Below are 57,671 nucleotides of genomic sequence, written 5' to 3' on the forward strand. Positions count from 1 at the left end.
GCAGATGCCTGAGCATAGTCAACGTCGCCGTGCGAGCTGCGGATGTGTTCTTCTGCTTTACGCTTCGACTCCATCGCACGCGCCTCGTCGAGGTCCTGACCACGGATAGCGGTATCGGCCAGTACGGTAACCGCGCTGGACTGCACCTCAAGGATGCCGCCGGAAAGGTAGATAAACTCCTCCTCTCCATGCTGTTTAACGATACGCACCATGCCAGGCTTAATGGCAGTAAGCAGCGGAGCGTGCCCCGGGTAGATACCCAGCTCACCTTCACTACCCGTCACCTGGATTTTCTGCACCAGCCCAGAGAACATCTGACGCTCCGCGCTGACCACATCCAGATGGAAAGTCATAGCCATATCACCCTCCTATCAGGCGTTACAGTTTCTTGGCTTTTTCCACGGCTTCGTCGATAGAACCCACCATATAGAACGCCTGCTCCGGCAGATGGTCATAGTCACCGTTCATGATGCCTTTAAAGCCCATGATGGTGTCTTTCAGCGAAACGTACTTGCCAGGAGAACCGGTGAACACTTCCGCAACGAAGAACGGCTGTGACAGGAAGCGCTGGATCTTACGCGCACGGGCCACAACCAGCTTGTCCTCTTCAGACAGCTCATCCATACCCAGAATAGCGATGATATCCTTCAGTTCCTGATAGCGCTGCAGAATGGACTGCACGCCGCGTGCGGTGTCATAGTGCTCCTGACCCACCACCAGCGGATCCAGCTGACGGCTGGTGGAATCCAGCGGGTCAACGGCCGGATAGATACCCAGAGAGGCGATCTGACGACTCAGAACTACGGTCGCATCCAAGTGCGCAAAGGTGGTTGCCGGCGACGGGTCAGTCAGGTCATCCGCAGGGACGTATACCGCCTGAACAGACGTGATAGAGCCGGTTTTCGTGGAGGTAATACGCTCCTGCAGCACGCCCATCTCTTCTGCCAGCGTCGGCTGATAACCTACCGCTGACGGCATACGGCCCAACAGTGCGGACACCTCGGTACCGGCCAGGGTATAGCGGTAGATGTTATCGATAAACAGCAGAACGTCGCGGCCTTCATCGCGGAACTTCTCAGCCATGGTCAGACCGGTCAGCGCCACGCGCAGACGGTTTCCCGGCGGCTCGTTCATCTGGCCGTAGACCAGAGACACTTTGTCCAGTACGTTGGAGTCCGTCATCTCGTGGTAGAAGTCGTTACCCTCACGGGTACGCTCACCTACGCCGGCAAAAACCGAGTAGCCGGAGTGTTCAATAGCGATGTTACGGATAAGCTCCATCATGTTGACGGTCTTACCTACGCCGGCGCCCCCGAACAGCCCCACTTTACCGCCTTTAGCGAACGGGCAGATCAGGTCGATAACCTTGATGCCCGTCTCCAGCAGCTCCTGGGAGTTGGACAGATCTTCGTAGCTCGGCGCCGCGCGGTGAATAGCCCAGCGCTCTTCCTCACCGATCTCGCCTTTCATGTCGACCGGATCGCCCAGTACGTTCATGATACGACCCAGCGTTGCCTTACCCACCGGGACTTCGATCGGGTGATTCTGGTCTTCTACGTCCAGCCCGCGACGCAGGCCGTCAGAAGAACCCATTGCAATACAGCGAACGACGCCGCCGCCCAGCTGCTGCTGAACTTCCAGTACCAGTTTAGTGGCACCGCCTTTTACCTCCAGTGCGTTATACACCTTCGGCACGGCATCCTGCGGGAACTCCACGTCCACCACGGCGCCGATAACCTGGATAATCTTTCCAGTAGCCATCTTGAATCCTCTACGTAATTCGTAAACCTAGCTCTTAAACCGCAGCAGCGCCCGAGACGATCTCGGTGAGCTCCTGGGTGATGCTGGCCTGACGAGCCTTGTTGTAGACCAACTGCAGCTCTTTGATCAGGTTGCCGCCGTTATCGGTTGCCGCCTTCATAGCAACCATTCGCGCGGCCTGCTCACTGGCCAGGTTTTCCACGACGCCCTGATAAACCTGTGACTCCACATAGCGACGCAGCAGGGTATCCAGCAGCGCCTTCGGATCCGGTTCATACAGGTAATCCCATGATTTCCTTTTCAGCTCTGCATCGTCTGCCTTAGGCAGCGGCAACAGCTGAAGGACCTGTGGTTCTTGGGACATGGTGTTGATGAACTTGTTGCTCACCACATACAGGCGATCCAGACGGCCCTCATCATAGGCCTGCAGCATCACCTTCACCGGACCGATCAGCTCGGACAGGGAGGGGTTATCTCCCATGCCGGTGACCTGAGCGACAACGTTGCCGCCCACGGACCCAAAGAAAGAGACTGCCTTGGAGCCGATCAGCGCGAGATCGATATCCACGCCCTTCTGGTTCCACTCTTTCATCTCTGTCAGCAGCTTCTTGAACAGGTTAATGTTCAGGCCACCGCACAGACCACGGTCGGTAGAAACCACCAGATACCCCACGCGTTTAATATCGCGCTCTTCCAGGTACGGGTGTTTGTATTCCAGATTCCCCAGCGCAAGGTGACCAATCACTTTGCGCATGGTTTCTGCATAGGGACGGCTGGCCGCCATGCGATCCTGCGTTTTACGCATTTTGGAGGCGGCGACCATCTCCATCGCTTTCGTGATCTTTTGCGTGTTTTGCACGCTGGCGATCTTGCTACGTATCTCTTTCGCGCCGGCCATCTCTGCTTCTCCTCAAAACCTTTTACGGCCCACCGTATTACTGCCGGCAGGCCGTAAGGCTATTACCAGGACTGGGTTGCTTTGAAGGTATCGAGGATGCCTTTCAGCTTACCTTCGATCTCGTCGTTATAAGCACCGGTCTGGTTGATTTGTTGCATCAGGTCGGCGTGCTCGCGATCAACGTAAGCCATCAGCGCCGCTTCGAAGCCGCCAACCTTCGCCAGCTCGACGTCTTCCAGGTAGCCACGCTCAGCGGCAAACAGCACCAGCGACTGCGCAGCAACGGACATCGGCGCATACTGTTTCTGCTTGAGCAGCTCAGTCACCTTCTGGCCGTGGCTCAGCTGTTTGCGGGTCGCGTCGTCCAGATCAGAGGCAAACTGAGAAAACGCCGCCAGTTCGCGGTACTGCGCCAGTGCGGTACGGATACCGCCGGACAGTTTCTTCATGATCTTGGTCTGCGCCGCGCCACCCACGCGGGATACGGAGATCCCCGGGTTTACCGCTGGGCGGATACCGGCGTTAAACAGGTTAGACTCCAGGAAGATCTGGCCATCGGTAATCGAGATTACGTTGGTCGGAACGAACGCGGAAACGTCACCTGCCTGGGTTTCAATGATCGGCAGCGCCGTCAGTGACCCCGTCTTACCCTTGACCTCACCCTTGGTGAAAGTCTCGACGTACTCAGCGTTAACGCGCGCTGCACGCTCCAGCAGACGGGAGTGGAGGTAAAATACGTCGCCCGGGAATGCTTCACGGCCTGGCGGACGACGGAGCAGCAGGGAGATTTGGCGATAGGCGACTGCTTGCTTGGACAAGTCATCATAGATGATCAGCGCGTCTTCACCGCGATCGCGGAAGTATTCACCCATCGCACAGCCGGCGTACGGCGCCAGATACTGCAGGGCGGCGGATTCAGAGGCCGAGGCCACGACGACAATGGTGTTAGCCAGCGCACCGTGCTCTTCCAGCTTACGCACCACGTTAGCGATGGTAGAAGCCTTCTGACCTACGGCAACGTAGATACACTTGATGCCGGAGTCACGCTGGTTGATGATGGCATCGACGGCCAGCGCGGTTTTACCGGTCTGACGGTCGCCGATGACCAGCTCACGTTGACCGCGACCGATCGGGATCATGGCATCCACGGACTTATAGCCCGTCTGTACCGGCTGATCGACCGACTGACGCTCGATAACGCCCGGGGCGATGGCTTCAACGGCGGAAAACCCGTCATGCTCGACCGGACCTTTACCGTCGATCGGCTCACCCAGGGTGTTCACCACGCGGCCCAGCAGACCACGGCCTACCGGAACCTCCAGAATACGGCCGGTACACTTGACCTTCATGCCTTCGGCCAGGTCAGCGTAGGGCCCCATCACTACCGCACCCACAGAGTCGCGCTCCAGGTTCAGTGCGATAGCGTAGCGGTTGCCCGGCAGCGCGATCATTTCGCCCTGCATGACGTCCGCCAGACCGTGAACGCGGATAATCCCGTCGCTCACGGAGACGATTGTACCTTCGTTGTGAGCTTCGCTCACCACGTCGAACTGAGCAATGCGCTGCTTGATCAGTTCGCTGATTTCGGTGGAATTCAGTTGCATGCTCCAGTCCCCTTAAGACTGCAAGACGTCTGTCAGGCGATCCAAACGGCCGCGAATGCTGCCATCGATCACCAGGTCACCCGCGCGGATAACCACGCCGGCCAATACAGACTTATCAATTTTGCAATTCAGCTTCACTTTACGTGACAGACGTTGTTCCATTGCGGCGCTGATTTTATCCAGCTGCGCCTGAGTCAGGGGCGCTGCAGAGGTGACTTCCACATCTGCCGTCGCTTCCATCGCATCACGCAGTGCAATAAACTGCTGCAGCACGTCAGGAATAACCTGTAAACGTCCGTTTTCCGCCATCACTTTAATGAAGTTCTGACCGGATTCATTGAGCTGGTCACCGCAAATATCAATGAAAAATGCCGCAAGGGTCTCCGGAGCCAAGGCACCGGACAACATTTCGGCCACGCTTTCATTGCGGGTCACCTCAGCGCTGAACGCCAGCATATTCTGCCAACGATCCAGGCTGTTATGCTCAACAGCAAAGTCAAAAGCTGCTTTGGCGTAGGGGCGAGCTACCGTGATAAATTCAGACATCGGCCCCTCCCTCCTTACAGTTCAGCGACCAGTTTATCGACGATGTCGCTGTTCGCAGCTTCATCCACGGAACGTTCAATAATTTTCTCGGCACCGGCGATTGCCAACATGGCGACCTGTTTACGCAGCTCTTCACGGGCACGCTTGCGCTCGGCATCGATTTCAGCCTGCGCCTGCGCGACGATCTTGGCACGTTCCTGTTCTGCTTCAGCCTTCGCCTCATCGATGATCTGAGACTTACGCTTGTTCGCCTGCTCGATGATCACCTGTGCGTCAGCCTTGGCTTTCTTCAGCTGGTCGGTCGCATTGGCCTGCGCCAAGTCCAGATCTTTCTTCGCACGCTCTGCGGAAGAGAGACCGTCAGCAATCTCTTTCTGACGCTTCTCTATGGCGGCCATAAGCGGCGGCCATACATACTTCATGCAGAACCAGACGAACAGGACAAACGCGATGGCCTGGCCGAGGATTGTTGCGTTAAGATTCACAGCACAATGCCTCTTAAATTAGTTAATCGGTTTGGTTGGCGTTAACGGGGAAAACCCCATTTACGCGACGGCAAACATGACGTACAGACCCAGACCAACCGCAATCATCGGGATAGCATCCACCAGACCCATTACGATAAAGAACTGTGTACGCAGCAGCGGGATCAGGTCAGGCTGACGCGCGGCGCCTTCCAGAAATTTACCACCCAGGATGCCGATACCGATCGCAGCACCGATTGCCGCCAGGCCCATCATCACAGCGGCAGCCATGTACAGCAGATCCATACTCAGGTTTTCCATGACAGTCTCCAGTTTGTTTCAGTTAAACGCAGTAGTGTTGTTAAAAATAATCAGTGCTCTTCAGACGCCATCGACAGATAGACGATCGTCAGAACCATGAAGATAAAGGCTTGAAGCGTAATAATCAGGATGTGGAAAATAGCCCATGGAACGTTGAGCAACCACTGTGACCACCACGGCAACAGACCGGCAATCAGGATGAAAATCAGCTCGCCGGCATACATGTTACCGAACAGTCGCAAACCGAGGGAGACCGGCTTGGACAACAGGCTGACGCCTTCCAGAATCAGGTTGACGGGAATAAAGACAGGATGATTGAACGGCTGCAGGGTCAACTCCTTAACGAAGCCCCCTACCCCTTTCATCTTAATGCTGTAGAACAGAATCAGGATAAACACCCCAAGCGCCATCGACAGGGTGATATTGACATCCGCCGACGGTACCACGCGCAGCGCAGGCAGGCCCATCCAGTGCTCAGCGATATACGGCAGGAAATCGATGGGAACCAGATCCATCAGGTTCATCAGGAAGACCCAGACGAAGATGGTCAGGGCCAGCGGTGCGATCAGCTTGCTCTTACCGTGATACATGTCGCGCACGCTGCCATCGACGAAGCCAATAATCAGCTCAACGGCGGTCTGAAACTTACCCGGCACACCGCTGGTTGCATTCTTGGCGACCTTACGGAACAGAGCCAAAAAGATCAGGCCCAGAACCACAGAGAAAAACATGGAGTCGATGTTCAGCGTCCAGAAAGATGCTGGGCCATCGTGCGGATTCACCAGCTCAAAAGTACGCAGATCCAACTGAAGGTTGTTCAGATGGTGACCGATGTACTCTTGTGGCGTAGAGATTTCTCCTGCAGACATGATGCCTCTTACCCTTTAAGTAGTTAATACGGTAACTGTTTTAATTACGACTTATAAATGCCGGCGCTGCTACCTGCACCACCAGCACCGCAATGTAAGTCAGGCCAAGCGGAAGAAAAACCGCCTTAAACCACCCCAGCGACACGATAAGCAGGGCTATCGTGCAGACCATTTTAAGCGCCTCGCCCAGAGCGAATGCCCAAGCAATACGCCCCTCAGCCCGCGCTTCGGCCCGCGAACGCGAGGCAAACAGCATAAACACGGCGTTGGGTAACCAGGCGGAAAGCCCGCCCAACAGTGCGGACCATCCCCAGCCTACCGATTTTATCGATAGGCAGATACTGAATAGAACAAAGGTCACTAGCTGTAGAATCAGCAAGTTACGTGCGATCTTCCCGCCATAAAGCGCTCCAGACATGACGTTTGCTCTCTCCGTACCCCCCAGGAGGTATGCTGATTTGAGTGACGTAATAAAACTGCCTTTACGAGGCTGAGTCAAGCCAGAAAAACGTGAAAATTATACGGTGCATCCCTACAAATTCAATGTATAAGTAGCCAAAAAGTGAATAGTAATTTAAATATTTTCACGATTTATCACCGAACACACAGAATCGACGAAATATCCTTTTTAGCCAATACATAACACAATTCCAATCTTACATTTTTACTCTGATGGATGATCACAGAATAAAGCAGCAAAAAAGCCAATATACCATAGCGTTAAGACTGTTTTTTAACCAATATTGCGAATATAGACATTTAAAATCATAAAGTTAGTCGATTAACTCATCAATCTATAGCTCAAAACCAAATGGAAACAGCCTGTTGACATATCGCTCCCCCCTTCTAGCCCCCTCCATAACCAGAAAACAATACGGCAAAAAAGCAAGGGCAGAGGGCGATCGCCGCCGAGTTCCCTCCCCGCTGGCACGCGGATCATCACGCAAATATTGTAAACAGATAGTAAACAAATAAAATATACGTCTACAAATGATTCAAGCTATTAAAGATTGATCCGCTCACTTGCTATGCAATGGTTTTTTTTAGCTTTTTTTGACAAAAAACAAAATTAATCGGATTTTAGTACCACCAGATGGCGTTCCCCGTCCAGCGTTGGCACCTGCAGGCGGATCAGTTGTTCCACGCTAACGCCGGCCGGCAGATTTTGCAGCTCATCCTGAGGAACCGCGCCCTTCAGGGCATAAAAACGTCCGCGGTGCGCGGCGGGAAGGTGGCGACACCAAGACACCATATCCAGTAGAGAGGCAAAGGCACGACTAATCACACCGTCAAAAGGCGGCTCAGCGACAAACGCCTCGACCCGGCTCTGCACCGGCTCAATATTGTCCAGGTGCAGCTCATGTTGAACCTGACGCAGGAAACGTACCCGCTTACCCAGGCTATCCAGCAGCGTGAAGTGAGCATCAGGGCGCACGATGGCCAGAGGGATCCCCGGCAGACCCGGCCCGGTTCCCACGTCGATGAACCGCTGCCCTTGCAGATAAGGGTTAACAACGATGCTGTCCATGATATGGCGTACCAGCATATCGCGAGGATCGCGTACAGAGGTCAGGTTATAGGCCTTATTCCACTTATCCAACAGGGATACGTAGCCCAGCAGCCGTTGTTTTTGCTGATCGGTTAACGAAATGCCGGCCTGCGCCAGCAGCGTGTCCAGTTGCTTATTCACGGTATATACCTCAATCAAAGCCGGCCGTCGTAAAGACGGCCGGTCGCGAAGAATGGCCGCCGGGCAGCGGCCAATGGGCGCGTAGCTACAGGCTGCGGCGCAGCATTCCCTGCTTTTTCAGCCACACCAGCAGAATAGAGATCGCCGCGGGCGTAATGCCTGAAATCCGCGATGCCTGACCGATAGAGTTGGGTTTATGGTCATTAAGTTTCGCGATCACCTCGTTGGACAGGCCGTTGACCTGACGATAGTCCAAGTCGGCTGGCAGCAGCGTATTTTCATTCCGCTGCTGCTTTTCAATTTCGTCCTGCTGACGGGCAATATATCCTTGGTATTTAACCTGGATCTCAACCTGCTCAGCCGCCTGACGATCCGCTAGCGGTGGGGAAAACGGAGACAGCGAGGTCAGCGTAGCGTAATCCATCTCCGGCCTACGCAGGAGATCCTCGCCGCTGGCCTCGCGCGACAGCGGGGTTTTTAACAGCGCATTCACCTCAGCCGCCTGCTCAGCCTGCGGGTGTACCCAAGTATCGCGCAGACGCTGACGTTCACGCTCCATATTCTCCAGCTTCTGGTTAAACTGCGCCCAGCGCACATCGTTAACCAGCCCCAGCTCACGGCCGATAGGGGTCAAACGCAGGTCGGCGTTGTCTTCGCGCAGCATCAGGCGGTACTCCGCGCGTGAGGTGAACATGCGGTAGGGCTCCTTGGTGCCCAGGGTACACAGGTCATCCACCAGCACGCCAAGGTATGCCTCATCGCGACGCGGTGCCCAGCCGTCTAAATCGGCGGCACAGCGTCCAGCGTTCAGGCCTGCTAGTAGGCCCTGCGCCGCCGCCTCTTCATAGCCAGTCGTACCGTTGATCTGACCGGCGAAGAACAGCCCCTGAATGTATTTGCTCTCCAGGGTGGGTTTCAAATCCCGCGGATCGAAAAAATCATACTCAATCGCATAGCCCGGACGCACAATGCGGGTGTTTTGCATCCCCTCCATCGACCGTACGATGGCCATCTGAACGTCAAACGGCAGACTAGTTGAGATCCCGTTTGGATAGATCTCATTGCTGCTCAGACCCTCTGGCTCCAAGAAGATCTGGTGCGCATTACGATCGGCAAAGCGCATCACCTTATCTTCGATCGATGGACAATAGCGAGGGCCGATCCCCTCGATGATCCCGGCATACATCGGGCTACGATCCAGGTTACTGCGGATCACCTCATGGGTATGTTCATTGGTATGCGTGATATAGCAGGGTACCTGGCGCGGATGCTGACTAGCCTCACCGAGGAAAGAGAATACCGGTGCCGGATTATCACCATGTTGCTGCGCTAGCACGCTGAAGTCGATGGTTCGCGCATCAAGACGCGGCGGTGTACCTGTTTTTAGGCGGTTTACCCGTAGCGGTAACTCACGCAGGCGACGGGCCAGTCCGATGGCGGGCGGATCGCCTGCGCGACCACCGCTGTAGTTCTCCAGACCGATATGGATCTTACCGTTCAAGAAGGTGCCGACGGTGAGAACCACGGCTTTTGCGCGGAACTTTAGCCCCATTTGAGTAACCGCACCGACGACGCGATCGTTTTCAACGATCAGATCCTCTACGGCCTGTTGAAAGATCATCAAGTTGGGCTGGTTCTCTAGCGCCATACGTACCGCTTGGCGATACAGCACGCGATCGGCCTGAGCTCGGGTTGCCCGCACCGCCGGTCCCTTGCTGCCGTTGAGGATTCTAAACTGGATCCCGCCTTGATCGATCGCCTGAGCCATCAGCCCCCCCAGAGCATCGACCTCTTTTACTAAGTGCCCCTTACCGATACCGCCGATGGCTGGGTTGCAGGACATATGTCCGAGCGTATCGATATTATGTGTTAATAACAGGGTCTGGCGGCCCATACGGGCAGAGGCCATAGCCGCTTCGGTACCGGCATGGCCGCCACCGATGATGATGACGTCAAAGGGATCGGGGTAAAACATGGTACTACACCTCGCGCTAACCGAAAGGCTCTCAACGATCGTTATTTGCCTAGGGGTGGGGATTCTACTCAAGTTTAGGCGCAGGTCCAACCCACGTGGATCGTCGGATCCTCCGCCCAGTATTTAAAAGATCTTTTTTATTTAAAGATCTCTTTATTAGATCTTCTATTAGGATCGCGATCCTTTGTGGATAACACGAATTTCTCAATAAGGATCAAGTTACTACGCAGGATCATTTACTGTGGAAGATCGGTGATCCCAGACCGTAAAAGCTGGGATCTTTATTGGTTGTTATACACAGGCGCAAAAAAGGCTCTGGCTTGTTATTTGGATAACTACCGGTTTTTTACTGCTTATAACAAGACTTATGCACAGTCTAAGTGGGCAAAAAACATACTTATTGGATAAGTTTTTCCCACGCGATCAGCCATTCCTCTGCAAGATCCTCTGGAATATCGCAGCGCTGAATATCGATCTTGAGCATTTCGCCGAGACGCTGAGCACCAAATGCGATCAAAATGCGATCGACGATCGCGATCCCACCACAAAAGGTGTCATATTCACTGCTGCCGATGCCGACGGCGCCAAAATGGATCCCAGTGAGATCCGGCTGCTGGGTCTCTATTTGTTCAAACAACGGCTGCAAGTTATCCGGCAGCTCGCCGGCCCCGTGCGTCGATGTCACCACCAGCCAAATGCCCCGCAGGGGCAGCTCATCCAGACCCGGACCGTGCAGTACCTGCACGCCATGACCCCGTTCAGTTAACTTTTCGGCTAGATGTTCGGCGACATACTCGGCGTTGCCTAAGGTACTGCCGCTGATAACGGTGATATTTGCCATGATGATCCCAGCGAATGATTTGGACGGGCTATTGTACGCTGCGAATTTGCTGGGATCTAGCTGTGGATAATCTGGGTGTGAATGCGGATAACTCGATCCGGATCAGGGCCTGATGTCGCGCATGATCGGGTTTTGCAGGGAGATCAGCGTTTCAGTAGACTGAATTTCATCAATGGTCTGGATCTTGTTGATAAGTACGTGCTGCAGCGCTTCGATAGACTTGGTCATCACTTTAATGAAAATACTGTAGTGACCGGTGGTGTAATAGGCCTCGACCACTTCATCCAGGCTTTCCAGACGCGCCAGGGCGGCCGGGTAGTCTTTGGCGCTTTTGAGGATAATGCCGATGAAGCAGCAGACGTCATAGCCCAACATCTTAGGGCTGACCTGTATGCAGGCGCCGGTAATTACGCCGGCTTGTTTCATCTTTTCTACCCGTACGTGGATGGTTCCAGGGCTGACGTTAAAGTTTTTCGCCAGCTCGGCATAAGGCGTACGGGCATTTTGCATCAGCGCATTGAGGATGCCGCGATCGAGATTATCGATCGGATAAATTTCTGCCATTTTTTACCTTCAAATTTAGACAAAATTCAATTATAAACGCCATAAAATGATTGATTTAAACCAATAAGGCAATATTTGTTGTTGATTATTGAATTCATCGTCGCATCTGTTGCTTAATCAATACCAACAGGACAGACAGGCAGTGAGTACAACAATGAAAAAATCCTATATTGAAAAACAGCAGCAGATCAGCTTTGTTAAGGCGCATTTCTCCCGTCAGTTGGAGCAGCGCCTCGGTCTCATTGAAGTGCAGGCGCCGATCCTGAGCCGATTGGGCGATGGTACGCAGGATAACCTTTCCGGTCATGAGAAGGCGGTACAGGTAAAGGTGAAGAACCTGCCGCAGGACGTCTTTGAAGTGGTGCATTCCCTGGCCAAATGGAAACGTAAGACGCTGGGAATGTATGACTTTGCGCCGGGGGAAGGGTTGTATACCCACATGAAGGCACTGCGCCCCGATGAGGATCGTCTCTCTGCGATCCACTCGGTGTACGTGGATCAGTGGGACTGGGAGCGCGTGATGGGCGATGGGGAGCGTACTCCGGCCTATCTGCAGGAGACGGTGCGCCACATTTATGCCGCGATGAAAACAACAGAGGCTGAAGTGTGCGCGCAGTATGGATTAACGCCGTTTTTACCCGCGGAAATCCATTTTGTACACAGTGAGACCCTGCTGCGACGCTACCCGGATCTGGATGCCAAAGGCCGCGAGCGCGCGATTACCCGTGAGCTGGGCGCGGTGTTCCTGATGGGGATCGGCGGCCGGTTGTCAAACGGTCAGGCCCATGACGTCCGCGCACCGGACTATGACGACTGGACTTCGCTGGGCGCCGAGGGGTTCGGTGGGCTCAACGGCGATATTCTGGTGTGGAACCCGGTACTGGGCGATGCCTTTGAACTCTCCTCCATGGGGATCCGCGTTGATGCCAAGGCGCTGGAGCGTCAGCTGGCGCTGACGGACGATGAGGATCGCCTGGCGCTGGAGTGGCATCAGTCGCTGCTGCGCGGGGAGATGCCACAGACCATCGGCGGCGGCATCGGTCAATCCCGTCTGGTGATGCTGCTGCTGCAGCAGCAACATATCGGTCAGGTGCAGTGCGGCGTATGGCCACAGGAGATGCGCCAGCGCGTGCAGGCGATTCTCTAAGGCTCAATGGCGCCAGCGACGCAGCAGGCGCCCCTTAATCCCGCTGTCGAAGCGCCAAATATAATCAAAGACTTTCATTATGCTGGGCTTGCCATGTGGCGACATGGCCACTGCGTGAAAGCAGTGGCCATTCTGTTTTTGCAGCTGGGTTATCAGACCCTGTGTTTCTTCCGGCAGCCGCTGGGCAATAAAATCGGAAATGACGACCGCATCCGCCTGCTGCCAGGTCGGCTGCTGCAGCAGTGTACAGGTTTGTGCCAGGCAGCGCGCTAGATCGGTTCCGCCACGAAAGCGCTGGCTTAGGAAACGAATCGCCTGATCAATGCCGCTGTCGGCGGTCAGTTCATACTGCACAATTGCGGTAGAAAACAGCATGATGTAGCAGCGGCGATTATCGGCAAGGGCGATGCGCATCAGCGCCAGACAGAACGCCTTGGCACACTGCTCATGGAATCCTCCCATCGAACCTGACGTATCGACGCAGACGATAAACGGCCCCCTGGGCTGCTGTTGCTGGTGGAGGTACGTTACCCTGTGCTGAATTTGCTGCTCACGCCAGGCATCCCCCTGCAGACGGTAGGTCATCAGGCGCTTTTCCAGAAGACGGCGGTAAAACTCCAGCTCCAGCTCGCTGAGCCCCAGCAGCGATAGCTCGCTGGGCATCAGGCGTAGGATCTCATCGCTTTGATGGATCCCGCTGACCTCTTCAGGCATAACGGCCGGCTCGCGTACCAGTACGCGGCGAATCTCCTGCTGAGTGTCAGCGTGATCCTGGGGATCGGCGGCGCGGCTGCGCCCCAGTCGTTCAGCCAGCTGCTGCAGCTCTGGCTGGCCGGCAAGGAAGTCACCGTACTGAACCAGCAGCTGATAGTCACCGTGATGCGGCGGCGCACGGCTCATGTCCCAGAGGCGGCCCGCGGCATTTTCATTTTCCACGAGCACCGGCTCTAGCGCGCCGCTGAGCTGCATGCGCTGCTGCAGCTCTTGCTGCAGCATCTCTCGTTCCTGTTCCATCACCTGATGGTGGAGTGTCAGCGTTCGGGCGACCAGGCTCAGGCGCCACTGCTGTAGAAACAGAGTGTGAAAGCTGTCGCTGTGGGTGATCTGCCCATCGGGACAGAGCTGGTGGGCTTTGTGGCTAAACGGAGAGCCTTGGCTATCCAGCGCCGCTAGGGTGGAGGGTAAGCGGCGGAAGAATTCGCCGCTGCCCAGCAGGAGCTGATGCTGATACAGCGTAAATTCTTGAGCCAGATCGTCGGGCACGCTGGTGTCGTGGAGCCGTTTACGCAGTCGGCGCTGCCAGGCGGGCCATTCGCGATCGATGAGCTTGCGCAGGCGGGGGTATTTTTCAAAAAAGATCGCTAGCTGGGGGGCCGCCATCAGCCCGACCAGAAAGTCCTGCAGCAGCTCGCTTTCATTCATGACGAGAAAAGCTTCGACGGCCTCAAGTGACGGCATGTCAGAGGGTTTCTCCCTGCAGCCGAGCGGCTAGAGCATTAATCTGCTCATCCACTTCCAGTAGGCTGGCCTCTATCTGAGCCAACCACTCGCGGCAGACAAACAGGCAGGGCTGCTGCCCGGCGAACTGTTGGCGCTGCTGGCGCAGCGTTTGCCTTATCTCCTCAAGACCGGCCAGAATGGCGGGATCCGCCTGCTGATGCGTACCGTCAGGCAGACTCAGCAGACTGGGTTGATGGCTGATATCGCGGATCTCCAGCTGATGCTGTGAATTAATTGCGACGTCAACGGCCAGGGCAAAGCCGATACCGTTGAGGCGGGCCCGCAGTTCGCCGCCTTTTTGCAGCCAGCGGGTCAGCGCCGCGGTTTCAACGCTGAGGTGGGTGACCTGCATATCGTGCAGACGCAGCGGCTGCAGCAGTAGCAGCGTGAGCTGTGGCGCAGTGAGCTCCGCCGGCAGGGTATAGTGGGCCCGGTGGTTAAACAGTGCGGATTTATGCCGTAGCGTCAGCGCGCGGCTCTGCTGATATGTTCGTTGGCTTTGCAGCCATTGCCCCTCTAGCCGCTGGATCTGCAGCAGCAGCGCCTGCTGCCGGTAGGCCTGCTGTGTCAGGATCTGCTGGATGTGCTGGTTCAGCAGCTGGCGTGAGGAAAGATCGTGCCACAGGCACTCTTTCAACAGGATCAAATCGAGGGGGGCGACGGTGTCGCGGCCGCTGAAAAAGGCACAGGCCTGCAGCAGGCGTACGGCTTTTTTCCAGCGCCGATCGGAGATATAGGGCGCATTTTCCAGCGTGTCGATATGCTGGCGCAGCTGAAATATGAGGTCAAAGACGTTATCCGGCAGCGCGACTCCGCTCAGCTGCTGCTGCCAGCGTTGAAACTCATCGCCGTCGATGCTGAGACTGTCGGGAACCGGATTGGCGTTTTCATCCTGATGGCTATTGATCAATGCTCGAAAATTACTCTTTTCCTGCACTTTATCCAGCCATAGGCGGATAAGCATACGGTCGTATAACGCTTCCAGCCCTCCGTCGGCGTCCGGCAGCTCGTTAGAGGCGGTAACCAGCAGGCGCAGCGGGATATCCTCTTCCCGATCACCGTTACGGAAACGGCGTTCGTTGATGGCGGTCAACAGGGTATTCAGAATGGCCGGGCCCGCTTTCCATATCTCATCCAAAAAGACGATTTCGGCTTCCGGCAGGTAGCCCTGGGTCAGGCGCTGGTAGCGCCCTTCGTCTTTTAGGGCTTGAATAGAGAGGGGGCCGAATACCTCCTCCGGAGTGGAGAAACGGGTCATCAGGTACTCAAAGGCGCGCGCATTGCGAAAGGCGAACTTAAGCCGACGGGCGATCAGACTCTTGGCAATGCCCGGGGGCCCGAGTAGGAAGACGCTTTCGCCGCACAGCGCCGCCAGCAGACACAGGCGTACCGCCTGCTGCCGTTCATACAGTCCGGACTCCAGCGCCTGGCTCAGTCGTGAAATACGTTCGGCCAATTGGCGAGGTTGCGTCATAATATTCTCTATTCATAACATGGATGATTTTGTTGTATCCATTTATAACCTGTATGACCAGCTTTTATTTTCATTCACGGCCATCGGGGAGATATTCACAGGCAACGCGGCGGCGTCACATGCTGTTTGTTACATAATCAACGATATTCTTGCGGGTTTTACAGTGGGAATACATGGGTATTTATGCATACTGTGCAACCTTTATCTGCGCCCGGGATGTTGGTGCATTGATGGCTGACGGAAATTTCAAACGAAAAATGTTATGAGTACAGAACAGAAACGTTCACTGACTACGGTGACGCTGGCCGCTATCGGCGTCGTGTATGGCGATATCGGCACCAGTCCACTGTATACCCTGCGCGAGTGTTTTGCCGGGCACTATGGATTTGAGGTGAAGCCAGAGATTGTCTTTGGCTTCCTCTCGCTGATCTTTTGGATGCAGATCCTGATTGTCTCGCTGAAGTATCTGACCTTTGTGATGCGGGCCGACAACGAAGGCGAAGGGGGGATCCTGACCCTGATGTCGCTGGCTGGTCGTAATACGCCGGCGCGAATAACGGCTACGCTGGTGATCCTGGGGCTGATTGGCGGTAGCTTCTTCTACGGTGAGGTGGTTATCACTCCGGCGATCTCTGTGATGTCGGCCATTGAAGGGCTTGAGATTGCCGCTCCGTCGCTGGATCCCTACATCGTTCCGCTCTCTGTTCTGGTGCTGACGGTCCTGTTTTGTATTCAAAAACACGGCACCGGCAGCATTGGCCGCCTGTTTGCGCCGGTGATGGTGCTGTGGTTTTTAGCGCTGGCGATCTTGGGGGGCGCAGCATTCTCGCCAATCCTCAGGTGCTGTACGCCTTGGATCCGCGCTGGGCTATTAACTTCTTTATACATTATAAGGCGCTGGCATTTTTTGCTCTCGGGGCCGTGGTGCTGTCAATCACCGGGGTCGAGGCGCTGTATGCCGACATGGGGCACTTTGGTAAACGTCCTATTCGCCTCGCCTGGTTTCTGTTTGTGATCCCCTCGCTGATGCTGAACTATTTTGGCCAGGGCGCGCTGCTGCTTAAAGATCCGTTGGCGATAAAGAATCCCTTCTTTTTGTTGGCGCCTGACTGGGCGCTGATCCCGCTGCTGGTATTGGCTACCCTCGCCACGGTCATCGCATCGCAGGCGGTGATTTCCGGCGTCTTTTCTCTGACGCGCCAGGCGGTGCGCCTTGGCTATCTGCCGCCGATGCGTATTATTCATACGTCGGATATGGAGGCCGGTCAGATCTATATTCCGGCCATTAACTGGGCGCTGTATATTAGCGTGGTGTTGGTGATCGTCGGCTTTGAGCGCTCCAGCAATCTGGCGGCGGCCTACGGCATCGCCGTTACCGGTACGATGGTGCTGACTAGCATTCTATCCTGCACCGTCGCGTTTAAAAACTGGCATTGGAACCGTTTCTTGGTCGGGATCCTGTTGGTATGCCTACTGTGTATCGATATACCACTGTTTAGCGCTAACGCCATGAAGATACTCTCCGGCGGCTGGCTGCCGCTGACGCTGGGGCTGATGATGTTTATCGTCATGACGACCTGGAAAAGTGAGCGCTTTCGCCTGCTGCGTCGCCTGCATGAGCACGGAAATTCTCTGGAGGCCATGATCGCCTCGCTGGAGAAGTCGCCGCCGGTCAGGGTGCCGGGAACCGCGGTATATATGTCGCGGGCGGTGAACGTCATTCCCCTGGCGCTGCTGCATAACCTGAAACATAACAAGGTGCTCCATGAGAGGGTGATCTTGCTGACCCTGCGTACCGAAGATGTGCCCTATGTGCATAATGTGCGTCGTGTCACCCTTGAGCAGCTGTCACCGACGTTTTGGCGGGTGGTGGCCAGCTATGGCTTTAAGGAAACGCCGAACGTCGAGGAAATTTTCCACCGCTGCGGTCTAGAGGGGCTCTCCTGCCGGATTATGGAGACCTCGTTCTTCATGTCCCATGAGTCGCTGCTGCTGGGACACCGGCCTTGGTATCTCAAGGCGCGGGGCCGGCTGTTCATGGCGCTGAGCCGTAATGCGCTGCAGGCGGCCGATCAGTTTGAGATCCCGCCTAACCGGGTTATCGAGCTGGGAACCCAGGTCGAAATCTGACCCGTCAAACGGGATAACGTATAAAAGGGCGCCTGACGGCGCCCTTTTTCATTGAAATTACTGTTTAGCTGAATCGTTTTTACCGCGAAACGTTTCGATTACGATCACATTTTTTTATTTTTTGCTTTGTTCAGCCCGGCTATACCTCTACACTTAGCGGAGAGCGAAACGTTTCGCTGGTGGAGCGAGTAATGAAAAAAGGCACGGTATTAAATTCTGAACTTTCAGCCCTGATCTCCCGTCTGGGTCATACGGACAGCGTGACGGTTGGCGATGCCGGGCTGCCGGTTCCTGACGGTATCCAGCGTATCGATCTGGCGCTGACCCATGGCATCCCGCGTTTTATGCAGGTTATTGAGACGATGACGGCAGAAATGCAGGTTGAGCGTGCCGTTTTGGCGCAGGAGATGGTTGAGGCTAATCCTGACATTCACCGGCAGCTGGTGACATGGCTGCAGCGGCTGGCGCAGACGCAGGGCAACGCGATTCATATCGACTATGTTTCCCACGGTCAGTTTAAGGCGCTGAGCGGTGAAAGTAAGGCCATCGTCCGCAGCGGAGAGTGTTCACCCTATGCCAATGTACTGCTGTATGCCGGCGTGACCTTTTGAGGCCATTATGCAACCGTTACTGGCTTTAACCGCAATCGATAAATCGTTTCCCGGCGTGAAGGCGCTGTCCGGTGCTTCGCTGAATGTCTATTCCGGACGGGTGATGGCGCTGGTCGGAGAAAACGGCGCAGGCAAATCCACCATGATGAAAGTGCTGACCGGGATCTATCAGAAAGATGCCGGTTCGCTGCATTATATGGGCAAAGAGACGGCGTTTAACGGTCCCAAGTCCTCGCAGGAGGCCGGCATTGGTATTATTCATCAGGAGTTGAACCTGATCCCGCAGCTGACTATCGCTGAAAATATCTTTTTGGGCCGCGAGTTTACCAATCGCCTGGGGCGCATCGACTGGAAAAAAATGTATGCCGAAGCAGACAGGCTGCTGGCGCGATTGAATCTGGACTATGGTAGCCGCCGTCTGGTCGGCGATCTATCCATCGGCGAACAGCAGATGGTCGAGATAGCCAAGGTGCTGAGCTTCGAATCGCGGGTCATCATCATGGATGAGCCGACCGATGCGCTGACGGATACCGAGACGGAGTCCCTGTTTAACGTCATCCGAGAGCTGAAGGCTCAGGGACGCGGCATTGTTTATATCTCGCACCGTCTGAAGGAAATATTTGAAATCTGCGATGACGTGACCATCTTCCGCGACGGACAGTTTATCGCAGAGCGGCCCGTCAGCGCGCTCTGCGAAGATTCGCTGATCGAGATGATGGTTGGGCGCAAGCTGGAGGAGCAGTATCCGCGCCTCGACAGTGCGCCCGGCGATCTGCGCCTGCAGGTCAGTCACCTATCAGGCCCTGGCGTCAGGGATGTCTCTTTTACGCTGCGCAGCGGTGAAATACTGGGCGTGTCCGGGCTGATGGGCGCGGGGCGCAGTGAGCTGATGAAGATCCTGTACGGCGCGCTGCCTCGTACCCAGGGGAGTATAACCCTGGAGGGCAACCCCATTCAGACCCGCTCTCCGCAGGAGGGGATGGCCAACGGTATCGTCTATATCTCAGAGGATCGAAAGCGCGATGGCCTGGTGCTGGGGATGTCGGTGAAGGAGAACATGTCACTGACGGCGCTGCGCTACTTCAGCCGCCTTAACGGCTCGCTCAAACATGGCGAAGAGCGGGAGGCCGTCGGTGATTTTATCTCGCTGTTCAACATCAAGACCCCATCGATGGATCAGGCTATCGGCCTGCTTTCCGGCGGAAACCAGCAGAAGGTGGCGATCGCCCGCGGTCTGATGACCCGCCCCAAGGTTCTCATCCTTGATGAACCGACGCGCGGCGTCGATGTCGGCGCCAAAAAAGAGATCTATCAGCTGATTAACCAGTTTAAGGCGGAGGGATTGAGCATCATTCTGGTCTCCTCCGAAATGCCCGAGGTGCTGGGAATGAGCGATCGTATCCTGGTCATGCATGAGGGACAGCTGAGCGGCGAGTTCCCGATTGAACAGGCAACCCAAGAAGTGCTGATGGCCGCGGCCGTTGGCAAGCAATACGGCGTTAAGCAGGAGTAATCCCCGATGAATACCCAAGTAACTGCAAACCAGGGCGGATTCAGCAAGGCCCGACTCAAAGTCTGGCTGGTCGAGCAGAAATCGCTGATCGCCCTGCTGGTGCTGATCGCGGTGGTCTCCTCCATGAGCCCCAATTTCTTCACCGTCAATAATCTGTTCAACATTCTGCAGCAGACCTCCGTGAACGCCATCATGGCCGTAGGGATGACGCTGGTGATCCTGACCTCTGGCATCGATCTGTCCGTGGGATCGCTGCTGGCGCTGACCGGCGCGGTCGCGGCGTCCATTGTCGGGATGGATGTTAATGCGCTGGTGGCGGTTGGCGCGGCGCTGGCGCTGGGGGCGGCGATTGGCGGCTGCACCGGCGTTATCGTGGCTAAGGGCAAGGTTCAGGCCTTTATTGCGACCCTGGTGATGATGCTGCTGCTGCGCGGGGTCACGATGGTGTATACCGATGGCAGTCCGGTCAATACTGGTTTCTCTGCGCAGGCGGATCTGTTTGGCTGGTTTGGCATCGGTCGTCCTCTGGGGATGCCGACGCCTATCTGGCTGATGATTGTGGTCTTTGCGCTGGCGTGGTACATGCTGCACCACACCCGCCTAGGGCGTTATATCTACGCGCTGGGCGGGAATGAGGCGGCAACGCGCCTGTCCGGGATCAGCGTCGATCGCGTCAAGATTGCGGTGTATGCCCTGTGCGGCTTGCTGTCGGCGTTGGCCGGTGTGATCGAGGTCGCCCGGCTCTCCTCGGCGCAGCCGACGGCCGGCACCGGCTATGAGCTGGATGCGATTGCGGCGGTGGTGCTGGGCGGGACCAGTCTGGCCGGCGGTAAGGGGCGGATTATGGGAACTCTGATCGGCGCCCTGATCCTTGGCTTCCTGAATAACGGCCTAAACTTACTCGGTGTTTCCTCCTACTACCAAATGATCGTCAAGGCAGCGGTGATTCTGTTGGCGGTTTTGGTAGACAACAAAAGCAATAAATAACCTTACCTACAGGAATCGATGAGATGAACATGAAAAAACTGGCAACCTTGATCTCCGCCGCGGCCCTGAGCGTCACCCTGAGTGCCAACGCCATGGCGCAGGACACCATTGCCCTGGTGGTTTCTACCCTGAATAACCCGTTCTTTGTGTCGATGAAGGATGGCGCGCAGAAAGAGGCCAATAAGCTGGGATACAAGCTGGTGGTATTGGACTCACAGAACAACCCGGCCAAAGAGCTGGCCAACGTACAGGATCTGACCGTGCGCGGCGCTAAGCTGATGCTGATTAACCCGACGGACTCCGATGCGGTGGGCAACGCGGTAAAAATGGCCAATCAGGCCAATATTCCGGTGATCACCCTTGACCGTGCGGCCAGCCAAGGTAGCGTGGTTAGCCATATCGCCTCCGATAACGTCGCCGGCGGCAAGCTGGCCGGTGACTTTATCGCCCAGAAGCTGGGGACCGGTGCCAAGATCATTCAGCTGGAGGGGATCGCTGGAACCTCGGCAGCCCGTGAGCGCGGCGAAGGCTTTAAACAGGCGGTCGTCGCCCATAAGTTTGACGTACTGGCCAGCCAGCCAGCCGACTTTGACCGTACTAAGGGCTTGAACGTCATGCAAAACCTGCTCACGGCGCACCCGCAGGTTCAGGCCGTATTCGCACAGAATGATGAAATGGCGCTCGGCGCGTTGCGCGCGCTGCAGACGGCGGGCCGCGGCGATGTGCTGGTCGTGGGCTTTGATGGAACCCAAGACGGTGAAAAAGCCGTACAGAGCGGTAAGTTGGGGGCCACCGTAGCACAGCAGCCTGAGCAGATCGGCGTGATCGGCATCGAGACCGCGGATAAGGTGATCAAAGGGGAAAAAGTACCGGCCAACATTCCGGTTGAGCTGAAGCTGGTCACCAAGTAACGAACCGGGAGACCCTCCGGGCAACGCCGCCGCTGGGATACCGGCGGCGGTAGATAAGTAGGAATACAGAATATGCAAACAGGCAAACTGGTCGTATTAGGTAGTATCAATGCCGATCACATTCTCAAGGTTGAACATTTTCCCCGCCCCGGCGAAACCTTAACCGGACAGGGATATCAGGTGGCATTCGGCGGTAAAGGGGCCAATCAGGCCGTTGCCGCCGGGCGCAGCGGTGCGGATATTGCCTTTATTGCCTGTGTTGGCGCCGATGATATCGGCGAACGGATACGAACCCAACTGGCCGGTGATGGGATCGATATACACGCCGTGGAGCGCGTCGATGGCGAAAGCACCGGCGTGGCACTGATTTTTGTCAATCAGGATGGGGAGAATGTCATTGGCATCAACGCCGGTGCTAACCATGCGCTGACGCCGCAGTATCTATTCCGCCATCGGGCGCTGGTGGCGCAGGCAGATGCGCTACTGATGCAGCTGGAGTCACCGCTGGAGACCGTTGAGGCCGCCGCGACGCTGGCCAGAGAGCATCAGACCAAGGTGATTTTGAACCCGGCACCGGCGCGGACGCTGCCGGACTCTCTGTTGCGGCTGGTGGATGTCATTACCCCCAATGAGACCGAGGCTGAGCGCCTGACCGGTATTCGGGTCCACGACGATGAGAGCGCTCGCCAAGCCGCCGCCGTATTGCATGGCAAAGGCATCGCGACCGTGATGATCACGCTCGGTCGCCGCGGCGTTTGGGTCAGCCAGGAGGGGCATGGCGGGGTGATCCCAGGATTTAGGGTTAACGCCATCGATACCATTGCCGCCGGGGATACCTTCAACGGCGCGCTGCTAACCGCTCTGCTGGAGGGGAATACGCTGTCTGCCGCTGTACGCTTTGCCCATGCCGCCGCGGCGATCGCCGTAACGCGCGAGGGTGCGCAGCCCTCCGTCCCTTGGCGCCGTGAGATCGATGCCTTCCTGCAGACGCATCAGGAGTAATCGGACGTGGCAACAATGAAGGACGTCGCCCGCCTCGCGGGCGTCTCCACCTCGACCGTATCCCATGTCATCAATAACAATCGCTTCGTCAGCGACAGCGTGCGTCAGCGCGTTCTGGAGGCAGTTCAGCAGCTGAATTATGCCCCCTCTGCGCTGGCCCGCAGCTTAAAGATGAACCAGACGCACACGCTTGGGATGCTGGTTACCACCAGCAATAACCCCTTCTTTGCTGAGGTGGTGCGTGGGGTCGAGCGCAGCTGCTATGAGCGGGGCTATAGCCTGATCCTGTGTAACACCGAGGGCGATCCGGCGCGTATGAGCCAGAGCATGGAGACGCTGCTGCAAAAGCGGGTAGACGGTCTGTTGATGATGTGCACCGAGAATTTTCGGCCGGCGCAGGAGATGATTGCCCGTTATCCCGCGCTGCCGACGGTGATGATGGACTGGGCGCTGTTCGATGGCCAGAACGATATCATTCAGGATAACTCTTTCCTGGGGGGCAAATAGCGACGCGCTATCTGATCGAACGCGGCTACACCCGCATAGCCTGTCTGGCGGGGCCTAAGGATAAGTCTCCCTCTTGCCAGCGTCTGGAAGGCTTTCTGTATGAAATGAAACAGGCCGCGCTGCCGGTGCCGCCGGAGTACATCCTGTTCGGCGATTTCGAGTTTGCCGGCGGAGTACAGGCGATGAAACAGCTGCTGACGCTGCCGACGCCGCCCCATGCGCTGTTTACCGGCAATGATGCGATGGCCGTCGGCGTATATCAGGTGCTGTTTGAAGCCGGACTGCGGGTGGGCGACGATGTTGCGGTCGTCGGCTATGACGATATTGAGCTGGCGCGCTATATGTCGCCGCCGTTAACGACGATCCATCAGCCCAAGGATGAGCTGGGAGAGCTGGCAGTCGATACGTTAGTACACCGCCTGAAGCACCCGACGCGGGAGCCGCAGACGCTGGTATTAACCCCCCAGCTTATCGAGCGAGGCTCGGTCTCCGTCCATCACGGATGAGGTGCATCGCGCCGACGTGGGACGCGGCGGCCCTTCAGCAAGTGGTCGCCATCCTTGGGATGGAGCAACAGAAATACGCTAGCCGACAGCAGGGTGATAGCGCCCATTGTAATAAAGGTATAGTGGAAGTGATCCACCAGTGACCCAGCAACCTGAGTATCATAAAAGCGCAGCACTGCGGCGCTGACGGCAACGCCAAAGCTGATGGACAGCTGCTGGGTCACCGCCAGTACGCTGTTGCCCGCGCTGGCATTTTGGTCGCTCAGATCGCCCAGGGTAATCGTGTTCATTGCGGTAAACTGGGTGGACATGAACATCCCCAGCAGAAACAGCGGCAGGATCAGCAGCCACAGGGGCATTTCAGGCTTCTGTAGGGAGAATTGCGCGATCGTTAGGCCGATAATCAGCGTCACCCCCACCAGCGTATTACGATATCCCTGACGGCGCAGTACGCCGGTAACCAGCGATTTTCCCAGCATCGACCCCAGTGCCGTCGGCGCCATCATGCAGCCCGCAATAATGGCACTATAGCCGAATCCTACCTGCAGCATGAGCGGCATCAGGAATGGAATGCAGCCGGTGCCCAGGCGTGAGGCTATGTTGCCCACGATACCGACGGAGAAGGTATGGGTACGAAATAGAGGCAGGGCGATAAGCGGGTGGGGGTGGCGTCGGGCGTGCAGGATATACAGTAGCAACGAGCCGAGGCCCGCCAATATGCCGCCCCAGGCATAGGGCTGCGGTAGCGCCTGCTCGCCGAATAGCTCCATGCCACATGAGAGCAGCACCAGCCCTAGGCCAAATAGCATAAAGCCAAGCATGTCAAAGCCGCGGGTAGGGGCGGTAAAGTCAGGCATATAGCGTAGGGCATAGAGGATGCCGATAATACCAATCGGAATATTGATCAGGAAAATCCAGTGCCAGGTGGCATAGGTGACGAGCCAACCGCCGAGCAAAGGGCCGAGCACGGGGCCCACCAAGCCCGGTAAGCTGATGAAGTTGAGTACTGGCAACAGCTCATCGCGCGGATAGGCGCGCAGGAGCGCGAGACGGGCAACCGGCATCATCATCGCCCCGCCAATGCCCTGTAAAACGCGAGAGGCGACCAGCATCTCCAGTGAGCCGGACAGCGCGCACAGCAGGGAGCCAAACGAGAATAGCGAGACAGCGGCAATAAAGACGCGCCGAGTCCCCAGCCTATCGGCTATCCAGCCGCTGATGGGGATCAGCATCGCGACCGTCAGGGTATAGCTGATGATGGCAGACTGCATCACCAGCGGGGAGCGGGCCAGACTACGGGCGATGGCGGGCAGTGCGGTGTTCAGGATAGTGGCATCCAGCGCCTGCATAAAAAAAGCCATTGCCGCAATCCAGGGCAGGCCAGCCATACTCCGGGCGGTCTGGGTCATAAGTTTTCCGTCGAGTGTTAGGCTCCGTCTATACCCAGTAGACCCTGACAGGCCACATAGGCCCCCTGGGCGTCGCCGGCGAGGATGGCATCGACGATCGCCTGGTGCTGCTCCAGCTTGACGACTTCATTACCGGTTACCGAACGGAAGTAGCTTTGGTAAACCGAGTTGAACAAGTTGGAGAACGAGGTCAGGAACGGGTTAGCGCTGGCCTTGTAGATTTGCTGGTGGAATTGTACATCGACCCGAATCCAGCGTTCGCGATCAAAATGGCTATTGAGCTCGCGCATTTCATGCATCAGGTTATTGATAGCGGCTTTATCGGTGCCGCTGGCGTGCAGCGCCGTCAGCAGACAGGCTTGTGGCTCCAGCGCATTGCGCAGTACCAGGAAGTGATCTTTGACGTGTTCAAAATTCTCTCGGGTCAGCCACCAGGTCAGCAGCTCCTGGTCGAGAAAATTCCAGCTGCTGCTCGGCATAACGCGCGTACCAATGCGCGGGCGCGGTAGCAGCATACCTTTGGCCGCCAGCATTTTTACCGCCTCACGTACGGCGGTGCGGCTGACACCATAGATCTCACCCAGTTCGAGTTCTCCCGGCAGAATGCTGCCGGACTGATATTCGCCGGACAGGATCCGCTGCCCTATCTTCTCAGCAAGAAGATAGGAAAGATTGCGCTGGGCGGCTTGTTGTTGAGCATTTAGTTGCATGGTTAGTCGATCCTAATCAGGTATGCATATCTATATTCCTCTATTTTATCCTACAAAAAACAAATCACGTTGTACTGTTGGATGAAAAGAGTCCGATATTACGTTTTTTTGTGCGAGATGGTGAAAATGAGCGCAGTTGAGAATTTTTTTTAAATTAAGACTTGTCACGTCGCGAGAAGTCCCTATAATGCGCCTCCACTGACCGGGAACAACGACCAACTCGTCGCCCAGTCAGGCAGGGAAAGTAAAAATAAATGCTTGACTCTGCGGGCGAAAAGCGTAATATACGCAGCCCACGCCGGTGATAGCTCAACGGGTTTTCACGGCGACGCTCTTTAACAAATTATCAGACAATCTGTGTGGGCACTCGCAAGATTCGTATTAAGCATTCCTCGGAATGCCAAAATATTTAAAGTCTTGAAGAGTGACAGCAGTTAATTCATTACGAATAAACAGTTTAATTTCTTTGAGCATCAAGCTTTTAATTGAAGAGTTTGATCATGGCTCAGATTGAACGCTGGCGGCAGGCTTAACACATGCAAGTCGAGCGGTAGCAGGGAGAAAGCTTGCTTTCTCCGCTGACGAGCGGCGGACGGGTGAGTAATGTCTGGGGATCTGCCTGATGGAGGGGGATAACTACTGGAAACGGTAGCTAATACCGCATAACGTCGCAAGACCAAAGTGGGGGACCTTCGGGCCTCATGCCATCAGATGAACCCAGATGGGATTAGCTAGTAGGTGGGGTAATGGCTCACCTAGGCGACGATCCCTAGCTGGTCTGAGAGGATGACCAGCCACACTGGAACTGAGACACGGTCCAGACTCCTACGGGAGGCAGCAGTGGGGAATATTGCACAATGGGCGCAAGCCTGATGCAGCCATGCCGCGTGTATGAAGAAGGCCTTCGGGTTGTAAAGTACTTTCAGTAGGGAGGAAGGTGTGAGCGTTAATAGCGTTCACAATTGACGTTACCTACAGAAGAAGCACCGGCTAACTCCGTGCCAGCAGCCGCGGTAATACGGAGGGTGCAAGCGTTAATCGGAATTACTGGGCGTAAAGCGCACGCAGGCGGTTTGTTAAGTTGGATGTGAAATCCCCGGGCTTAACCTGGGAACTGCATCCAAGACTGGCAAGCTAGAGTCTCGTAGAGGGAGGTAGAATTCCAGGTGTAGCGGTGAAATGCGTAGAGATCTGGAGGAATACCGGTGGCGAAGGCGGCCTCCTGGACGAAGACTGACGCTCAGGTGCGAAAGCGTGGGGAGCAAACAGGATTAGATACCCTGGTAGTCCACGCTGTAAACGATGTCGATTTGGAGGTTGTGCCCTTGAGGTGTGGCTTCCGAAGCTAACGCGTTAAATCGACCGCCTGGGGAGTACGGCCGCAAGGTTAAAACTCAAATGAATTGACGGGGGCCCGCACAAGCGGTGGAGCATGTGGTTTAATTCGATGCAACGCGAAGAACCTTACCTACTCTTGACATCCAGCGAATCCTGTAGAGATACGGGAGTGCCTTCGGGAACGCTGAGACAGGTGCTGCATGGCTGTCGTCAGCTCGTGTTGTGAAATGTTGGGTTAAGTCCCGCAACGAGCGCAACCCTTATCCTTTGTTGCCAGCGGTTCGGCCGGGAACTCAAAGGAGACTGCCAGTGATAAACTGGAGGAAGGTGGGGATGACGTCAAGTCATCATGGCCCTTACGAGTAGGGCTACACACGTGCTACAATGGCGTATACAAAGAGAAGCGACCTCGCGAGAGCAAGCGGACCTCATAAAGTACGTCGTAGTCCGGATTGGAGTCTGCAACTCGACTCCATGAAGTCGGAATCGCTAGTAATCGTGGATCAGAATGCCACGGTGAATACGTTCCCGGGCCTTGTACACACCGCCCGTCACACCATGGGAGTGGGTTGCAAAAGAAGTAGGTAGCTTAACCTTCGGGAGGGCGCTTACCACTTTGTGATTCATGACTGGGGTGAAGTCGTAACAAGGTAACCGTAGGGGAACCTGCGGTTGGATCACCTCCTTACCTGAAGATACGAAATTGTGTAGTGCTCACACAGATTGTCTGATAGATGTTCGAGCAAATACCTTATGCAGGCTTGTAGCTCAGGTGGTTAGAGCGCACCCCTGATAAGGGTGAGGTCGGTGGTTCGAGTCCACTCAGGCCTACCAACTCCCTTCCTGGGTAAAGCGGACGGTGGTAATAAGGTATCGGCAGTAAAGTCATGGGGCTATAGCTCAGCTGGGAGAGCGCCTGCTTTGCACGCAGGAGGTCTGCGGTTCGATCCCGCATAGCTCCACCATATTTCAGAACATACTGAGAAATCAGCATGTTGTGAAATATTTTGCTCTTTAACAATCTGGAACAAGCTGAAAATTCGAAAACAATCGAATTGCTTTTAATAAGTGATTCGAGAGTCTCTCAAATGCTTACAGCACGAAGTGAAACATCTTCGGGTTGTGAGGTTAAGTGACTAAGCGTACACGGTGGATGCCTAGGCAGTCAGAGGCGATGAAGGACGTGCTAATCTGCGATAAGCGTCGGTGAGCTGATATGAAGCATTATTAGCCGGCGATGTCCGAATGGGGAAACCCAGTGCAATCCGTTGCACTATCGTTAAGTGAATACATAGCTTAACGAGGCGAACCAGGGGAACTGAAACATCTAAGTACCCTGAGGAAAAGAAATCAACCGAGATTCCCCTAGTAGCGGCGAGCGAACGGGGAAGAGCCCAGAACCTGAATCAGTTTGTGCATTAGTGGAAGCGTCTGGAAAGTCGCGCGATACAGGGTGATAGCCCCGTACACGAAGGTGCACAGCTGTGAGTTCGATGAGTAGGGCGGGACACGTGTTATCCTGTCTGAATATGGGGGGACCATCCTCCAAGGCTAAATACTCCTGACTGACCGATAGTGAACCAGTACCGTGAGGGAAAGGCGAAAAGAACCCCGGCGAGGGGAGTGAAATAGAACCTGAAACCGTGTACGTACAAGCAGTGGGAGCATCCTTCGGGGTGTGACTGCGTACCTTTTGTATAATGGGTCAGCGACTTATATTTTGTAGCAAGGTTAACCGAATAGGGGAGCCGTAGGGAAACCGAGTCTTAACTGGGCGTCTAGTTGCAAGGTATAGACCCGAAACCCGGTGATCTAGCCATGGGCAGGTTGAAGGTTGGGTAACACTAACTGGAGGACCGAACCGACTAATGTTGAAAAATTAGCGGATGACTTGTGGCTGGGGGTGAAAGGCCAATCAAACCGGGAGATAGCTGGTTCTCCCCGAAAGCTATTTAGGTAGCGCCTCGTGAATTCATCTTCGGGGGTAGAGCACTGTTTCGGCTAGGGGGTCATCCCGACTTACCAACCCGATGCAAACTACGAATACCGAAGAATGTTATCACGGGAGACACACGGCGGGTGCTAACGTCCGTCGTGAAGAGGGAAACAACCCAGACCGCCAGCTAAGGTCCCAAAGTCATGGTTAAGTGGGAAACGATGTGGGAAGGCATAGACAGCCAGGATGTTGGCTTAGAAGCAGCCATCATTTAAAGAAAGCGTAATAGCTCACTGGTCGAGTCGGCCTGCGCGGAAGATGTAACGGGGCTAAACCATGCACCGAAGCTGCGGCAGCGACGCTTAGGCGTTGTTGGGTAGGGGAGCGTTCTGTAAGCCGTTGAAGGTGGCCTGTGAGGGCTGCTGGAGGTATCAGAAGTGCGAATGCTGACATAAGTAACGATAAAGCGGGTGAAAAGCCCGCTCGCCGGAAGACCAAGGGTTCCTGTCCAACGTTAATCGGGGCAGGGTAAGTCGACCCCTAAGGCGAGGCCGAAAGGCGTAGTCGATGGGAAACAGGTTAATATTCCTGTACTTGGTGTTATTGCGAAGGGGGGACGGAGAAGGCTAGACCGGCCGGGCGACGGTTGTCCCGGTTTAAGCGTGTAGGTGTGATGACCTGGCAAATCCGGTCATCTTTAACACTGAGGCGTGATGACGAGGCACTACGGTGCTGAAGTGGTTAATGCCCTGCTTCCAGGAAAAGCCTCTAAGCTCCAGATAACACTGAATCGTACCCCAAACCGACACAGGTGGTCAGGTAGAGAATACCAAGGCGCTTGAGAGAACTCGGGTGAAGGAACTAGGCAAAATGGTGCCGTAACTTCGGGAGAAGGCACGCTGGCACGTAGGTGAAGTCCCTCGCGGATGGAGCCGAAGCCAGTCGAAGATACCAGCTGGCTGCAACTGTTTAATAAAAACACAGCACTCTGCAAACACGAAAGTGGACGTATAGGGTGTGACGCCTGCCCGGTGCTGGAAGGTTAATTGATGGGGTCAGCCGCAAGGCGAAGCTCTTGATCGAAGCCCCAGTAAACGGCGGCCGTAACTATAACGGTCCTAAGGTAGCGAAATTCCTTGTCGGGTAAGTTCCGACCTGCACGAATGGCGTAATGATGGCCAGGCTGTCTCCACCCGAGACTCAGTGAAATTGAACTCGCTGTGAAGATGCAGTGTACCCGCGGCAAGACGGAAAGACCCCGTGAACCTTTACTATAGCTTGACACTGAACATTGAACCTTGATGTGTAGGATAGGTGGGAGGCTTTGAAGTGTGGACGCCAGTCTGCATGGAGCCGACCTTGAAATACCACCCTTTAATGTTTGATGTTCTAACCTGGCCCCGTGATCCGGGGTAGGGACAGTGTCTGGTGGGTAGTTTGACTGGGGCGGTCTCCTCCCAAAGAGTAACGGAGGAGCACGAAGGTTAGCTAATCCTGGTCGGACATCAGGAGGTTAGTGCAAAGGCATAAGCTAGCTTGACTGCGAGAGTGACGGCTCGAGCAGGTGCGAAAGCAGGTCTTAGTGATCCGGTGGTTCTGAATGGAAGGGCCATCGCTCAACGGATAAAAGGTACTCCGGGGATAACAGGCTGATACCGCCCAAGAGTTCATATCGACGGCGGTGTTTGGCACCTCGATGTCGGCTCATCACATCCTGGGGCTGAAGTAGGTCCCAAGGGTATGGCTGTTCGCCATTTAAAGTGGTACGCGAGCTGGGTTTAGAACGTCGTGAGACAGTTCGGTCCCTATCTGCCGTGGGCGTTGGAAGATTGAGAGGGGCTGCTCCTAGTACGAGAGGACCGGAGTGGACGCACCGCTGGTGTTCGGGTTGTGATGCCAATTGCATTGCCCGGTAGCTACGTGCGGAAAAGATAAGCGCTGAAAGCATCTAAGCGCGAAACTTGCCTCGAGATGAGTCTTCCCTTGGGCCTTGAGCCCACTGAAGGAACGTTTAAGACTAAGACGTTGATAGGCTGGGTGTGTAAGCGTAGCGATACGTTGAGCTAACCAGTACTAATGATCCGTGAGACTTAACCTTACAACACCGAAGGTGTTTTTAGAGAGACGAATTTAGCTTGTTCAAGATTGGAACCGATGGCCAGTGATGGCGGTTGGTAAAACAGAATTTGCCTGGCGGCGATAGCGCGGTGGTCCCACCTGACCCCATGCCGAACTCAGAAGTGAAACGCCGTAGCGCCGATGGTAGTGTGGGGTCTCCCCATGCGAGAGTAGGGAACTGCCAGGCATCAAATTTAGCGTGCTGATATGGCTCAGTCGGTAGAGCGCACCCTTGGTAAGGGTGAGGTCCCCAGTTCGATTCTGGGTATCAGCACCACTTTTTCGGGGTTTTGTTCGGCAAAAAGAATTTGCTTGGCGGCGATAGCGCGGTGGTCCCACCTGACCCCATGCCGAACTCAGAAGTGAAACGCCGTAGCGCCGATGGTAGTGTGGGGTCTCCCCATGCGAGAGTAGGGAACTGCCAAGCATTAAATAAAGCAAAAAAGCCGCTCACAGAGCGGCTTTTTTGCGTCTGAAGCCAGGCCAGATCCTGTGAAAAACCGCCGTTGGCGGTCTTTTTATACATAGAAGATCTCACCTTACCCTTTAGCTTGTTGCTCTAACCAACGCTGGACGAAGGCTGCAATTTCATCGGGGTTATTAATATCCAGGAATGGGACGGCGCAGTCATGGCGGCTGTCGCTGGCCAGCGCAATGACGTACTCGTCGATAAGGCCGCTAAAGGGCTTGCCAACCGCGTGCCGGTAGAGCGCTATTTTGGCAATGTGCTCATGTTTAAATCCCTCGACCAGAATTAAATCGCAGCGCCTGGCATCGATGCGTGAGGCTAGAAAGCGTAAGTCCAGCGGCTGCCTCTCCGGCGTTTCACTCATCAACGCCCAGCGTAGATCGCTGGCGACCAGCGTTTGATCCGCACCGGCTTTACGCAGCTCATAGCTGTCTTTACCCGGGGTATCGACATCCATATCGTGATGGGTGTGCTTGATTAGGGCGATGCGGATCCCCCGGGCTTTTAGGCTGGGAATCAGCTGTTTCAGCAGCGTGGTTTTTCCGGTACCGCTATAGGCGGCAATGCCCAAGAGTGGTGGGGTCGTCACGGTGATGTGTGTCCCTGTTGTTGTGTCTGCTGGCACTCTTGCAGACTATTAATATTGATAAAGAGCGTGGGATCGGCATAGCGTATGGGCTGCGCATCAACCCATTGCATGAATAGCATGAGCTTACGCTCTCCCCGCAGCAGAAAGGTGCGTAGCTGCGGCAGCAGGCTGCGGTGCCATAGGGCGAGCGTCGGGTGGCGGCGCTCGCCGTCGTCAATATAGGCTGCGAGGGCGTCGCCTTTGCCTTGCCAGAGTACGTTGACCAGATCGGCGGGAATAAAGGGGACATCGCAGGGAACAGAGATAAGCCACGGCGTTTGGCACTGCTCCAGCGCCGTTAGCACGCCGGCCAAGGGGCCAGGAAAGCCCGCCATGCTGTCGCTGAGCACTTCGCAGCCGCTTTGTCGGTAGGTCTGTTGATTTCGATTGGCGCTGATGACGACCCGGGATACCTGGGGCGCTAGACGTTGTAAAACCTGCTGGTACAGGGGTATGGCGTTGAGTGTAACCAATCCTTTATCTCTACCCTGCATCCTGGTGGCCCGCCCGCCCGCTAAAATAACCCCCTCAATGTCCTGCATTGTGAAAGCGCTCCTGTAAGCTGTAGATGTCGAACGATGCTCTATCATAGCGCCCCTTTAATGACGATGTAATAGTTTGTAAATAGTGAGTGTTACACGGTAAACGACTATCTTTGCTAAATTAGGATTGCTAGTTTTAGCAGCCCTGTGAATAGATAAGAGAGCGTACTCTATGAAATGCCATCGCGTTAATGAGCTTATTGAGTTAATCCATCCGGCCTGGCAGCAGGAACCGGATCTGAACCTGATGCAGTTTTTACAGAAACTGGCCGACGAGGCGGGCTATGAGGGCGCACTGGCCGATCTTACTGATGATATTCTGATCTATCACCTGAAAATGCGCGACAGTGAGAAGAGCGCGGTGATCCCGGGCCTGCAAAAAGACTATGAAGAGGATTTCAAAACGGCCCTACTGCGCGCGCGCGGCGTGATTAAAGATTGATGCTATGACGACGTCGGCCTTTAATTTTCAAACTCTGACACCGGATCTCATCCTGGATGCGCTGGAGAGTACGGGGATCCGCGTTGATTCCGGTCTTAGTGAGCTGAACAGCTATGAAAACCGCGTCTATCAGCTGATGGATGAGGAGAGACGACGCTATGTGGTGAAGTTCTATCGGCCCGAGCGTTGGAGCGATGCCCAGATCGCAGAGGAGCATGCTTTCTCTGCCGAGCTGGCCGCGCAGGAGATCCCGCTGGCGGCACCGCTGTTCCTGAATGGTGCCACGCTGCATCACTACCATGGATATGCCTTTGCGGTCTTTCCCAGTCTAGGGGGGCGTGAGTATGAGGTCGATAGCCTCGACCAGCTGGAGTGGGTTGGGCGCTATCTGGGGCGTATCCATCAGGTAGGCCGACGTCAGCTGTTTGGCTGCCGGCCGACCATTGGGCTGGACGAATATGTCTACCAGCCGCGGGCGCTGCTGGCGGAAAGCCCTCTGGTGCCCGAAGCGCAGCGATCTGCGCTGCTATCGGCGTTAGATACGTTGATTGCGGCGTTGCTTCCGTGCTGGCGGGATGATTTGCCACAGCTGCGTCTGCACGGTGACTGCCACCCGGGAAATATACTGTGGCGCGATGGTCCACTGTTCGTGGATCTGGACGATGCGCGCAACGGCCCGGCGATCCAGGATTTGTGGATGCTACTGAATGGAGATGACGCTGAGAAGCGCGTACAGCTGGATGTACTGCTGGAGGCCTACGGCGAATTCAGCGATTTCGATCTGCGTGAGCTGGCGCTGATTGAGCCGCTACGTGCCATGCGGATGATCCACTATGTGGCCTGGATCTGCCGCCGCTGGCAGGATCCCGCGTTTCCGCGCAGTTTTCCCTGGATGGGCGAGTCCCAGTTCTGGCTGCGCCAGACCCAGGTATTTCAAGAGCAGGTCCGTCTGTTACAGGCCGCTCCGCTACAGTTAACGCCGATGTATTGACGATAGATCCCGAATAATGGAGAAGTGATAATGAAAAAGATATGGCTGGCCCTGCTGGGCATGGTTATGGCGTTTGGCGTATCGGCCGCGCAGTTTACTAATGGGGAACAATATACCACGCTGGATAAACCGGTAAGCGGTGCGCCACAGGTATTGGAGTTCTTCTCGTTTTATTGTCCGCATTGCTATGAGTTTGCTGAGGTTTACCATATTCCCCAGGCCATTGAAGGTAAACTGCCACAGGGGATAAAGCTGACCAAATACCACGTAGAGTTTCTTGGCCCGTTAGGAAAACAGCTGACTCAGGCATGGGCTGTCGCGATGGCGCTGGGGGTTGAGGATAAGATTACCCAGCCTATGTTTGATGCGGTACAAAAAACGCAGAGTATTAAGACCGAGGCGGATATTCGCAATGTATTTATTCAGGCCGGGGTGAAACCGCAAGAGTATGACGCTGCGCTGAATAGCTTCGTGGTTAAATCTTTGGTGGTGCAGCAGGAGAAGGCCGCAGAGGATTTCCAGCTGCGCGGCGTTCCGGCGGTGTTTGTAAATGGCAAGTACATGGTGAAAAGCGATGGGTTGGATACCAGCTCCATGGCGAACTATGTGGCGCAGTTTGCCAATGTGGTGCACTTCTTGGTGAGCCAGCCGTAATCGGCGCGCTGACGCTGAGTAATACGCCGGATCTCGTTTCTCCGGCGTTTTTTTTAGACTTTAGACGGTGGGACGGTAACGCTCGCGCAGCCGGGTTATCAGTAGATCCTTACGCTGCCAAAGCGTATTCAGCCATAGCTGAAACTGGCGTTTGAAGCGCTTATTATTGAAATAATCGCCGCGAATTTCATCGCTGATCGGCAGTGTTTCAATGTGTACGACGATGTCTTGCATGCGTCCGCAGAGAAGATCGAGGAAAGGGCGTCGCTCATTCTGCGGGTAAAGCAGCGTGACGTTAAGCACTCGATCAAACTGGCTGCCAAGGGTACTGAGGGTAAACGCGATGCCCGCGGCCTTGGGCTGTAATAGATTCTGATAGGGTGAGTTTTGGCCGCGGCGTTTTTCCTCCGTACAGCGTGAGCCTTCGACGAAATTAACGATGGTGGTTGGACGCAGGCGAAATTTCTCGCATGAACGGCGAGTAGTTTCAATATCCCGATCGCGCCGTTCCGGGTGTTTAAGGAGATAGCTGCGGGAATAGCGCCGCATGAAAGGCATATCTAATGCCCAACAGGCTAGGCCGATAAAAGGTACCCAGGCCAGCTGCTGCTTAAGGAAATACTTATTCATTGGAATATGATTCCGTAGCAATACACACAGCACCACAATATCCGTCCAGCTGTTATGATTGCTGATCAGCAGATACCAGTTTTTCTTACTTAACCCCTCTAGGCCGCTAACGTGCCATTTTAGCCGTGGATTCAGGTACATTAATCCGGCCAAACCTTGGCACCAGCACCACATCAGCCTATCGGAATAGCGGGAAATAGCGCGCCGTATCCCAGGCAGCGGCAGCAGCAGTTTTACTATGCCCAAGCATGTGATTGGCAGCGAGCAGGCCACGGTGACTACGATGGTCAACAGCGTTGTTAATACGAAGATAAAAGGAGACAACACCGTGGCAATCAGGGTAGGCATTGGGAACTCACACCGCACTCGGAAGAATTAGGAGCTGCAATGTTAGCAGATAGGGACGTAAGTCGGCACATTTTGTCCCGCCCAAAGATATTTCTGTAAAAAATTCTGCAGCGTTTTAAAAGTTGGTCATACTATAACGACGCCGAGCGAAGGCTTAGACATCGCCGGTAATACCAGTTAAGTTATACACAGATCATACGTTATGGTTTCTGTATTAAGCTTTCCCTTATTATATATTTATAATGTTGATTTTTATTGATTATATTTATTCAATTTCCATAAAAACCCTTCTGCGTATTAAATGCTCAATATTTTGCTAACAAAGTTATCCACAGATGGATCCGGTGCGATCGTGCGTTACCTGGCGCGATAAAACGCTCCGAATATTCGTCAGCGCACTCGAGGTGTGGCATCCTTACACTCTGATAACCACCACGACAAAGACAGATTATGGCCCAGATAGCTGAAAATCCCCTGATCCTGGTTGATGGATCCTCATACCTTTACCGTGCCTATCATGCGTTTCCACCGCTGACCAATAGCGCCGGGGAGCCTACCGGGGCTATGTATGGTGTGCTGAACATGCTGCGTAGCCTGATCATGCAGTATCAGCCGAGCCATGTTGCCGTGGTGTTTGATGCCAAGGGTAAAACGTTTCGCGATGAGCTGTTTGCCGAATATAAGTCACATCGTCCTCCTATGCCGGACGATCTGCGTGATCAGATAGCGCCGCTGCACCAGATGGTTGAGGCGATGGGGCTACCGCTGCTGGTCGTACCGGGGGTGGAGGCAGACGATGTGATCGGTACGCTGGCGCGCCGCGCTGAGCTGGCGGGGCGGCATGTTCTGATCAGCACTGGCGACAAGGATATGGCGCAGCTGGTAACGCCGAATATCACGCTGATTAATACGATGACCAACACCGTTCTGGGGCCTCAGGAGGTGTGTGACAAATACGGGGTGCCGCCATCGCTGATCATCGACTTTTTAGCGCTGATGGGCGATGCCTCTGACAATATTCCCGGCGTCCCCGGCGTAGGTGAGAAGACGGCGCAAGCGCTGTTGCAGGGCATTGGCAGCCTGAAGACGATTTACGATGATCTCGATCGGGTGGCCACCCTGAGCTTTCGTGGTGCGAAGACCATGGGAGCCAAGCTGCTGTTGAATAAAGAAAAGGCCGATCTTTCCTACCTACTGGCGACCATTAAGACCGACGTCGATCTGGCGCAGGGGTGCGACGATTTAGCCATTAAACCGCTGGATAGCGAGACGCTGCACCGGCTGTTCAGCCGCTATGAGTTTAAGCGTTGGCTGAGCGATGCGCAGGAGGGCTCCTGGCTCACAGGGGCAACAGGCGGTCGTAAAACGCGGGGGGAGAAAATTGCTGACGCACCTGCGGTGCCTGCACCGGAGGTTTCCGTGACGCTGACGCGCGAGGGCTACCAAACGATCCTCGATGAGGCCGAGCTGGAGGCATTGATTACACGCTTGCGCCAGGCCGGGAGCTTTGCCTTTGATACCGAGACCGATTCGCTGGATGTGCTCTCGGCCAATCTGGTGGGGATCTCCTGCGCCGATGCGCCGGGGCAGGCATGTTACATCCCGTTGGCTCATGACTACCTGGATGCGCCGCATCAACTTGATCGTCAGTATGTTCTGGCGCGCCTGCAGCCGCTGCTGGAGGATGAAGAGGTAGCCAAGATTGGCCAGAACCTGAAGTATGATATCGGCGTTATGGCGCGCTATGGCATCACGCTGCGCGGCGTGGCGTTTGATACCATGCTGGAGTCCTATGTGCTCAATAGCGTAGCCGGACGCCATGATATGGACAGCCTGTCGGCCCGCCATCTCGACCATAAAACGATTACGTTTGAAGAGATTGCCGGTAAAGGTAAAGGTCAGCTGACGTTTAATCAAATCCCGCTGGAGCAGGCGGCGGAGTATGCCGCAGAGGATGCCGATGTTACCCTGCAGCTGCATCAGCGTTTATGGCCGACGCTGGAGGGAGAGCCTGGGCCGAGCCATATTTTCCGCGATATCGATATGCCGTTGGTGCCGGTGCTGTCGCGGATGGAGCGTACCGGGGTACTGATCGACAGCGCGATTCTGGGTCAACATTCGCAGGAGCTGGCGATACGGCTGGAGGCGCTGGAGCAGCAGGCGCACAGCGAGGCTGGAGAGCCGTTTAATCTGTCATCGACCAAACAGCTGCAGAGTATTCTGTTTGAAAAGCAGCAGCTGCCGGTATTGAAGAAAACGCCGGGCGGAGCGCCATCCACCAATGAAGAGGTGCTGGCTGAGCTGGCCGAGCAGGGATATGCGCTGCCGCAGGTAATCCTGGAGTACCGCACACTGGCCAAGCTGAAGAGTACCTACACCGATAAGCTGCCGCTGATGGTAAATCCGCTGACGGGTCGGGTACATACCTCTTATCATCAGGCCATCACCGCAACGGGCCGACTGTCATCCAGCGATCCTAACCTGCAGAATATCCCCGTGCGTAGCGACGAAGGGCGGCGTATTCGTCAGGCTTTCATCGCGCCGGTCGGCAGTCGGATTGTGGCGGCGGACTACTCACAGATCGAGCTGCGCATCATGGCGCATTTATCGGGAGACAAAGGGCTGCTGGAGGCGTTTGCTGCAGGGAAAGATATCCATCGTGCCACGGCGGCAGAGGTCTTTGGCCTGCCGTTAGAGGCGGTGAGCGCTGATCAGCGCCGCAGCGCGAAAGCGATTAACTTTGGCCTGATTTATGGTATGAGCGCCTTTGGTCTGGCTCGCCAGCTGAACATTGGCCGCGGCGAAGCCCAACGCTATATGGATCTCTACTTTGAGCGCTACCCGGGCGTGCTGGCCTATATGGAGCGCACCCGCCAGCTGGCATCGGATCAGGGCTATGTTGAAACGCTGGATGGACGCCGACTCTATCTGCCCGAGATCAACGCGCGCAATGGCATGCGCCGTAAAGCGGCGGAGCGTGCCGCGATTAACGCGCCGATGCAGGGAACGGCGGCCGATATCATTAAACGGGCCATGATTGCCGTTGATGGCTGGCTACAGAAGGCCCAACCGGAGGTGCGCATGATTATGCAGGTGCACGATGAACTGGTGTTTGAGGTACCGGAGTCTCAGGTTGAGGCGGTGGTATGTCAGGTTCGCGCGCTGATGGAGAATAGTCTGTCGCTGGCAGTTCCATTAAAAGTTGATATTGGTTGCGGTGAAAACTGGGATCAAGCTCACTAAATTGCGGCCTTTTAATCCATTTATGTAATTTAACTACATAAAAACGCGTTAATGGATGAGGTTTGCGGATTTAAATGGCATATTTTTGTAAGTAAGCAACAAAAAAGGTTGATCGATACATAAAATGTTGTACAGTTGTCAGCGTAGGGTACAGAGGTAAGATGTTCTATCTTTCAGACCTTTTACTTCACGTAATCGGATTTGGCTGATTATTAGCCGCCCCAGTCTTTATGACTGGGGCGTTTTTTTTGTATAAAGAACACGTTAGCTGAAATATCACCGCGTATACCTCGCCGGTGGTGCCGGACGCGTGTCGACGTCGTAAGACGCTTGTCGCTGATGTGATTATTTTCTATTTTGTTGAAAAATGACATAAAAAAGCCGCTTGCGCGGCTGATGGCATCTGTAGGCCTGAGGCTCATTACTCGCCGATGCTGGGATCGTCGTCCTCGTCCGCCTGCTGAGGTGCAATCTCGCTGAACCAGGTATCCAGCTTATCTCTCAGCTTATCGACGCCGAACTTTTTGAGGGAGGAGAATGCGTCGACCTGAATGTCGCCCATAAACGGCAGAACCGCCTCTCGCACCATATTCAGCTGCGCCTTGCGGGCGCCAGAGGCCAATTTATCGGCCTTGGTTAACAGCAGCAATACCGGCAGGCCGGCCTCTACCGCCCAGGCGATCATCTGCTGATCGAGATCCTTTAGCGGATGGCGGATATCCATCAGTACGACTAATCCCTTCAGACACTGCCGTTTCTGCAGATACTCCCCCAGCGCCTGCTGCCATTTACGCTTCATCTCTTCCGGGACTTCGGCGTAGCCATAGCCCGGCAGATCGACTAGGCGAATGCCATCCTCAACCTCGAACAGATTGATAAGCTGGGTACGTCCCGGCGTTTTACTGGTACGCGCCAGACTTTTCTGATTGGTTAGCGTATTGAGGGCGCTGGATTTCCCGGCGTTGGATCGCCCGGCAAACGCCACCTCAATGCCGGTATCTGCCGGCAGGTGGCGAATATCGGGGGCGCTGGTGACGAAGTGTGTCAGATGGTAGTTGTAAGTTTGACGGGCCAAGAGGATCGTCTCCCTGTTGCTGGAGGAATAATGGCAGGAATTATAACCATAATGACGGGAAAGGGCGCGTAAATCCGTGTGCTGTCGGCATGGATGGCGTAAGCCATTGGCCCGCCTCCGCGTAAGCGATCGGCTATAGCGTTATCAGATAATGGCGTATCATTCTGTAAGGCCTTGATTTTTTACTCATTGATATTCAGCTAATTACATTACTTGTGTGATATCGATCGACTATCGAGGCGCGATTTCGCGTATTGTTCTTTACCATCAGTAGGATAGATTAACTCCAGCGCAGGGATGCAGCGTAAAACGGACTCTTCGTCAGGATGACGATGCCCAGGGGGCGTTAAGGATAACGCGTCGGGGTAAGGAGACCGGCCACAGGATGTGGCGCGACAGACAGGAGGTTTGTCACAGGGAGGTATCTGGCTCGGGAGTGGGCTACCGCCTTCGGGCGGGAGAGGGAGTTTGCCTTAGGGATGAGGGCAGGGAGCATCACCGCAAAGGGATAAACCGGGACGTTGTTTGCCGTTAGGGATGATTAGTGTGAATATCCTTCTGCAGAAGGTATAAAATTAAGGCGACAGTTTAGGCTGTCGCCTTTTTTCTTTGCGGCCTTTCTGATAGATTTCGCCGCAGTTTTCGACATCTCTGATCAAGAGTATAAGTTATGAGTCCGGTGAATAAATCAAAGGCCGTTAAAGCCAAAAAAACACGTAAAACCCGTCAGGAGCTGGATCTGGAAGGACGCGAGCGCAAACGCCAGAAAAAGCGCCGCGGCCATAAGCCGGGCGCCCGCAATAATGACAGCGCGGCTCAGGGGGGAAAGGGAAGTAGCCGCGCAGGGCGCGATCCGCGTCTCGGCAGCAAGACGCCGGTTACGCTGGTGGTCGATAGTCAAGTGACAGCGCAGCGCCGTCCGCAGCCGCCGGTACAGCCAGAGGTGAAGAAGGCGCTCTCCCCGGAAGAGGAGCTGGCGCGTCTGGAAAACGATCCGCGTTTGGATGCCCTGCTGGAGCGTCTGGAAAATGGCGCGACGCTGAATGGCGAAGAGCAACGCTATGTGGACGAGATGCTGGATCGCATCGATGCGCTGATGGAAGAGCTGGGTATCGAGCTGGAAGATGATGAGGACGAGGCTGAGGAACAGGAAGACATCATGCAGCTGCTGCGCCGCGGCAGCCCAAAAGATGCTATCTGATGCCGGATGAGCCTGATTCTGGTCATCGGTCTGATGCTCACATGTTATCTGCTGTGGTTATTGGCTAAACTATGGCGGCTGTCGCAGCGCAAAGCGCGCTGGCAACGGGCCGCCATGCGTTACGGCAGGCCGTCGGCTTCTCCACTGCGCGCAGTCAGGAGAAAACAGAATAAGGAGTGAGCATCCATGTCAGAACAGACTATCGTCTGGGATTTGGCCCTGATCCAGAAATATAACTATTCCGGGCCGCGCTATACCTCGTACCCCACCGCGCTAGAGTTTAACCAACGCTTTGATGAGGCGGACTTTCTGCGTGCCGTAGCCCGCTATCCCGATCGGGCGCTTTCCCTTTACGTGCATATCCCGTTCTGCCATAAGCTGTGTTACTTCTGCGGCTGCAATAAGATTGTGACCCGTCAGTCCCACAAGGCCGACGAGTATTTGGATAAGCTGGCGCTGGAGATCGCCGCTCGCGCGCCGCTGTTTGCCGGGCGGACTGTGAGCCAGCTGCACTGGGGCGGCGGTACGCCGACCTTTCTCAATAAGGTGCAGATTAGCCGCCTCATGACGCTGCTGCGTCGCCATTTTACCTTTGCGCCTCAGGCGGAGATTTCGATAGAGATCGATCCGCGGGAGATTGCGCTGGATGTGCTGGACCACCTGCGCCAAGAAGGATTTAACCGCCTGAGCATGGGGGTTCAGGACTTTAATAAGACCGTGCAGGCGTTGGTCAACCGCGAGCAGGATGAGGCGTTTATCTTTTCCCTGCTGCGTCACGCGCGGGAAATAGGCTTTACCTCTACCAACATCGATCTGATTTATGGTCTGCCCCGCCAGACGCCGGAGAGCTTCGATTTTACGCTGCAAAAGGTGATCGAGCTGAATCCCGATCGACTCAGCATTTTTAACTATGCGCACATGCCCAAGCTGTTTGCCGCTCAGCGTAAGATCAAGGATGCCGATCTGCCGAGCGCAGACCATAAGCTGGCCATTCTACAGCAGAGCATCGCGACGCTGACCGGCGTGGGATACCAGTTTATCGGGATGGACCACTTCGCCCACCGCGACGATGAGCTGGCAGTGGCCCAGCGCGCCGGTAAGCTGCATCGCAACTTTCAAGGGTATACCACGCAGGGCGACAGCGATTTACTGGGGCTGGGCGTGTCGGCGATTAGCATGATCGGGGATAGTTATGCTCAAAATCGCAAGGTGCTGAAGGAGTACTATGCCGCGGTTGAGGCGCAGGGTAACGCGCTGTGGCGCGGGCTGGCCATGAGCCGGGATGACTGCATTCGCCGCGATGTGATTAAGGGGCTTATCTGTAATTTCCGCTTGGATTTCGCGCCGATAGAGCAGCAGTACGGCATTCGCTTCGTGGATTATTTCATCGAGGATCTGCTGTTGCTGCGTCCGCTGGCGCAGGATGGGCTGGTCGAGCTGGGGGAGACGGCGATTAATGTCACGCCGCGCGGTCGTTTGCTGATCCGGAATATCTGCATGTGCTTTGATGTGTATCTGCGTCATCAGGCCCGAATGCAGCAGTTTTCGCGCGTCATCTGACGCCCGTCGATAAAACAATCCCCGGCACGCCGGGGATTGTTTTAGGCTTAGCGGTTCAGACGCTCCAGAACAGCAGTGCCAGCAGCTGGGGCGACATAATGCGTAGGAACATCGCCAGAGGATAGACCGTGGCGTAGGAGAGCGCTGCAGCCCCGCTGGTGGCGTGGAGGCCGTTGGCGAAGGCCAGCGCCGGGGGATCGGTCATCGCTCCCGCCAGCATGCCGCAGAGGGTGAGATAGTTCATCTTGATCATCAGACGCGCTAGAAGCGCCGCCGTGAGCAGCGGAATGGCGGTGATCAGGATCCCGTAGCCAATCCAGGTGACCCCTTCGCCGTTGAGCAGCGTGTCGATGAAGTTACCGCCGGACTTCAGCCCGACGACCGCCAGGAACAGCACGATCCCCAGTTCGCGTAGCGCCAGGTTGGCGCTGGGCGGCATAAACCAGTACAGCTTACCGATGCTGCCGATACGGCCCAGGATCAGAGCGACCACCAGCGGCCCGCCGGCCAGTCCTAGCTTGAGCGCCGCCGGGAAGCCCGGAATGAACAGGGGTACCGACCCCAGCAGAACGCCCAGCCCGATACCGATAAAGACCGGCAGCATCTGCACCTGCTGCAGCTTTTGCTGGGCGTTACCGACGATGGCGGCGACGGCATCGATCGCCTGAGGCCGGCCGACCAGATTGAGAATATCGCCGAACTGCAGTGTCGCATTATTACCGGCCACCAGCTCGACGCCGGCGCGGTTAAGCCGCGAGATCACGACATCGTACTTTTGCTTCAGGTTGAGATCGCGGATCTTTTTTCCCAGAACCTTCTCGTTGGTGACCACGACGCGGCTGACCTGCAGCTCGGTACCGCGGGTGGACAGCGAGGTGTCCACCTGTTCACCGATCACCAGCCTGGCGTTCTCCAGCTCCTGCTTTTGCCCCACCAGATGGAGCAGATCGCCGATTTCGATCTGGGTGGTGGGCAGCGGCACCATGAGAAAATCACCGCGCTTGAGGCGTGAGCAGACGATGGTATCGCTATTCAGGATCGGCACCTCCTGCATGGACAGTCCGCTCAGGTTGGGGTTGCGCACCATGATATTCATGGTTTGCAGCAGCTCGTGGCTGTGGCCGCTACGCGCGTCGAAGTCACGCGCCTCGGCGTCGATATTGATGCGGAACAGCAGGCGCACCAGCCACATCACCAGCAGAATGCCGCAGATGCCGAAGGGATAGGCCATGGCGTAGCCCATCCCCATCAGATCTATCTGGGATGGATTGGACCCCAGATCGGTCAATATCTGCTGCCCGGCGCCGAGCGCCGGCGTGTTGGTGACAGCACCGGAGAAAATGCCCAGAATGATCGGCAGAGGAACGGCAAACAGCTTGTGAATGGCGGCGGTAATCAGCCCGCTTATCAGTACCATTAGGACGGCAAAGGCGTTGAGGCGCAGGCCGGAAACGCGCAGCGAGGAGAAAAAGCCGGGCCCCACCTGAATACCGATGCTGTAGACGAACAGGATCAGGCCAAATTCCTGAATAAAATGCAGCATATCGCTGTTGAGATCCAGCTGGTAGCGCTGGGCAAAATGGCCGACGATGATCCCGCCGAACAGGACGCCGCCGATCCCCAGGCCGACGCCATAGATCCGCCAGTTACCAATCCATAACCCAAGTACTGCGACCAGTGACAGCATACTGACCGTAAGGGCGATATCGCTCATGATACATCCTTGATGATTAAACGACTCCGGTGAAACGCGCGCGACCGGATGATCCGCTGGGGTAACGGAAAACCCACCTGAACATTGTTACAGAGCGTCGGTAAATGGACTGTGTCACACGGCACAGCCCGGGTATTTAATGGATATCCTAGCAGATATTCTTCCGGGGACGCTGGGGGCTCAAGGCGTGCCATAATGGTCACGCCCTGAGCGTAGAGGGGTTATCCCAACAGGTGGAGCAGCGCGGCGCACAGCACAGCGGCAACGGCGGCATGCGATGATGGCCCGCCGCTGGCGCTGAGTTCGGCGCCGTGGGAAACCATGGCGTACAGCGAATCGATCATCATTATTCTCCCGTTAAAACGCAGCCGATCATACTCGCTCGCGCGGGGGTGTAAAGATCGCGCCTGGCGTTTTTTTGTGCGCCGTGCAGCGTTTTTAACCGAGGGTATCCGCTCTCCGTCATTATTCCATTCCCAGCTCTTTCAGCTTGCGGGTCAGGGTATTACGGCCCCATCCGAGCAGTCTGGCCGCCTCTTGCTTATGACCCTGTGTGTGGCGCAGGGCGCAGTTCAGCAGCGTACGCTCCATCTCCGGCAGGGCTTCGGCCAGCAGATCCTGCTGGCCGCTCTGCAGGGCATGCTCCGCCCACTGACTCAGCAGCCGTGGCCAGCTGTCCGGCGAGAGCGCCACCGGCTGACGCTCATCGCGCACGCCGTCAAACAGCTCCGTCGGCAGATCCTGAGCCAACACCTCTTGGCCTGCGGCCATGACCGTCAGCCAGCGGCAGGTATTCTCCAGCTGGCGCACGTTGCCTGGCCACGGCAGACGGGTAAGCGCCGCCTCGGCCTCCGGGCTGAGCACTTTGGCCTCGACGCCCAGCTCGTGGCCCGCCACTTTGAGAAAGTGGCGGGCCAGGCGCGGTATATCCTCGCGCCGCTCACGCAGCGGCGGAAGATGGACGCGGATTACGTTAAGGCGGTGGAAGAGATCTTCGCGGAACTTCCCCTCTTGCACCCGCTGTTCCAGATTCTGGTGGGTGGCGGCGATGATGCGTACATCGACCCTGACCGGCGCATAGCCGCCGATGCGATAAAACTGTCCGTCGGCCAGCACGCGCAGCAGACGGGTCTGAACGTCCAGCGGCATGTCGCCGATTTCATCGAGAAACAGCGTCCCGCCGTCCGCCTGTTCAAAGCGCCCCTGGCGGATCTGGTTGGCGCCGGTAAAGGCGCCTTTCTCATGGCCGAACAGCTCGGACTCGATCAGATCGCGTGGAATGGCCGCCATATTCAGGGCGATAAACGGCACCTTGGCGCGCGGGCTGTGGCGGTGCAGCGCATGGGCGACCAGCTCTTTCCCGGTGCCCGACTCCCCATTGATCAGCACGCTGATGGAGGAGCGAGACAGGCGTCCGATAATGCGAAAGACATCCTGCATCGCCGCCGCCTCACCGATGATATCGGCGCTGGGATCGCTCCCCGGCGCCTGGCGCGCGGGCTGCTGCTGTTCCTGATAGTGACTGATGGCGCGTTCGACGAGCGCGACGGCTTCGTCAATGTCGAACGGTTTGGGCAGATAATCAAAGGCACCCCGCTGGTAGGCGCTGACCGCGGCATCCAGATCGGAGTGGGCCGTCATAATGATGACCGGCAGCAGCGGATGGCGCGCTTTTATCTGCTGCAGCAGGGCCAGTCCGTCCATACCGGGCATGCGGATGTCTGATAGTAGAACGTCCGGCGTCTGGGCGCTCATCGCCGTCAGAGCCGACTGACCATTTTCAAACGTGGCGCAGCGCAAACCTGCGCCGGTCAGCGCACGCTCTAAGACCCAGCGGATGGCACTGTCATCGTCGACGATCCAGACGAGACCCGGTTGCATTGTCATGGTGACCACCTGTTGCGTAAGGGGCGGGGGCTATTTGCGGATTGGCAAATACACCGAAAACTCGGTGTGGCCCGGCCAGCTGTTAAACTCGATTTTTCCCTGATGCTGATCGATCAGGCTCCTTGCAATCGACAGGCCAAGCCCGGTGCCTCCGCTGCGTCCGCTCACCATCGGGTAGAACAGCGTATCCTGCAGCTGAGCGGGGATTCCTGGCCCATCGTCTTCTATATCTATGCGCGCCGCCAAGCGATAGCGCTCGCCGTGCAGGGTGACCTGCAGCGCCGTACGGGTACGCAGGGTGATGGTGCCGCCCCGTTCGCCCAGCGCCTGCAGGGCGTTCCGCGTGATATTCAGCAGCACCTGCTCTATCTGCTCCGGATCGTGATTCAGCTCCGGCAGGCTGGGATCATAGTCGCGCAGCAGGGTGATGTTCCCCGGGCACTCCAGGGAGACCAGCTGGCAGACCCGCTCGGCGACCTGATGAATACTCTGGGTGACGCGCTGCCCCGGCCTCTGAGGGCCCAGCAGACGATCGACCAGGTTGCGCAGGCGGTCGGCCTGCTCGATGATCACCTGGGTATACTCGGTCAGGGCCGGATCCGGTAATGCCCTGGCCAACAGCTGCGCCGCCCCGCGCAGCCCGCCGAGCGGGTTCTTGATCTCATGGGCCAGCCCGCGCACCAGATCGCGGGCGGCGACCTGCTGGGAGTGTTGGAGCTGCTCCTGGCTCAGGCGCCGCTGGCTGTCCAGGGTTGAAAGCTCTAGCAGGATCTGTCCTTCGCTCAGGGGCTGGGCCGTCAGCGCCATGATGTGCGGCTGGCTGTCGACGACCAGCATCACCTCGTTGTCGGTAAAACCCTGTCCTGCGCGTAGGCTGATGCGCATCAGCGCGATATCCAGGGAGAGATAACTCAGCAGATCCGGCAGCGGTGTGCCAAACAGCTTGCGCGGGCTCTGCGCCAGCAGCTGCTGAGCAGCCGGATTGGCATAGCGAATGACCAGATCGTCGTCCAGGACCAGGATGCAGGTCATCATGGCATTCAGCAGCGGTCCGGCATCGGGTAGGTCACGGTGGGGCGGCGTAGGGTATTCAGCCATTTGCGCACTCCTGCACTGTTTTGGTGCAATAGGATGCCTTGCACTGTAGCATGCTTTTGCTGTCCGTGCGGGGGGAGCGGAGCGTTTTTTCTCCGTCCTGCGGCGTACGGCGAAAAAAACCCATCCGAAGATGGGCTGAAAGTTTCCACGGCAACAAAAACGGATGTCTCCAGCGTGGCGCGCGCGGCAAGGACCCGGTACGCGCCGGGTCTCCTACCGTGCGTCGCGTTATACGCTGTAGTAGAGTTCAAACTCGACCGGGTGCGGCGTCATGCGTACGCGCTCCATTTCTGACTGGCGCAGCTCGATGTAGGCATCGATGGCATCGTCGGTAAAGACGCCGCCGCGGGTCAGGAACTCACGATCGCTGTCCAGCGCGGCCAGGGCTTCATCCAGAGAGCCTGCGACGGTCGGGATCTCTTTGGCCTCTTCCGGCGGCAGGTCATACAGGTTTTTATCCATGGCGTCGCCGGGGTGGATTTTATTGATGACGCCATCCAGGCCGGCCATCAGCAGGGCAGCGAAGCACAGGTACGGGTTGGCCGCCGGATCCGGGAAACGCACCTCGATGCGGCGAGCCTTCGGCGATGCCACCACCGGGATACGAATGGAGGCGGAGCGGTTTCGGGCAGAGTAGGCCAGCATCACCGGCGCCTCATAGCCCGGCACCAGACGCTTGTAAGAGTTGGTGGTCGGGTTGGCTAGGGCGTTGATGGCCTTAGCGTGCTTGATCACCCCGCCGATATAGTACAGCGCGGTTTCAGACAGGCCGCCGTACTTGTCGCCGGCAAACAGGTTGCTGCCGTTTTTAGACAGGGACATATGGCAGTGCATGCCTGAGCCATTGTCACCGAACATCGGCTTGGGCATAAAGGTGGCGGTTTTACCAAAGGCGTGGGCGACGTTGTGCACCACATACTTGTAGATCTGGATTTCGTCCGCTTTCTTGGTCATGGTGTTGAAACGGGTGGCGACTTCGTTCTGCCCAGCGGTGGCCACCTCATGGTGGTGAGCCTCTACCACCAGCCCCATTTCCTCCATGGTCAGGCACATGGTCGAGCGGATATCCTGAGCCGAATCAACCGGCGGAACCGGGAAGTAGCCGCCTTTAACCGCCGGACGGTGCCCTTTGTTACCGCCCTCGTATTTGGTTGAGGAGTTCCACGCGCCTTCGATGTCGTCAATGGCGACGTGGCTGCCGTTGATGCTGCTGCCGAAGCGGATATCGTCGAACAGGAAGAACTCTGGCTCCGGCCCAAACAGCACGGTGTCGGCGATACCGGAGGCGCGCAGAAAGTCTTCGGCGCGCTTGGAGATGGAGCGCGGGTCGCGGTCGTAGCCCTGCAGGGTGCCTGGCTCCAGAATGTCGCAGCGGATAATCAGCGTTGGCTCTTCATAGAACGGGTCGAGTACCGCGGTGGTGGGATCCGGCATCAGCACCATGTCTGACTCATTGATGCCTTTCCAGCCGCCGATGGAGGAGCCGTCAAACATCTTGCCTTCTTCGAAGAAGTCGGCGTCAACCTGATGAGCCGGAATGGTGACGTGCTGCTCTTTACCCTTGGTATCGGTAAAGCGCAGATCGACAAATTTAACTTCGTGCTCATTCAGCATCGCTAAGATATGTTCAGCGGACATACTCTACTCCCGGTTTCTTTGGTCGCCGTGCAACGGATCACGGATGATAGAAAGTGGTTTTAGCCATCGTGCTGTAGCATTAGCGAGAAACGTGCCAACTTTACAAATTGCCCGGATGGCGCATAATTACCTTACTCTGACGCTGTGTCAGGCGGCACTGATGGAGCTGGGTGCTCCATAATGGTGCAAATCACTTCAGCAAACGCACAATCTTGGTGCAAGCTGTTTATTCCCGCGCCGTTTAGCATCGTGAATAGGATCACAAACCGCCATTCGTAGCATTGTTTCTGCGAGAAGCTTGTGATCCTGTTTAGTCCCTCGCTTAATACGTGTACAATAGCGCGCTATTTCTAATGCCTGAGGCAAAGCTGTGATCGAAAATCTGCGTAACATCGCCATTATTGCGCACGTTGACCATGGGAAAACCACCCTGGTCGACAAACTGTTGCAACAATCCGGAACCCTGGGTGAACGTAACGACGCGACTGAGCGCGTAATGGACTCCAACGATTTGGAGAAAGAGCGTGGGATTACCATCCTCGCGAAAAACACCGCCATTAATTGGAATGGCTATCGCATCAACATCGTGGATACCCCGGGGCACGCCGACTTCGGCGGCGAGGTAGAGCGTGTGATGTCTATGGTTGACTCGGTTCTGCTGCTGGTCGACGCAATGGATGGCCCGATGCCGCAGACCCGCTTCGTAACCCAGAAGGCGTTCGCCAACGGGCTGAAGCCGATCGTGGTTATCAACAAGGTTGACCGTCCTGGCGCGCGTCCGGATTGGGTTGTCGATCAGGTCTTCGATCTGTTCGTCAATCTGGGTGCGACCGATGAGCAGCTGGACTTCCCGATCGTCTACGCCTCTGCGCTGCAGGGGATCGCCGGCCTGGATCACGCCGACATGGCCGAGGATATGACTCCGCTGTTTGAAGCTATCGTCGAGCATGTAGCTGCGCCGGACGTCGATCTGGACAGCCCGTTCCAGATGCAGATCTCCCAGCTGGACTATAACAGCTACGTTGGGGTTATCGGCATCGGCCGTATCAAGCGCGGCAAGGTGAAGCCGAACCAGCAGATCACTATTATCGACAGCGAAGGTAAGCGTCGTAACGGTAAAATGGGCCAGGTTCTGGGCCATCTGGGTCTGCAGCGTATCGAGACCGATCTGGCGGAAGCGGGCGACATCGTCGCGGTAACCGGCCTGGGCGATCTGAACATCTCCGATACCCTGTGCGATCCGAGCGCCGTTGAGGCCCTGCCGCCGCTGACCGTCGATGAGCCGACCGTAAGCATGTACTTCTGCGTTAACACCTCTCCGTTCTGCGGTAAAGAAGGCAAGTTTGTGACTTCTCGCCAGATCCTGGAGCGTCTACAGAAAGAGCTGGTGCACAACGTCGCCCTGCGCGTTGAAGAAACGCCGGACCCGGACGCTTTCCGCGTCTCTGGCCGTGGCGAACTGCACCTGTCCGTGCTGATCGAAAACATGCGTCGTGAAGGCTATGAGCTGGCGGTATCCCGTCCGAAGGTTATCTATCGTGAGATCGATGGCCGCATGCAGGAGCCGTTTGAGCAGGTCACGCTGGATATCGAAGAGCAGCACCAGGGCTCCGTGATGGAAGCGCTGGGTATCCGTAAGGGTGAGATCCGCGATATGTCTCCGGATGGCAAGGGCCGTGTACGCCTGGATTACATCATCCCGAGCCGTGGCCTGATCGGCTTCCGTACCGATTTCATGACCATGACCTCCGGTACCGGTCTGCTGTACTCTACCTTCAGTCACTATGATGACGTGCGTCCGGGTGAAATCGGCCAGCGTCAGAACGGCGTGCTGATCTCTAACGGTCAGGGTAAAGCGGTTGCCTACGCGCTATATAGCCTGCAGGATCGCGGCAAGCTGTTCCTGGGTCACGGTGCAGAAGTCTATGAAGGCCAGATCATCGGTATTCATAGCCGCTCCAATGACCTGACGGTTAACTGCCTGACCGGTAAGAAGCTGACCAACATGCGTGCTTCCGGTACCGATGAAGCGACCACCCTGTCTCCGCCGGTGAAAATGACCCTGGAGCAGGCGCTGGAGTTTATCGATGATGACGAGCTGGTTGAAGTTACGCCGCACTCCGTGCGTCTGCGTAAGCGTCATCTGACCGAGAACGATCGCCGCCGCGCTAACCGCGGTCCGCGCGACTAATCGCGTCGATGTGATACCACGGGGTGCCTAAGGCGCCCCGTTTTTTTTGCGGGCGCTATCTGCGCGCGACCTCCCGCTTTTCTTGCGTCCCTTCTGTTCGCTGCTGTTTTTTCCGTCTACAGTGGAGTCTCTCACGCCAATAAGCTGAAATCGGGAGCTGCGCATGCTGTACATCTTTGATTTAGGTAACGTGATTGTAGACATCGATTTTCACCGTGTGCTGGGGGTTTGGAGCCGGTACAGCGGCGCCCCGCTGGCCACCTTAAGCAAGCGTTTTACGATGGGCGATACCTTTCGTCAGCATGAGCGCGGGGCGATAGACGATGAAACTTTTGCCCAGCGTCTGTGCGATGAAATGGGGATCTCCCTCAGCTTTGCCCAGTTCGAGCTGGGCTGGCAGGCGATTTTCGTCGCGCTGCGCCCGGAGGTGATCGATATCATGCAGCGCCTGCGCCGTCAGGGGGAGCGGGTCGTGGTGCTCTCCAATACCAATCGGCTGCACACTCACTTTTGGCCTCAGCACTACCCGGAGATCGCGGCCGCCTGCGATAAAATGTACCTGTCGCAGGAGCTGGGCATGCGTAAACCCGATGCCGAAATCTATCGCTATGTCCTGGAGCAGGAGCGGGCGGCGGCCGGGGAGTCGGTCTTTTTTGACGATAACGCCGACAATGTGGCGGCGGCGAAGGCGTTGGGGATCCAGGCGGTACAGGTATGTGACCGTCAGGTGATCCCCACCTATTTTGCATAACGAGATCGGTTTTTTCTTTTATCTTGCGTCTGCGCTACCCTGAACATCACAGTAGGATCGAAAGCCCCCATCGCTGGGGCCGATATGACCCGCGATGCGGGCGTAACTGACAGGAGTAAGCATGACGCCATTTTCCCTAAAACGTATTAAAGGCTGGGCCTACTTTGCCAAGGTTCTGTGGCAGCGGGTGGATGACGATCGTATGACCATGGTGGCCGGTTCGTTGGCCTACGTCTCCCTGCTCTCTCTGGTGCCGCTGATCACGGTGGTATTCTCTCTGTTTACCGCTTTCCCTATGTTTTCCAGCGTCTCTTTTCAGCTGAAACACTTTATCTTCACCAACTTCGTGCCGGCCGCCGGTGACGTGGTGCAGTCCTATCTGGAGCAGTTTGTCGCCAACTCCAGCAAGATGACGGCGCTGGGAGCCATTGGTCTTATCGTGACCGCCCTGCTGCTGATCTCCTCGGTCGATGGGGCGCTGAACCATATTTGGCGCAGCGAGCGTAAGCGCGCCGTGGTGTATTCGTTCGCCGTCTACTGGATGATCCTGACGCTGGGGCCGTTGCTGGTGGGGGCCAGCATGGCGATCAGCACCTATCTGCTGTCGCTGCGTTGGCTGGCGGACAGTGCGGTTTACTCCATGGTGGATCAGCTGCTGCGTCTGTTCCCGCTGCTGCTGTCGTGCGTCAGCTTCTGGCTGCTATATTGCATTGTACCGACCCAACGCGTGCCGATGCGCGATGCGCTGATCGGCGCCGTGGTTGCTGGCGGGCTGTTTGAGCTGGGGAAGAAGGCCTTTGCGCTGTACATCACCGCGTTTCCGTCGTATCAGCTGATTTACGGCGTGCTGGCGGTGATCCCGATGCTGTTTGTCTGGGTGTACTGGAGCTGGTGTATCGTACTGCTTGGCGCAGAGGTTACCGTGGCCATCGGTGATTTTCGGGCGCACCGCCGGCAGGAGCAGGGTCTGCAGCAGGCGTTGACATCACATCATGAGTAAGGAGTAAAAGGTTAGATGATCGCATTAATTCAGCGGGTTACCCATGCCAGCGTGACGGTAGAGAATCAGGTTATCGGAGAGATCGGCACGGGACTGCTGGTGCTGTTGGGCGTGGAGAAAGATGACGATGAGCAGAAGGCAAAGCGCCTGTGTGATAAGGTACTGGGCTACCGCGTCTTTAGCGATGGCGAGGGTAAAATGAACCTCAACGTACGTCAGTCCGGCGGCAGCGTGCTGGTGGTCTCTCAGTTTACCCTGGCGGCGGATACTCAAAAGGGGATGCGCCCTGGGTTTTCCCGCGGCGCGGCACCGGATGAGGCTGAGCGCCTGTATACCTATTTTTCTGATACCTGCCGCGCCAGCGGTATCACTACCGCGACCGGATGCTTTGCCGCCGATATGCAGGTTTCCCTGCTCAATGACGGCCCGGTCACCTTCTGGCTGCAGGTTTAGCCGATAGATAGCGGCGTACGGCCTGTCGTACGCCTGCGCCGCTGTCTCAGCTCTCCGCCGCGCCGCCCACTCGCTTATCGCGCAGCATCAGTGCGACCAGCGCCAGCCACAGCAGACCGCTTATCAGGTTGAACAGGTTGAAGGCGCCGTTTCCGCCCTGCAGCCAGGTGTGTTTGCCCACCTCAATGCCAATGGTATAGATAAACATACTGATCATGCCCATCGCCGCGGAGACGGTGCCCTTGCTCATCGTGCTGGAAAACAGCGTCAGGCGATAGAGGCCGGCGTTGGCCAGACCGATGCCAAAGGCATACAGACTCAGCCCCGCCGTCATCCACAGGTAGGCATGGGCGCTGTATAGCGTAGAGGCGGCGGCGATCGCCAGTCCGCCGACCATTGGCCAGGCACCCAGCTGAATCAGACGGCGAACCGGACGGCGGCCGCTCAGGCGAGCCAGGGTAAAGTTACCCAGGATCAGCATGCCGAAAATCGGCACCTGCAGCATGCCGTAGTCGTAGCTGCTGAGGCCTTCGCCGCTGATGATGATCACCGGCGACTGGGCAATCCAGGCCAGCAGAGGCAGGCTGGCGAAGCCGCAGGCCAGCGCACCGCCCAGAAAGCGTTTATTTTTCAGCACCAGCGCATAGTCGTGGCCCAGCGCCGACAGCGACAGCTTCTCTCCTCGTCGGGTCGCGGTTTCCGGCATGGCCTTATACAGACCAAGGAAGGCGAGCAGCGCCAGCGCGGCAAACAGGATAAACATGCCCTCCCAGGGAAACAGATGCACCCAGGCGGCGCCGGCTAATGGCCCGAGCAGCGGCGCGATCAGCGCAACGTTGGCCATCAGCGCGGTGATCTTGATACACACGGACTCCTCGAATGATTCCTGGATCGCGGCATAGCCGACGGCGCCGATAAAGCACAGGCTGATCCCCTGTAAAAAACGCATCAGGATGAACTGTTCGATGCTGTTGGTCAGCAAAATAGCCAGGCAGGTTACGGCAAAGTAGAGCGCGCCGGTCAACATCACCGGCCGCCGCCCGATACGGTCGGAGATCGGGCCGAGCAGCCACTGTAGGAACATGCCGCCGGCCAGATAGGCGGTCATGGAGGTCGGAACCCAGCTTTCGTCGACGCCAAAGGTTTGCACTACCGACAGCATGCCCGGTTGAATCATATCGTTGCCAATATAAGTGGCAAACTCATACAGCACCAGACAGAGGGGAAATAACAGTGCACGCCGGCCAAGTCAGCGAGTAGAAGATAAACGGTTTTGCATAATGTATGGTCGCTAAAAGGAAAAACAGTCAGACCCAGCGGGATCGCCTGTGAAATAGCGGCTGGTGGGGTTGGCTATTCTGCCGTCAGCGGCCGGTCTTGGCAACTGCCGTTCGTGCGGTGAGACGAACCTGCTCCCCTCGGCGCCGAGGGGAGCGAAGATACACAGCCGACGGTTACACCGCTCGCTTTTGCCAAGCAATGGGCTGTAGACGGGCATCCAGCTCCGTATGTGCCACATGATTGGTATAGTTGCTCATGACCTTTTGCGCCAGGCATAAAATGACGTCGAGGATATGGCGGCGCTCAAAACCGGCGGCGATAAACGCCTGCAGGGTTGCATCATCCACCTCGCCGCGCTGGCGCACCATCGCCAGCGTAAAGGTGCGCAGCGCCTCTAAACGGGCGCTGGGCAGCGGGGTTTCGTCGCGTAGGGCATCGTTGATCTCATCGCTGACCTTCATGGCACGGGCGATCAGCGTATGGGCCGGTACACAGTAGTGGCAGCGGTGCTCAACGTTGATGGTCTGCCAGACGACGGTTTTTTCGTCATTATCGAAGCTACTGTGCAGAAACAGGCTATGCAGGGCCTGGTATCCCGCCAGCAGCTGTGGTGACTCCGCCATGATAGCGTGTAGCCCTGGGATACCGCCGTTGCTGCGCTTGCTTTGCAGCAGTAAATCGCGGCTTTCCTGGGGGGCGGTGTGCTCATCGTATTTTTCAAAAGTCAGCATGTTATCTCCCTAGGGTTGGCGTTTAACGCATCGGGTAAGGCGGCGTTGGTGCCGTCGTTTTGCGCTGGCATCTCTGTAAAACGCGCTCATCCGGCGCGCTTCTTCCCGGCGTTAATCGGTGAAATTTCACTCTAGATATTTTTGAATGATTGTTCAATAACTTTTTTGAACAACCGTTCAAAAAAGTGCGTTACAATGAAATCTATTAAACTTTCCAGCAGGCTTGTGGCATGGCAAGACCCCTCCAACACAATCGCGATGCGGCGCTGCAGCAGGCTGTCGCTCTGTTTTGGCGGCGCGGCTACTTTGCGACGTCGATGAAAGAGATTGAGCAGGCGTTAAATATGCGCCCTGGCAGTATCTACGCCGCATTTGGTAATAAAGCCGCGCTGTTTTCCAGCGCGTTGACGCGCTATACCCAGTGCCAGGTCGATGCGTTTTTCGCGCTGATGGCGGACTATCCCGATCCGTTTTCCGGCGCCGAGGCCTTTTTGTGCCACTTTGGCGCCACCTGTTCGGCGGAGCTTCCCTCCAGCGTCTGTTTCTTGGTTAAAAGCCTGCTCGAACTCGAAGGGAGAGCGGAGGAGGCGCCGCTATCGGTGGTGCGAGAGAGCCTGGCGGCGATGGAGGCGGCCTTTTACCGGGCTTTCCGGGAGGGTGCGCCGCGGTTAGCCGAGGCCGAGGCCCGGCACATAGCGCGTTGGCTGCAAAAAGAGGTGATCGGTATTCGCATTATGGCGCTGCAGATAGGCAATTCCCCCGCGCTGGCGGCGCTGGTGGATGACAGTTGCGTAACGCTGCGTCGCTGGCGCGCCAGCGCACTATCCTAATTCCCGGCGCCGACGGGGCCGCAGATACGGATCGCGGGAGCGGTGTCTGGGCTGCGCAGGGGCCTGCCTGAGGCTTTCTCATTCTCTCCTGAGGTTTCTTCATCGCCCGACGGCAATTTGCTGTTGACGAATCCATCAACTTACGGCAACTTCTATTTGGACGTCTAAACGTATGGATGTTTAAAATGGGGTGCGCAGAGAGCCGCGCAGAGCATAAGGATGATGGGGTATGAGTTTTTTTCACGCAAGCCAGCATGATGCGCTGAACCAGAGCCTGGCCGAGCTGCAGGGGCGGATCCAGGTCTCTTTTGAGTTTTTTCCGCCGCGCAGCCAGGAGATGGAGCAAACGCTGTGGCGATCCATCGATCGGCTCAGCACCCTGAGGCCGTCGTTTATCTCGGTGACCTACGGCGCCAACTCCGGCGAGCGCGATCGCACCCACGGCGTGATTAAGGGAATAAAAGAGCGCACCGGGCTGGAGGCGGCCCCTCACCTGACCTGCGTTGATGTCAGCCGGGAGGCGCTGCGGGGCATCGCCCGAGATTACTGGAATAGCGGCATCCGCCATATTGTAGCGCTGCGCGGCGATCTACCGGCGGAGGGCGGGCGTCCGGAAATGTACGCCAGCGATCTGGTGGCGCTGCTGCGCGAGGAGGCTGACTTTGATATTTCGGTCGCCGCCTATCCCGAGGTCCACCCGGAGGCCAAGAGCGCCCAGGCCGACCTGTTAAACCTAAAGCGCAAGATTGACGCCGGCGCCAGTCGGGCAATCACCCAGTTTTTCTTTGACGTGGAGAGTTATCTCCGCTTTCGCGATCGCTGTGCGGCTGCGGGCATTGACGCTGAGATCGTGCCGGGGATCCTGCCGGTGTCCAACTTTCGCCAGCTGCAGCGCTTTGCGGCGCTGACCAATGTCCGCGTACCGCAGTGGATGCTGGCTATGTTTGACGGGCTGGATGCGGATGCGGAGACGCGCAAGCTG

46 protein-coding genes, 3 tRNA genes, 4 rRNA genes and 3 pseudogenes (2 of these 56 running past the window's edge) are annotated in these 57,671 nt (G+C 56.3%); 28 read left to right on the plus strand and 28 right to left on the minus strand.

What is annotated here, in order from left to right:
• The 13 genes from QY76_RS02855 to asnC all read right to left on the minus strand — a co-directional run.
• A protein-coding gene (locus QY76_RS02855) for a F0F1 ATP synthase subunit epsilon (protein WP_012850327.1) crosses the window boundary here: on the minus strand, nt 1-359 show its 5' portion. 61 nt of this gene lie to the left of the window's left edge; 359 of the gene's 420 nt are visible here — the first part of the coding sequence; it begins with the start codon at nt 357-359; the stop codon falls past the left edge of the window.
• 19 nt (nt 360-378) lie between these two features.
• Nucleotides 379-1,761, minus strand: coding sequence for a F0F1 ATP synthase subunit beta (gene atpD / locus QY76_RS02860; protein WP_012850326.1), 1,383 nt, complete (start codon nt 1,759-1,761; stop codon nt 379-381).
• 34 nt (nt 1,762-1,795) lie between these two features.
• The gene (gene atpG, locus QY76_RS02865) at nt 1,796-2,659 is read right to left on the minus strand and encodes a F0F1 ATP synthase subunit gamma (protein WP_012850325.1); all 864 of its coding nucleotides are present in this window, start codon (nt 2,657-2,659) and stop codon (nt 1,796-1,798) included.
• Nucleotides 2,660-2,721: 62 nt separating this feature from the next.
• Nucleotides 2,722-4,263 (minus strand): F0F1 ATP synthase subunit alpha, encoded by a 1,542-nt coding sequence (gene atpA, locus QY76_RS02870; protein WP_034164455.1) that lies wholly within the window; start codon nt 4,261-4,263, stop codon nt 2,722-2,724.
• A gap of 12 nt (nt 4,264-4,275) precedes the next feature.
• Nucleotides 4,276-4,809: a F0F1 ATP synthase subunit delta gene (atpH, locus tag QY76_RS02875; RefSeq protein WP_034164454.1), complete on the minus strand. Its 534-nt coding sequence runs from the start codon at nt 4,807-4,809 to the stop codon at nt 4,276-4,278.
• Between the two features lie 14 nt (nt 4,810-4,823).
• On the minus strand, nt 4,824-5,294 hold the full coding sequence (gene atpF, locus QY76_RS02880; protein WP_012850322.1) for a F0F1 ATP synthase subunit B: 471 nt from the start codon (nt 5,292-5,294) through the stop codon (nt 4,824-4,826).
• Between the two features lie 60 nt (nt 5,295-5,354).
• On the minus strand, nt 5,355-5,594 hold the full coding sequence (gene atpE / locus QY76_RS02885) for a F0F1 ATP synthase subunit C (protein ID WP_004093904.1): 240 nt from the start codon (nt 5,592-5,594) through the stop codon (nt 5,355-5,357).
• 50 nt (nt 5,595-5,644) lie between these two features.
• Nucleotides 5,645-6,463 (minus strand): F0F1 ATP synthase subunit A, encoded by an 819-nt coding sequence (gene atpB / locus QY76_RS02890; protein WP_015873047.1) that lies wholly within the window; start codon nt 6,461-6,463, stop codon nt 5,645-5,647.
• Between the two features lie 40 nt (nt 6,464-6,503).
• A complete protein-coding gene (gene atpI / locus QY76_RS02895) occupies nt 6,504-6,881 on the minus strand; it encodes a F0F1 ATP synthase subunit I (protein WP_034164453.1) in 378 nt (125 codons plus the stop codon).
• Between the two features lie 651 nt (nt 6,882-7,532).
• Nucleotides 7,533-8,153 (minus strand): 16S rRNA (guanine(527)-N(7))-methyltransferase RsmG, encoded by a 621-nt coding sequence (gene rsmG, locus QY76_RS02900; RefSeq protein ID WP_034164583.1) that lies wholly within the window; start codon nt 8,151-8,153, stop codon nt 7,533-7,535.
• A gap of 85 nt (nt 8,154-8,238) precedes the next feature.
• Complete coding sequence (gene mnmG, locus QY76_RS02905) at nt 8,239-10,128, minus strand: tRNA uridine-5-carboxymethylaminomethyl(34) synthesis enzyme MnmG (RefSeq protein ID WP_034164452.1); 1,890 nt, start codon at nt 10,126-10,128, stop codon at nt 8,239-8,241.
• Nucleotides 10,129-10,525: 397 nt separating this feature from the next.
• Nucleotides 10,526-10,969 (minus strand): FMN-binding protein MioC, encoded by a 444-nt coding sequence (gene mioC / locus QY76_RS02910; protein ID WP_034164451.1) that lies wholly within the window; start codon nt 10,967-10,969, stop codon nt 10,526-10,528.
• 102 nt (nt 10,970-11,071) lie between these two features.
• Nucleotides 11,072-11,533 (minus strand): transcriptional regulator AsnC, encoded by a 462-nt coding sequence (gene asnC / locus QY76_RS02915; protein ID WP_012850316.1) that lies wholly within the window; start codon nt 11,531-11,533, stop codon nt 11,072-11,074.
• Between the two features lie 154 nt (nt 11,534-11,687).
• Between asnC and asnA the strand changes: the two genes are divergently transcribed.
• Nucleotides 11,688-12,680, plus strand: a complete 993-nt coding sequence (asnA, locus tag QY76_RS02920) for an aspartate--ammonia ligase (RefSeq protein ID WP_045426616.1) — start codon at nt 11,688-11,690, stop codon at nt 12,678-12,680.
• Nucleotides 12,681-12,683: 3 nt separating this feature from the next.
• Here asnA and viaA read toward each other — a convergent pair whose 3' ends face one another.
• Complete coding sequence (gene viaA / locus QY76_RS02925) at nt 12,684-14,138, minus strand: ATPase RavA stimulator ViaA (protein ID WP_034164449.1); 1,455 nt, start codon at nt 14,136-14,138, stop codon at nt 12,684-12,686.
• A gap of 1 nt (nt 14,139) precedes the next feature.
• Complete coding sequence (gene ravA, locus QY76_RS02930) at nt 14,140-15,654, minus strand: ATPase RavA (RefSeq protein ID WP_034164448.1); 1,515 nt, start codon at nt 15,652-15,654, stop codon at nt 14,140-14,142.
• A 262-nt stretch (nt 15,655-15,916) separates the two neighbouring features.
• Between ravA and kup the strand changes: the two are divergent.
• The 7 genes and pseudogenes from kup (at nt 15,917) to rbsR (ending at nt 23,821) form a co-directional block, all read left to right on the plus strand.
• Nucleotides 15,917-17,784 (plus strand): annotated as a pseudogene (gene kup, locus QY76_RS02935) (low affinity potassium transporter Kup).
• Nucleotides 17,785-17,975: 191 nt separating this feature from the next.
• A complete protein-coding gene (gene rbsD / locus QY76_RS02940; RefSeq protein ID WP_015873037.1) occupies nt 17,976-18,395 on the plus strand; it encodes a D-ribose pyranase in 420 nt (139 codons plus the stop codon).
• A gap of 7 nt (nt 18,396-18,402) precedes the next feature.
• Nucleotides 18,403-19,908: a ribose ABC transporter ATP-binding protein RbsA gene (gene rbsA, locus QY76_RS02945; RefSeq protein ID WP_045426628.1), complete on the plus strand. Its 1,506-nt coding sequence runs from the start codon at nt 18,403-18,405 to the stop codon at nt 19,906-19,908.
• Nucleotides 19,909-19,914: 6 nt separating this feature from the next.
• Nucleotides 19,915-20,895 (plus strand): ribose ABC transporter permease, encoded by a 981-nt coding sequence (gene rbsC / locus QY76_RS02950; RefSeq protein ID WP_012850308.1) that lies wholly within the window; start codon nt 19,915-19,917, stop codon nt 20,893-20,895.
• A 23-nt stretch (nt 20,896-20,918) separates the two neighbouring features.
• Nucleotides 20,919-21,806 (plus strand): ribose ABC transporter substrate-binding protein RbsB, encoded by an 888-nt coding sequence (gene rbsB, locus QY76_RS02955; RefSeq protein WP_049648754.1) that lies wholly within the window; start codon nt 20,919-20,921, stop codon nt 21,804-21,806.
• A gap of 72 nt (nt 21,807-21,878) precedes the next feature.
• A complete protein-coding gene (gene rbsK / locus QY76_RS02960; RefSeq protein ID WP_034164444.1) occupies nt 21,879-22,808 on the plus strand; it encodes a ribokinase in 930 nt (309 codons plus the stop codon).
• Between the two features lie 6 nt (nt 22,809-22,814).
• Nucleotides 22,815-23,821 (plus strand): annotated as a pseudogene (gene rbsR / locus QY76_RS02965) (ribose operon transcriptional repressor RbsR).
• Here rbsR and mdtD read toward each other — a convergent pair.
• Together mdtD and QY76_RS02975 are read right to left on the minus strand one after the other, a co-directional pair.
• Nucleotides 23,812-25,230, minus strand: coding sequence for a multidrug transporter subunit MdtD (gene mdtD, locus QY76_RS02970; RefSeq protein ID WP_034164442.1), 1,419 nt, complete (start codon nt 25,228-25,230; stop codon nt 23,812-23,814). The pseudogene rbsR and the gene mdtD overlap by 10 nt on opposite strands.
• 17 nt (nt 25,231-25,247) lie before the next feature.
• The gene (locus QY76_RS02975) at nt 25,248-25,940 is read right to left on the minus strand and encodes a FadR/GntR family transcriptional regulator (RefSeq protein WP_015462580.1); all 693 of its coding nucleotides are present in this window, start codon (nt 25,938-25,940) and stop codon (nt 25,248-25,250) included.
• A 482-nt stretch (nt 25,941-26,422) separates the two neighbouring features.
• Between QY76_RS02975 and QY76_RS02980 the strand changes: the two genes are divergently transcribed.
• From QY76_RS02980 to rrf (QY76_RS03010), 7 genes are all read left to right on the plus strand, one after another.
• A 16S ribosomal RNA gene (locus QY76_RS02980) occupies nt 26,423-27,966 on the plus strand.
• A 69-nt stretch (nt 27,967-28,035) separates the two neighbouring features.
• Nucleotides 28,036-28,112 (plus strand) — tRNA-Ile (locus QY76_RS02985).
• A gap of 55 nt (nt 28,113-28,167) precedes the next feature.
• Nucleotides 28,168-28,243 (plus strand) — tRNA-Ala (locus tag QY76_RS02990).
• Nucleotides 28,244-28,404: 161 nt separating this feature from the next.
• Nucleotides 28,405-31,312, plus strand: a 23S ribosomal RNA gene (locus QY76_RS02995).
• 91 nt (nt 31,313-31,403) lie between these two features.
• Nucleotides 31,404-31,519 (plus strand): 5S ribosomal RNA (gene rrf, locus QY76_RS03000).
• A gap of 14 nt (nt 31,520-31,533) precedes the next feature.
• Nucleotides 31,534-31,609 (plus strand) — tRNA-Thr (locus QY76_RS03005).
• A gap of 34 nt (nt 31,610-31,643) precedes the next feature.
• Nucleotides 31,644-31,759 (plus strand): 5S ribosomal RNA (gene rrf, locus QY76_RS03010).
• Together the 16S, 23S and 5S rRNA genes with 3 tRNA genes alongside form the textbook arrangement of a ribosomal RNA operon.
• Nucleotides 31,760-31,871: 112 nt before the next feature.
• Here the strand turns inward: rrf (QY76_RS03010) and mobB are convergent.
• Together mobB and mobA are read right to left on the minus strand one after the other, a co-directional pair.
• Nucleotides 31,872-32,396: a molybdopterin-guanine dinucleotide biosynthesis protein MobB gene (mobB, locus tag QY76_RS03015; protein WP_034165455.1), complete on the minus strand. Its 525-nt coding sequence runs from the start codon at nt 32,394-32,396 to the stop codon at nt 31,872-31,874.
• Nucleotides 32,387-32,971, minus strand: a complete 585-nt coding sequence (gene mobA / locus QY76_RS03020; protein ID WP_034165454.1) for a molybdenum cofactor guanylyltransferase MobA — start codon at nt 32,969-32,971, stop codon at nt 32,387-32,389. The genes mobB and mobA overlap by 10 nt, the downstream gene beginning before the upstream one ends.
• A gap of 172 nt (nt 32,972-33,143) precedes the next feature.
• Here mobA and QY76_RS03025 point away from each other — a divergent pair, with 172 nt between their 5' ends.
• Genes QY76_RS03025 through dsbA form a run of 3 tightly spaced genes read left to right on the plus strand, consistent with a single transcriptional unit; the run spans nt 33,144 to nt 35,058 of the window.
• Nucleotides 33,144-33,413 (plus strand): YihD family protein, encoded by a 270-nt coding sequence (locus QY76_RS03025; protein ID WP_015873027.1) that lies wholly within the window; start codon nt 33,144-33,146, stop codon nt 33,411-33,413.
• Between the two features lie 4 nt (nt 33,414-33,417).
• Nucleotides 33,418-34,404, plus strand: a complete 987-nt coding sequence (locus tag QY76_RS03030; protein ID WP_034165452.1) for a serine/threonine protein kinase — start codon at nt 33,418-33,420, stop codon at nt 34,402-34,404.
• A 30-nt stretch (nt 34,405-34,434) separates the two neighbouring features.
• Complete coding sequence (gene dsbA / locus QY76_RS03035) at nt 34,435-35,058, plus strand: thiol:disulfide interchange protein DsbA (protein ID WP_034165451.1); 624 nt, start codon at nt 34,435-34,437, stop codon at nt 35,056-35,058.
• A gap of 60 nt (nt 35,059-35,118) precedes the next feature.
• Here dsbA and QY76_RS03040 read toward each other — a convergent pair whose 3' ends face one another.
• Nucleotides 35,119-36,036 carry an acyltransferase gene (locus QY76_RS03040; RefSeq protein WP_045428004.1) on the minus strand — a complete coding sequence of 306 codons (918 nt, stop codon included), beginning with the start codon at nt 36,034-36,036 and terminating at the stop codon, nt 35,119-35,121.
• A gap of 450 nt (nt 36,037-36,486) precedes the next feature.
• On the opposite strand from QY76_RS03040, the gene polA reads away from it, so the two are divergent.
• On the plus strand, nt 36,487-39,279 hold the full coding sequence (gene polA, locus QY76_RS03045) for a DNA polymerase I (RefSeq protein ID WP_045428003.1): 2,793 nt from the start codon (nt 36,487-36,489) through the stop codon (nt 39,277-39,279).
• A 421-nt stretch (nt 39,280-39,700) separates the two neighbouring features.
• On the opposite strand, the gene yihA is transcribed toward polA, so the two are convergent.
• A complete protein-coding gene (gene yihA, locus QY76_RS03050; protein WP_034165448.1) occupies nt 39,701-40,354 on the minus strand; it encodes a ribosome biogenesis GTP-binding protein YihA/YsxC in 654 nt (217 codons plus the stop codon).
• A gap of 670 nt (nt 40,355-41,024) precedes the next feature.
• Between yihA and yihI the strand changes: the two genes are divergently transcribed.
• Genes yihI through hemN form a run of 3 tightly spaced genes read left to right on the plus strand, consistent with a single transcriptional unit; the run spans nt 41,025 to nt 43,115 of the window.
• The gene (yihI, locus tag QY76_RS03055; protein ID WP_034165446.1) at nt 41,025-41,555 is read left to right on the plus strand and encodes a Der GTPase-activating protein YihI; all 531 of its coding nucleotides are present in this window, start codon (nt 41,025-41,027) and stop codon (nt 41,553-41,555) included.
• A gap of 6 nt (nt 41,556-41,561) precedes the next feature.
• Nucleotides 41,562-41,735: a high mobility group protein Z gene (locus QY76_RS17570; protein ID WP_071844101.1), complete on the plus strand. Its 174-nt coding sequence runs from the start codon at nt 41,562-41,564 to the stop codon at nt 41,733-41,735.
• 6 nt (nt 41,736-41,741) lie between these two features.
• Nucleotides 41,742-43,115, plus strand: a complete 1,374-nt coding sequence (gene hemN / locus QY76_RS03060) for an oxygen-independent coproporphyrinogen III oxidase (protein WP_034165445.1) — start codon at nt 41,742-41,744, stop codon at nt 43,113-43,115.
• A gap of 55 nt (nt 43,116-43,170) precedes the next feature.
• On the opposite strand, the gene QY76_RS03065 is transcribed toward hemN, so the two are convergent.
• The 5 genes from QY76_RS03065 to glnA form a co-directional block, all read right to left on the minus strand.
• Entirely contained in the window at nt 43,171-44,829 is a 1,659-nt protein-coding gene (locus QY76_RS03065) for a putative transporter (protein ID WP_034165443.1), read from the minus strand.
• Nucleotides 44,830-45,050: 221 nt separating this feature from the next.
• Complete coding sequence (locus QY76_RS18590; protein WP_015462572.1) at nt 45,051-45,173, minus strand: YshB family small membrane protein; 123 nt, start codon at nt 45,171-45,173, stop codon at nt 45,051-45,053.
• Between the two features lie 121 nt (nt 45,174-45,294).
• Nucleotides 45,295-46,710: a nitrogen regulation protein NR(I) gene (gene glnG / locus QY76_RS03070; protein ID WP_045428000.1), complete on the minus strand. Its 1,416-nt coding sequence runs from the start codon at nt 46,708-46,710 to the stop codon at nt 45,295-45,297.
• Between the two features lie 36 nt (nt 46,711-46,746).
• A complete protein-coding gene (gene glnL, locus QY76_RS03075) occupies nt 46,747-47,814 on the minus strand; it encodes a nitrogen regulation protein NR(II) (RefSeq protein WP_045427997.1) in 1,068 nt (355 codons plus the stop codon).
• Nucleotides 47,815-48,042: 228 nt separating this feature from the next.
• Entirely contained in the window at nt 48,043-49,452 is a 1,410-nt protein-coding gene (glnA, locus tag QY76_RS03080) for a glutamate--ammonia ligase (protein WP_012850287.1), read from the minus strand.
• A gap of 370 nt (nt 49,453-49,822) precedes the next feature.
• Here glnA and typA point away from each other — a divergent pair, with 370 nt between their 5' ends.
• The 4 genes from typA (at nt 49,823) to dtd (ending at nt 53,847) form a co-directional block, all read left to right on the plus strand.
• Entirely contained in the window at nt 49,823-51,643 is a 1,821-nt protein-coding gene (gene typA / locus QY76_RS03085) for a ribosome-dependent GTPase TypA (RefSeq protein ID WP_012850286.1), read from the plus strand.
• Between the two features lie 163 nt (nt 51,644-51,806).
• Nucleotides 51,807-52,394 (plus strand): glucose-1-phosphatase, encoded by a 588-nt coding sequence (gene yihX / locus QY76_RS03090; RefSeq protein ID WP_034165440.1) that lies wholly within the window; start codon nt 51,807-51,809, stop codon nt 52,392-52,394.
• Nucleotides 52,395-52,515: 121 nt separating this feature from the next.
• Entirely contained in the window at nt 52,516-53,394 is an 879-nt protein-coding gene (locus tag QY76_RS03095) for a virulence factor BrkB family protein (RefSeq protein WP_034165438.1), read from the plus strand.
• A gap of 15 nt (nt 53,395-53,409) precedes the next feature.
• Nucleotides 53,410-53,847 (plus strand): D-aminoacyl-tRNA deacylase, encoded by a 438-nt coding sequence (gene dtd / locus QY76_RS03100; RefSeq protein ID WP_045427994.1) that lies wholly within the window; start codon nt 53,410-53,412, stop codon nt 53,845-53,847.
• 46 nt (nt 53,848-53,893) lie between these two features.
• Here dtd and QY76_RS03105 read toward each other — a convergent pair.
• Nucleotides 53,894-55,126: pseudogene (locus tag QY76_RS03105) on the minus strand (MFS transporter).
• Between the two features lie 175 nt (nt 55,127-55,301).
• Nucleotides 55,302-55,859, minus strand: coding sequence for a carboxymuconolactone decarboxylase family protein (locus tag QY76_RS03110; RefSeq protein ID WP_034165434.1), 558 nt, complete (start codon nt 55,857-55,859; stop codon nt 55,302-55,304).
• A gap of 230 nt (nt 55,860-56,089) precedes the next feature.
• On the opposite strand from QY76_RS03110, the gene QY76_RS03115 reads away from it, so the two are divergent.
• Both QY76_RS03115 and metF read left to right on the plus strand, forming a co-directional pair.
• On the plus strand, nt 56,090-56,689 hold the full coding sequence (locus QY76_RS03115; RefSeq protein ID WP_034165433.1) for a TetR/AcrR family transcriptional regulator: 600 nt from the start codon (nt 56,090-56,092) through the stop codon (nt 56,687-56,689).
• Between the two features lie 229 nt (nt 56,690-56,918).
• On the plus strand, nt 56,919-57,671 hold the 5' portion of the coding sequence (gene metF, locus QY76_RS03120) for a methylenetetrahydrofolate reductase (RefSeq protein WP_034165432.1). 147 nt of this gene lie beyond the right edge of the window; 753 of the gene's 900 nt are visible here — the first part of the coding sequence; its start codon is at nt 56,919-56,921; the stop codon falls past the right edge of the window.

This window comes from Edwardsiella sp. EA181011, from assembly GCF_000800725.1.
GTDB lineage: Bacteria > Pseudomonadota > Gammaproteobacteria > Enterobacterales > Enterobacteriaceae > Edwardsiella > Edwardsiella anguillarum.

Excerpts from the sequence above, each read along its gene's own strand:
- atpD (WP_012850326.1), bottom strand. The coding sequence starts at position 1,761 with ATGGCTACTGGAAAGATTATCCAGGTTATCGGCGCCGTGGTGGACGTG.
- atpG (WP_012850325.1), bottom strand. The coding sequence starts at position 2,659 with ATGGCCGGCGCGAAAGAGATACGTAGCAAGATCGCCAGCGTGCAAAAC.
- atpA (WP_034164455.1), bottom strand. The coding sequence starts at position 4,263 with ATGCAACTGAATTCCACCGAAATCAGCGAACTGATCAAGCAGCGCATT.
- atpH (WP_034164454.1), bottom strand. The coding sequence starts at position 4,809 with ATGTCTGAATTTATCACGGTAGCTCGCCCCTACGCCAAAGCAGCTTTT.
- atpE (WP_004093904.1), bottom strand. The coding sequence starts at position 5,594 with ATGGAAAACCTGAGTATGGATCTGCTGTACATGGCTGCCGCTGTGATG.
- atpB (WP_015873047.1), bottom strand. The coding sequence starts at position 6,463 with ATGTCTGCAGGAGAAATCTCTACGCCACAAGAGTACATCGGTCACCAT.
- atpI (WP_034164453.1), bottom strand. The coding sequence starts at position 6,881 with ATGTCTGGAGCGCTTTATGGCGGGAAGATCGCACGTAACTTGCTGATT.
- mnmG (WP_034164452.1), bottom strand. The coding sequence starts at position 10,128 with ATGTTTTACCCCGATCCCTTTGACGTCATCATCATCGGTGGCGGCCAT.
- mioC (WP_034164451.1), bottom strand. The coding sequence starts at position 10,969 with ATGGCAAATATCACCGTTATCAGCGGCAGTACCTTAGGCAACGCCGAG.
- asnC (WP_012850316.1), bottom strand. The coding sequence starts at position 11,533 with ATGGCAGAAATTTATCCGATCGATAATCTCGATCGCGGCATCCTCAAT.
- asnA (WP_045426616.1), top strand. The coding sequence starts at position 11,688 with ATGAAAAAATCCTATATTGAAAAACAGCAGCAGATCAGCTTTGTTAAG.
- viaA (WP_034164449.1), bottom strand. The coding sequence starts at position 14,138 with ATGCCGTCACTTGAGGCCGTCGAAGCTTTTCTCGTCATGAATGAAAGC.
- ravA (WP_034164448.1), bottom strand. The coding sequence starts at position 15,654 with ATGACGCAACCTCGCCAATTGGCCGAACGTATTTCACGACTGAGCCAG.
- rbsD (WP_015873037.1), top strand. The coding sequence starts at position 17,976 with ATGAAAAAAGGCACGGTATTAAATTCTGAACTTTCAGCCCTGATCTCC.
- rbsA (WP_045426628.1), top strand. The coding sequence starts at position 18,403 with ATGCAACCGTTACTGGCTTTAACCGCAATCGATAAATCGTTTCCCGGC.
- rbsC (WP_012850308.1), top strand. The coding sequence starts at position 19,915 with ATGAATACCCAAGTAACTGCAAACCAGGGCGGATTCAGCAAGGCCCGA.
- rbsB (WP_049648754.1), top strand. The coding sequence starts at position 20,919 with ATGAACATGAAAAAACTGGCAACCTTGATCTCCGCCGCGGCCCTGAGC.
- rbsK (WP_034164444.1), top strand. The coding sequence starts at position 21,879 with ATGCAAACAGGCAAACTGGTCGTATTAGGTAGTATCAATGCCGATCAC.
- mdtD (WP_034164442.1), bottom strand. The coding sequence starts at position 25,230 with ATGACCCAGACCGCCCGGAGTATGGCTGGCCTGCCCTGGATTGCGGCA.
- QY76_RS02975 (WP_015462580.1), bottom strand. The coding sequence starts at position 25,940 with ATGCAACTAAATGCTCAACAACAAGCCGCCCAGCGCAATCTTTCCTAT.
- mobA (WP_034165454.1), bottom strand. The coding sequence starts at position 32,971 with ATGCAGGACATTGAGGGGGTTATTTTAGCGGGCGGGCGGGCCACCAGG.
- QY76_RS03025 (WP_015873027.1), top strand. The coding sequence starts at position 33,144 with ATGAAATGCCATCGCGTTAATGAGCTTATTGAGTTAATCCATCCGGCC.
- QY76_RS03030 (WP_034165452.1), top strand. The coding sequence starts at position 33,418 with ATGACGACGTCGGCCTTTAATTTTCAAACTCTGACACCGGATCTCATC.
- dsbA (WP_034165451.1), top strand. The coding sequence starts at position 34,435 with ATGAAAAAGATATGGCTGGCCCTGCTGGGCATGGTTATGGCGTTTGGC.
- QY76_RS03040 (WP_045428004.1), bottom strand. The coding sequence starts at position 36,036 with ATGCCTACCCTGATTGCCACGGTGTTGTCTCCTTTTATCTTCGTATTA.
- polA (WP_045428003.1), top strand. The coding sequence starts at position 36,487 with ATGGCCCAGATAGCTGAAAATCCCCTGATCCTGGTTGATGGATCCTCA.
- yihI (WP_034165446.1), top strand. The coding sequence starts at position 41,025 with ATGAGTCCGGTGAATAAATCAAAGGCCGTTAAAGCCAAAAAAACACGT.
- QY76_RS17570 (WP_071844101.1), top strand. The coding sequence starts at position 41,562 with ATGAGCCTGATTCTGGTCATCGGTCTGATGCTCACATGTTATCTGCTG.
- hemN (WP_034165445.1), top strand. The coding sequence starts at position 41,742 with ATGTCAGAACAGACTATCGTCTGGGATTTGGCCCTGATCCAGAAATAT.
- QY76_RS03065 (WP_034165443.1), bottom strand. The coding sequence starts at position 44,829 with ATGAGCGATATCGCCCTTACGGTCAGTATGCTGTCACTGGTCGCAGTA.
- QY76_RS18590 (WP_015462572.1), bottom strand. The coding sequence starts at position 45,173 with ATGATCGATTCGCTGTACGCCATGGTTTCCCACGGCGCCGAACTCAGC.
- glnG (WP_045428000.1), bottom strand. The coding sequence starts at position 46,710 with ATGCAACCGGGTCTCGTCTGGATCGTCGACGATGACAGTGCCATCCGC.
- glnL (WP_045427997.1), bottom strand. The coding sequence starts at position 47,814 with ATGGCTGAATACCCTACGCCGCCCCACCGTGACCTACCCGATGCCGGA.
- glnA (WP_012850287.1), bottom strand. The coding sequence starts at position 49,452 with ATGTCCGCTGAACATATCTTAGCGATGCTGAATGAGCACGAAGTTAAA.
- yihX (WP_034165440.1), top strand. The coding sequence starts at position 51,807 with ATGCTGTACATCTTTGATTTAGGTAACGTGATTGTAGACATCGATTTT.
- QY76_RS03095 (WP_034165438.1), top strand. The coding sequence starts at position 52,516 with ATGACGCCATTTTCCCTAAAACGTATTAAAGGCTGGGCCTACTTTGCC.
- dtd (WP_045427994.1), top strand. The coding sequence starts at position 53,410 with ATGATCGCATTAATTCAGCGGGTTACCCATGCCAGCGTGACGGTAGAG.
- QY76_RS03110 (WP_034165434.1), bottom strand. The coding sequence starts at position 55,859 with ATGCTGACTTTTGAAAAATACGATGAGCACACCGCCCCCCAGGAAAGC.
- QY76_RS03115 (WP_034165433.1), top strand. The coding sequence starts at position 56,090 with ATGGCAAGACCCCTCCAACACAATCGCGATGCGGCGCTGCAGCAGGCT.